The organism is Stenotrophomonas genospecies 5 (assembly GCF_054473825.1).
In genome coordinates this window covers 1949170-2004304 of record NZ_JBTMUW010000001.1, presented here as the reverse complement: position 1 = coordinate 2004304, position 55135 = coordinate 1949170, and the positions used below count along the sequence as shown (strand labels likewise).

Sequence of the window (55135 nt, the reverse complement as noted above, 5' to 3'; positions counted from 1 at the left end):
CCGCGCGTGCCGAGGAGATCGCCCGACTGGAACGCGGCGAATGAGCCGGCAATGAACAGGGCCCTGAGCCGCTCAGGGCGTAGAATCCGCGCCACCTCCAGATGCGGGGGGGGCGCCCACAAGATCATAGGATCCGAATGTCGCAGCAAACCACCATCCGCAAGCTTGCCGAACTGGTCAACACACCGGTCGAAAAACTGCTTGAACAGCTGGCCGGTGCCGGCATGAAGTTCAGCGGTCCCGACCAGGTCGTGACCAGCACCGAGAAGGTGAAGCTCCTGGGCTTCCTTCGTCGTTCGCACGGCAAGCCCGAGCAGGCGCCGGAAGAGACCGATCAGTCTGCAAAGAAGATCACCCTCAACCGCCGTAAACAGCAGGAAGTGACGGTCAATTCCGGTCGCAGCAAGACGACCGTGAATGTCGAGGTGCGCCAGAAGCGTACCTACGTCAAGTCCGATGGTGGTCGTGCGATGACTCCGGACGAAGAGCGCGCCGACATCCTGCGCAAGCTGGAAGAGTCGCGCGCCCGCAACCTCGCCGAACAGCAGGCATTGGCCGAGAAGGACCGTCTGCGCGACGAGGCCATCGTCCGTGCACGCGAGGAAGAGATTGCCGCCAAGGAGCGTGCCGAAGCCGAGAAGAAGGCTGCAGAGGAAGCAGCGGTTGCCGCCAAGGCCGCCGAGGCGCTGGCCGCCAGCCAGCCGAAGACGCGCGCTCCGATCGACGAAACCGCACCGCGTCCGCCGCGTACCCCGGCCGCAGCCCCGGCTGCCCCGCGTGGCGCTCCGCCACGCAGCGAGGACCGCAACAACCGCAGCGCGCCGCGCAACGAGCGTGGCCCGGGCGATCGTTTCTCCGGCCAGATGCACCTGTCGGCCGCCGACCGTGCACGTCGTGGCAACAGCAACAGCACGACCCGTGGTCGTCCGAGCGGCCGGAACCAGGCCGGCGGCCGTCGCGACATGTCGCGCGGTGGCAGCAACGCCGGTCCGCATGCCTTCGAACGTCCGACCGCACCGGTCGTGCGTGAAGTGGCGATCGGCGACACGATCACCGTGGCCGACCTGGCGCAGAAGCTCGCGCTGAAGGGCGGCGAGGTGGTCAAGGCGCTGTTCAAGATGGGCGTGATGGCCACCATCACCCAGTCCATCGACCACGACACGGCGGCGCTGGTGACCGAGGAACTCGGCCACAAGGCGATCCGTGCCAACGACAACGACGCCGAAGACGCACTGCTGGCATCGACCGGTGAAAACCAGGGCGAAGCCGTGCAGCGCCCGCCGGTGGTCACCATCATGGGCCACGTCGACCACGGCAAGACCTCGCTGCTGGATTACATCCGCCGCACCAAGGTCGCCACCGGCGAAGCCGGCGGCATCACCCAGCATATCGGTGCGTACCACGTGGATACGCCGAAGGGCGTGATCAGCTTCCTGGATACCCCGGGCCACGCAGCCTTCACTTCGATGCGTGCCCGCGGTGCCAAGCTGACCGATATCGTGGTGCTGGTGGTCGCGGCCGATGACGGCGTGATGCCGCAGACCAAGGAAGCGATCCAGCATGCCCGTTCCGCCGGTGTGCCGCTGATCGTGGCAATCAACAAGATCGACAAGTCCGACGCCGATCCGATGCGGGTCAAGAACGAACTGCTGACCGAGCAGGTCGTGGCCGAAGACTTCGGTGGCGACACCCAGATGGTGGAGATCTCGGCCAAGACCGGCCTGGGCATCGACGACCTGCTGGACGCCATCTCGATCCAGGCCGAACTGCTGGAGCTGAAGGCTGTCGATGAAGGCCGCGCGTCCGGCGTGGTGATTGAATCGTCGCTGGACAAGGGCCGCGGCCCGGTCGCCACCGTGCTCGTGCAGCAGGGCCGCCTGAAGAAGGGCGATTACCTGGTGTGCGGCATCCAGTACGGCCGCGTGCGAGCGCTGTTCGACGAAACCGGCAAGCAGCCGGAGTTCGCCGGCCCGTCCATCCCGGTGCAGGTCCTGGGCCTGTCCGGCGTGCCGGAGGCCGGTGACGACTTCGTGGTGGTCGAGGACGAGCGTCTGGCCAAGGACGTTGCCCAGCAGCGTGAGACCAAGCGCCGCGAGTCGCGCCTGGTCGCCACGGCGGGCAGCCGGATGGAAGACATCATGGCGACCCTGGGCAAGGGTGAGGGCCAGCAGGTCCTCAACCTGGTCATCAAGGCCGACGTGCAGGGTTCGGTGCAGGCGCTGAGCCAGGCCCTGGTCGCGCTGTCCAACGACGACATCCGCATCAACGTGATCCACTCCGGCGTGGGCGGCATCACCGAGTCGGACGCCAATTCGGCTGCCGCCTCCAAGGCCACCGTCATCGGCTTCAACGTGCGTGCGGATGCTTCGGCCCGTCGCATCATCGAATCCAACGGCGTGGACCTGCGTTACTTCTCGATCATCTATGACGTGATCGATCAGGTGAAGCAGGTGGCCTCCGGTCTGCTGGGCGTGGAGATCCGCGAAGAGATCATCGGTATCGCCGAGGTCCGCGATGTCTTCCGCAGCTCCAAGCTGGGCGCCGTCGCCGGCTGCATGGTCATCGAAGGCGTGGTCAAGCGCAGCAAGCCGATCCGCGTCCTGCGCGACAGCGTGGTGGTGTTCGAAGGCGAGCTGGAATCGCTGCGTCGCTTCAAGGAAAACGTCGAGGAAGTCCGCAACGGTACCGAATGCGGTATCGGCGTGAAGGCTTACAACGACGTCAAGCCGGGCGACCAGATCGAGTGCTTCGAGCGCATCGAAGTGCCGCGTACCCTGTAATGCTGCAACGGACCGGCCCTCGCGGGCGGGTCCACCCCTGGTGGCGCCCGACCCCGGTCGGGCCGTCTCTCCCGGTAGGGCCCGACCTTGGTCGGGTCACATTCAATTCAAGAGCCCGACCGCGTGCCCAAGACTTTCCATCGAACCGACCGTGTCTCCGCCCAGCTGCGCCGTGAACTCGGCACCCTGGTGCACAACGCCGTGCGCGAGCACGGGTTGCCCTCGGTGAGCGTGTCCGACGTGGAAATCACCCGCGACATGGCCCATGCCAAGGTCTTTGTCACCGCGCTGATGCCGGAACGTTCGGCCGAAGCGGTGGCCGGCCTGAAGGAACTGGGCTATCGCCTGCGCATGGACCTGGCCCGGGCGATGAAGCTGCGTCACGTGCCGGAGCTGCATTTCCATTACGACGACTCGGTTGATCGGGGCGAGCACATCGACAACATCCTGCGCGATCTGCCCGACACCGTGGCTGCCGAGAAGCGCCGCGAAAGCGACGAAGAATAACCGCGCGACGCCGGGCATGCCCGGCGTTGCTGCATTCCGGCTGCGCGATGTCTGATGCAGGCCGCGCCGCGCGCTTGCCGGGAATGGTCCGGCGCTACACCCGTATCTGTCATGACCCGAATTCAGTTCCGCCGCCTGGACGGCATCCTGCTGCTCGACAAGTCGACCGGCATGAGCTCCAACGCTGCCCTGCAGGTGGCGCGCCGCCTGTTCCGTGCCGAGAAGGGCGGGCATACCGGCAGTCTCGACCCGCTGGCCACCGGCCTGCTGCCGTTGTGCTTCGGCGAGGCGACCAAGATCGCCGGCCTGCTGCTGGGCTCGGCCAAGGCCTATGACGCCGAGATCGTGCTCGGCCAGACCACCGACACCGATGACGCCGAGGGCGAGGTGCTGCTGCAGCGTCCGGTGCCGCAGATCACTGCTGACGTCCTGCAGGCCGCGCTGGCACCGCTGACCGGCAGCATCCGCCAGCGGGCCCCGATCTATTCAGCGCTGAAGCAGGGAGGCGAGCCGCTGTACGTGAAGGCCCGCCGCGGCGACGCCATCGAGGCGCCGGAGCGGCAGGTCCAGGTGCATGCCATCGAGGTCCTGGAACAGCAGCCCGAGCGGCTGCGCCTGCGCGTCACCTGTGGCTCGGGTACCTACATCCGCAGCCTGGCGCGTGATCTCGGCGAGGCGCTGGGCTGTGGTGCGCACATCAGCGCCCTGCGCCGGCTGTGGGTGGAGCCGTTCCGCGAGCCGGCGATGGTCACCCTGGACCAGCTGCGGGCCATGGTCGAAACGGGCGACCTGGCGGCCATGGATGCGCTGCTGCTGCCGCTGGCCGACGGTCTGGCCGGGTATCCGCGGGTCGAGCTGGACGCCGCCCAGACGCAACGGTTCTGCATGGGACAGCGGTTGCGCGATGCCGGCTGGCCGCGCGGTCTGGTGGCGGTGTTCGGTCCGGACGCCGCTGTCCAGGGCCTCGGTCAGGTCGATGACAGTGGCCTGCTGGCCCCGCAGCGCCGATTCAACCTCTGAACAGGGCGGGGCGGTTCAGCCCCGGTCCTTGTCCCCGGAGCCCCTGGCCGTTACAATTTCGCGGCCATTTTCTGGCAGCCTGCCCCGCGCAGGTTTCATCCCTGTAGTCCACGGCGAGCCTGGCGGTGCGCGAAGCGCGTTCCTGCCGGCCACGCATCACTGAGAAAAAGACATGTCGATCGACACCCAGAAGGTCATTGAAGACAACAAGCGCAGCGCCGCCGACACCGGCTCCCCGGAAGTCCAGGTGGCCCTGCTGACCGCCCGCATCGAACTGCTGACCGGCCACTTCAAGACCCACAAGAAGGATCACCACAGCCGCCGCGGCCTGCTGCAGATGGTCAACCGCCGTCGCAGCCTGCTCGACTACCTGAAGAAGAAGGACGTCGAGCGTTACAAGGCCCTGATCGAGAAGCTTGGCCTGCGTCGCTAAGCAACGAATCCCCCGCGGCGCAGCGATGCGCCGCGGTTTTGTTTTGTAGTACCGCAATCCCCGATTCAGGCCGGAACGATCCGGTCACCCGCTGGCGGCAAGGGTCGCCGACGGTCCAAATTCGCAGACAGCATCCCCAAGGACACCCTCCGTGGCAAAAATCACCAAAACCTTCCAGTACGGCAAGCACACCGTCACGCTTGAGACCGGCGAAGTCGCCCGTCAGGCCAGCGGCGCCGTCATCGTCAAGATGGACGACACCGTACTGCTGGTCACCGCCGTCGCCGCCAAGAGCGCGCGCGAAGGCCAGGACTTCTTCCCGCTGACCGTCGACTATCAGGAGAAGTTCTACGCCGGCGGCCGTATTCCGGGTGGTTTCTTCAAGCGCGAAGGCCGTGCGACCGAGAAGGAAACCCTGATCTCGCGTCTGATCGACCGTCCGATCCGTCCGCTGTTCCCGGAAGATTACAAGAACGAAGTGCAGATCATCGCCACGGTGATGTCGCTGAACCCGGACGTGGACGGTGACATTCCGGCCCTGATCGGTGCTTCGGCGGCCCTGGCTCTGGCCGGCACCCCGTTCATGGGTCCGATCGGCGCTGCCAAGGTCGGTTACAAGAACGGCGAGTACATCCTGAACCCGACCGTCAGTGAACTGGCTGACTCGCAGCTGGAACTGGTCGTTGCCGGTACCTCCAACGCCGTGCTGATGGTCGAATCCGAAGCCGCGCTGCTGTCGGAAGAAGTGATGCTGGGCGCCGTGACCTTCGGTCACCGCGAAATGCAGAAGGTCATCAACGCGATCAACGAGCTGACCGTCGAAGCCGGCACCAAGCCGTCGACCTGGGAAGCCCCGGCCAAGAACGAAGCGCTGATCGCCGCCCTGAAGGAAGCCATCGGCCCGCGCCTGGGCGAAGCCTTCCAGGTGCGTGACAAGCTGCAGCGTCGCGATGCCATCTCGGCGATCAAGAAGGACGTGGTCGAAGCCCTGGCCGGCCGCGTGGCTGCCGAAGGCTGGAACCCGGCCGAGCTGTCGAAGGAATTCGGCGAACTGGAATACCGCACCATGCGCGACTCGGTGCTGGACACCAAGGTCCGCATCGACGGCCGTGCGCTGGATACCGTCCGCCCGATCTCCGTGAAGACCGGTGTGCTGCCGCGTACCCACGGCTCCTCGCTGTTCACCCGCGGCGAAACCCAGGCCATCGTGACCATCACCCTGGGCACCGCCCGCGACGGTCAGGTCATCGATGCCGTTGCCGGTGAGTACAAGGAAAACTTCCTCTTCCACTACAACTTCCCTCCGTTCTCGGTGGGTGAGTGCGGCCGCATGATGGGTCCGAAGCGCCGCGAGATCGGCCACGGTCGCCTGGCCAAGCGCGGCGTGCTGGCTGTCATGCCGTCGCTGGAAGCCTTCCCGTACACCATCCGCGTCGTCTCGGAAATCACCGAGTCGAACGGTTCCTCGTCGATGGCCTCGGTCTGCGGTTCGTCGCTGGCCCTGATGGACGCCGGCGTGCCGGTGAAGGCCCCGGTGGCGGGTATCGCCATGGGTCTGGTCAAGGAAGGCGACCGCTTCGTCGTCCTGTCCGACATCCTGGGTGACGAAGATCACCTGGGCGACATGGACTTCAAGGTGGCCGGTACCGCTGAGGGCATCTCCGCCCTGCAGATGGACATCAAGATCGAAGGCATCACCGAAGAGATCATGAAGCAGGCGCTGCAGCAGGCCAAGGCTGGCCGTCTGCACATCCTGGGCGAAATGGCCCACGGCCTGACCGCTCCGCGTTCGGAACTGTCCGACTACGCGCCGCGCCTGCTGACCATCAAGATCCACCCGGACAAGATCCGCGAAGTGATCGGCAAGGGTGGCTCGACCATCCAGGCCATCACCAAGGAAACCGGCACCCAGATCGACATCCAGGATGACGGCACCATCGTCATTGCCTCGGTCAACGCGATCGCTGCCCAGGCCGCCAAGGCCCGCATCGAGCAGATCACCTCGGACGTCGAGCCGGGCCGCATCTACGAAGGCAAGGTCGCCAAGATCATGGACTTCGGCGCGTTCGTCACCATCCTGCCGGGCAAGGACGGCCTGGTCCACGTCTCGCAGATCTCCAGCGAGCGCGTCGAGAAGGTCGGCGACAAGCTGAAGGAAGGCGATGTGGTCAAGGTCAAGGTGCTGGAAGTCGACAAGCAGGGCCGTATCCGCCTGTCGATGAAGGCCGTGGAAGAAGGCGAGGGCGCCAGCGCCGAATGATCGACCCACGGTCGATCACGGCAGGTGTCAACCCCGGTTGAGCACCGCCGCTGACATCGCTGGAATGAGAAAGCGGGCTTCGGCCCGCTTTTTCTTTGTCCGGCATCCTGAGCGGGCTTGCCGCTATGCTGTTGTCATGGACCTCCTGCGCCTGCTCGACCTGGACATCGACCGCCCGGCGCAGCGCGTGAGCCGGGCCGGTGAGGCCCTGCCCATCAGTGGCCTGAGCTGGACCCTGTTCGACGTGCTGCTTGCACACGGCACCCGTGTGGTGGATTTCGACACGTTGGCGGCCCAGGTCTGGGCACCTGCGGTGGTTGGTGAGGATGCGGTCAGTCAGCGGGTGAAACTGCTGCGGCAGGCACTCGGCGATGACAGCCGTCGGCCGCGCTACATCCGTTCGGTGCGCGGGCGCGGCTATCAGCTGTGCGCCGCACCGATACCGATGGCACCGCCGCCAGTGATCGGATCGTCACGAGGGCGCTGGTGGTGGGCTGCAGCGCTGGTGGCGGTGGGCGGGTTGGCGGTGGCGGTGCTGGCGTGGCCGGACCAGGCTCCGCCCGCCGCAGCGACGTCCCTGCTGCAGCGCGCGGACTATTACGCCGGCATCGGCCAGGCGAGCAACAACGAACGCGCGATCGCCCTCTACCGCCAGGCACTCCAGGTCGATCCAGAATCCAGTGCGGCCCGGCGTGGGCTGGCACGTGCATTGTCGGCGCAGGGATGCCTGTTCAACGGTTCTCCGCAGCAGATGCGCGAAGCGCTGGCGCTGGCCGACTCCGAACGTGCACGAGCGCCGCATGACGGTGCCACGTACGCCCTGCGCGGGTATGCGCATGATTGCCTTGGGCGGATGGACGATGCGGTAGCCGACTACGCGCGCGCGATCCAGCTCGATCCTGCGGACGAGCGCACGCGCGCATCGCTGGCCTACCTGCAGCAGGAGCAGGGCCACCTGTCGCTGGCGCTGCGCGCCAACCTCGCGCTCAAGGCACCCGAACGCATCCGCTTCCGTGATGTGCAGGTGGCGCGCGAAATGGAACTGCTCGGTTTCACCCAGGCGGCAGCGCAGCGCCATGCGCGCAACTTCCAGCTTTACCCGGACAACGTGTTCGCCAACATCGCGTGGCCGCGCAGCCTGTACGTTGCCGGGGCCGCCGGGCGCGCCCGGGAGGAGCTGGCCATCGCATTGACGCGTGGCACACCACACCCCCAGCTGCTGCGCCTGCAGGGAGAACTGGCATTGCTGGCCGGTGACACCGCGGCGGCGGCCGAGGCGTTCGCGACGGCGCACCGGCTGCGGCCGCAGCAATCGTTGGGAGAGACGCTGGCGGGCCTGTACGGATCGACGGCCATCGATCCGGCATGGGCACGTGCGCGATTGCAGCGCCTGCCGGCGGGGAGGGGTGATGGTTGGGCCGATGCTGCGCTCGAGCGGGCTCTGCTCTTGCAGTCGGTGGGTGATGCGAAGGCCGCCGTGGCCGCGCTGCACCAGGCGGTGGACGATGGCTTCCGCGATGCGGCATGGCTGCGTGCCACGCCGCTGTATGCTCCGCTGCGCAGCGCGCCGGAGTGGGAGCCGCTGCTGGCGCGTATCGATGCGGATGTCGCCAGGCAGCGCGCGCAGGTCCTCGCCGCCGCATGGCGACCCTCCGATCTGTCCGGTCTCAGCGCAGTGCGGGAAGCAGGAACTCAGTGAGAATCCGCCGCGACTGCGGATGGGCGAAGCTGCGGTTGTAGGCTTGGCTGGTGACTACGGCCACGGCATTCCTGTCAGGAATCAGGAAGACATAATTGCCACCGTTGCCGGACATCGCCCACACGGTCCGCTGCCTGCCCTGCACCGTCAGCTGCAGGCCCCACCATTGGTAGCCGTACTCGCTGCCATCGCCAGTGCGGGCCTGTGGCTGGATCATTGCAGCGATGAAATCACGGGGAACCAGTTGCCGGCCATTGCCGCGCCCCTGATCCAGCACCAGCTGCCCCAGCCGCGCCAGGTCGCGGCTGCGGTAGCGCGTGCCGCCGCCTCCCATTCCGATGCCCTCCGGTGAACGGTTCCAGTGGCTCTCGGTGATGCCCAGCGGACGCTCCAGTGCCCGGGCGGCATAGTCCGACAGTGGCATGCCGGTGGCCCTCTCGAGCACGGCGCCGAGCACGAACGAGTCGGCCGTACAGTACGCGAAGGAACGGCCATGAGGGCTGTCCTCCGGTCGCTGCATCCAGGGCGCGAAGCCCTTCACCGGCAGGGACAGGGCAAAGTCCAGCCAGCGCTCGCTCACGTACATGCGCTCTTCGTGGCCGCTCGAGAACGGGTTCTCGTCGTCGCATTCCCACAGGCTGCTCATGGTCAGCAGATCCTGCAGGGTGATGGCGCGCAGGCGCGGGTCGACGACGTGGCGCGCGGTGAATCCGGGGAAGTAGTCGTAGACCCGGGCCTGCACGCCCGGCAGCGCCCCCTCGCCGATGGCGGCGCCGATCAGCAGTGCGGTCACGCTTTTGCTGGCCGAGCGCACATCGTGCAGGGTGCCCGCGTCCGCGCCGTTGAAGTAGCCCTCGTAGACGACGTTGCCGTCGACCTGCAGCAGCACGCTGCGGATCTGCTTGAGGTCATCGCGGGCGATGGCCTGCTCCAGGGCGGGCAGGCGGACGGAGGCAGGCGTTGCGGCGCCGGTGGTGTGGGGTATGAATGCCAGCAGCAGAAGGAGGAAGGGCATCAACGGACGCATGGTCGGGCTCCATCGGAAAGGAGACTGGATTGAGCCCGGTCCTTCGCTGAAGTGCTGGAAGCGTGTCTGAAGAATTCTGAAGGGCCAGTACCGGCGACGGCAGCGCGCTGTCCTGCCGTGGGGCGTCAGGGACATGCCGATGTCATCCTGCGGGCGTCCGTGCCTGTCCAGTGGACGACATTCGATGAAGCCGCGCCGGGGCGTGATCGGTTTGCTACCGTGGCTGCGCCTTCGAACCGGGAGATCCCATGTTCCGCCAGACCCTGGCCGTCCTTGCCGTACTCGTCACCGCTGCCGTGCCCGGCGCAGTGCACGCTGCGCCGGCGCAGTCGCCGATCTTCGGCGCCTACTACCCCGGTGGCTCGGCCGGGCGCTATCCGGTTTCGAGCATTCCAGCCGAGCGCCTGACGCATCTGTTCTACGCGTTCTCCACCATCGAAGACGGCCGATGCGTGATCGGTGCGGACGCATCGAAGAACGTTGCCGAGCTGGCTGACCTGAAAAAAGCGCATCCGCATCTGCGCACGCTGATCTCGATCGGCGGCTGGGGCGCCGGTGGGTTCTCCGATGCCGCGCTGACCGAAGCCAGCCGCAGGCGCCTGGTCGACTCCTGCATGGCGCTGTTCTTCGAACGGCACGCAGGCAGCTTCGATGGCGTGGACATCGACTGGGAGTTTCCGGTCAGTGGCGGCCCGAAGGAACTGGCCCATCGTCCGCAGGACCGGGCCAACATGACGCGCCTGGCGCAGGCGTTCCGTACCGCGCTCGATACGTACGGGCGCAGGGCAGGGCAGCCGATGCTGCTGACCGCCGCGCTGGCCGCTGGCCGGCTGCAGACCGATGGCCCCTATGATCCCGCCGCCAGCTACGACCTGCCGGCGCTGGCCCGGATACTCGATTTCATCAACCTGATGAGCTACGACATGGGTACCGGTTTTTCGGCCGTGTCGACCTTCAACGCGCCATTGCATGAAGTGCCGGCCGACCCGCTGGCGCCGGAACTGCGGCGCTGGAACAACGTGGCCGGTGCGGTGCAGTACTACCGCGAACATGGCGTGCCGGCGGACAAGCTGGTGCTGGGCGTGCCGTTCTACGGGCGCGGCTTCAAGGTGACCGGGGAGACTGCCGACGGCCTGTACCAGGCTTACAGTGCGCCGGCCGATGCCGGCGACTGGCGGGTGATCAAGGCGCGTTACCTCGATCAGCCGGGCTGGACCAGGCACTGGCACCCGCAGGCGCAGAGCCCGTGGTTGTACAACCCGCGGGAGAACGTCTTCATCAGCTATGAAGACCCGCGTTCGATCGGCCTGCGGGCGCAGTTCGCCCGCGAACAGGGGCTGGCCGGTGTCTTCATGTGGGAGCTGACCGGCGACGATGAACAGGCCAGCCTGCTCAACGCGATGCTGGCACCCTGGCACAAGGCCCGCGTGGGCGATTGAAGGCGCCGCGCTCCGCCGGCATGGCCCGGCGGGGCGGTCAGTCGGCCCAGACGCTGTTGGGGTCGCCGTTGCGCGCCCGGCGTTGGCTGGCCAGCGCCAGGCGCGCAAAGCCGAAGGCCATCGCCAGGGCGACGGCGTCGATCCAGAACAGCGGCCAGTGCCCGGCAGCGGCGGCACGCCACAGCCAGTCACCGTTCAATGCACCATGCACGACCGGCACCAGCGCGGTCGCGGCCGCAGCGGCCCACAGCAGTTCCCGGGCAGCCTGTGCGGGCCTGCGCAGGAATGCCCACAGCGCGCACGCGGCCCAACTGCTGAAACAGGCCCAACGGATGCCCGGGTCGACCGCCGCGGGTGCTGCGCGTTCGAGCACCAGCGCTACCACGAACGCCAACGAGATCGCCACGCACAGGCCGATGCAGACACCGACGGTGGCACGCGCCATGTTGACGGCCGCACGCGACTGCTCGGGCTGGCGTCGCTTGCGTCGCGATTCGATCCACAGCAGGTTGCCGGAATAGAACAGGAAGGCGCCGCCGAGCCCCATCAGGAAGTACAACCAGACCACCACGCCGTTGCCGAACTCACCGAAATGAAGCGCATAGGCGGCGCTCAGCGTAGCGTGATTGGCATCGCGCTGGCCCGGCAGCTGCGTGGCCAGCACGTCGCCGGTGGTCACGTCCAGGGCGACCGCGCCCAGCGGGCCCAGCGTGCCGGTGGATTCGCCGGTGATCTCGATGGTGGCCTTGGCGTCGCCACCATTGGCCAGTTTCAGATAGGCCGGTTCGAAGTTGGCCACGCCCTGGGCGCGGGCCACTTCCAGGGCGCGCGCATGCAGGACCTGCAGGCTGCCCGGCGGTGCCGGAACGCCGCTGGCCTCGCGCACCGGAGCGGTATCCATCGCGGTCGGCACGGCCTGCAGCAGTTTGCCATCGAAGATCAGCGGATTGAGCAGTGCCATCTGTACGAACGCCAGGCAGAGCAGGGCGCCGGTAACGGCGAACATCAGATGGAAGGGCAGACTGAGCACGCCGATCACGTTGTGCGCATCCTGCCACTGCTGCTTGAGGTTGCGGCCCGGGCGCAACGCGAACAGGTCACCCAGCAGTTTCGGCAGGTGGATCACCAGGCCGCTGAGCAGGGCCATGCCGTACAGCAGGCTGACGATGCCCATTACATACACGCCGGCCACCGGCAGGCCCAGGCTGTAATGCAGCTCGTTGACCAGTTCGGCCAGACCGGTCTGCGGCGGCGTCGGGCTGCCGGCGGTGTGTCCCGGCCACGCATAGCGCCAGCTGCCGTCATCGGTCTGCCAGTAGGCCAGCGGCTGCGGATGGTCGGTGCCGGGGAAGGTCATGCCGACATGGCGGCGTGCCTCCGCGTGGGCTGCCAGCACGTCCTCGAGCAGGTGCTGTGCGTCATCCAGGTCCGCGGGCAATGCCGTCGCCGCGCCCGGCGTCTGCCACAACGGCAGGTCATGGTGGAAGAGGGTCAGGGCGCCTGCATAGAAGGCCACGAACAGGCCAAAGCCGGCGACCAGGCCGACCCAGGTGTGCAGGGTGGTGAACGTTCGCAGCGTCTGCGAGGAGAACTTCATGGGGACGGTCTCATTGCACCGCACCGGCCAGGCGCAGCAGGCCGAGCACGGCGAAGCCGGCGCCAGCAGTGCCGGCCAGGGCCAGCCAGGCGTGTGCGGCGCGGCGGAAGCTGAACGCCCAGAGGGCGGCCAGCATCCACAGCGGGATGAAGGCGATCAGGGCCGGTACCAGGGCGTGCTGCCATGGGCCGGGCGGCAGCCAGGCCACCAGTCCGGTGGCGGCCGCGGCCAGCAGGAAGCCGGCGAAGATGCCGGCGAGGGCGCGGGCCCACATCAGCGCGGCTCCGTGCCGGGGCGGTGCCAGGCGGCGATGGCCGGCAGCAGCATCGCCGCCAGCATCCAGGTGCACAGCATCGCCACCAGCCCCGCGGCGAAGCCCAGTTCGGCCATCCACAGCCATAGTGCGGCCGCAGCGGCAACCAGGCCGATCTGTCGGCCAAGCCGGCCAGCCCGGCGCAGGCGCGGCCAGCGGCAATGCGGCGAGGCGGCATAGAAGGCCGTCGCCGAGAACATCGCAGACAGCACGCCCAGGCTGCAGAAGCCGAGCGTGGAAAGGCCGACAGTGATCATTGCCGGCAGCCTGCGCGGCGCGAGGGCGGCGAACGCGGGACACGGGCGGGGCCGGCGTAGGCCGGTCGGAGCGGGTGGCGCATCACGAGGTCCTGGGGGAAAGCGGGCAGGCTGGCACGGGGCGGGCTGCCTGGATATGGTAATCATTGCGATTTCAGGCTGCCAGCGACGGCCATTCAGGGGCGCGACGGGGAGTGCTTGGGCTTTCCCGCGCACTGGTCTAAAATCGCAGTCATTATCCTGACTGGAACAAGGTGGCCCGCGCCCAGCGCCGGCCGAGCGTGCGACATGAGCACTACCACCGCCCACGGTTGACCTGCCCCCGAAGGCCCTGCGTTCCAGGCGCCCTCGCGGCGCTTTTTTATTGCCCGGGCGCCTGCCCGGAGCCGCTTTCCAGCCCGCAGCGCGGGCCCCCGCACGAAGCCACTGCGATGATCAACATTACCCTTCCCGACGGCAGCCGCCGCGAGTTCGAAAACCCCGTCAGCGTCATGGACGTCGCCCAGTCGATCGGTGCCGGCCTGGCCAAGGCGACCATCGCCGGCTCGGTCGATGGCGTGCTGGTCGATGCCAGCGACGTCATCGATCACGATGCCAGCCTGCGCATCATCACCGCCAAGGACGAGGAGGGCGTGGAGATCATCCGCCACTCCTGCGCCCACCTGGTCGGCCATGCCGTCAAGCAGCTGTACCCGGACGTGAAGATGGTCATCGGCCCGGTGATCGCCGAGGGCTTCTACTACGACATCTACTCCGAGCGCCCGTTCACCCCGGACGACATGGCCGCGATCGAGAAGCGCATGGGTGAACTGATCGCCCAGGACTACGACGTCATCAAGAAGATGACGCCGCGCGCGGAAGTGATCGAGATCTTCAAGGCGCGTGGCGAGGACTACAAGCTGCGCCTGATCGAGGACATGTCCGACGACATCCAGGCCATGGGCATGTACTACCACCAGGAGTACGTGGACATGTGCCGTGGCCCGCACGTGCCGAACACGCGCTTCCTGAAGGCCTTCAAGCTGACCCGCATTTCCGGTGCGTACTGGCGTGGTGACGCGCAGAACGAGCAGCTGCAGCGCATCTACGGCACCGCCTGGGCCGACAAGAAGCAGCTCGATGCCTACATCAAGCGCATCGAGGAAGCCGAAATGCGCGACCACCGCCGCATCGGCAAGCAGCAGGACCTGTTCCACCTGCAGGAAGAGGCACCGGGCCTGGTGTTCTGGCACCCCAAGGGCTGGGCGCTGTGGCAGGTGGTCGAGCAGTACATGCGCAAGGTCTATCGCAACAGCGGCTATGGCGAAGTGCGCTGCCCCCAGATCCTGGACGTGAGCCTGTGGAAGAAGTCCGGTCACTGGGACAACTACCAGGACAACATGTTCTTCACCGAGTCGGAGAAGCGCACCTACGCGGTCAAGCCGATGAACTGCCCGGGCCACGTCCAGGTGTTCAACCAGGGCCTGCACAGCTACCGCGACCTGCCGATCCGCTACGGTGAGTTCGGTTCCTGCCACCGCAACGAGCCCTCCGGCGCACTGCACGGCATCCTGCGCGTGCGCGGCTTCACCCAGGATGACGGCCATGTGTTCTGCACCGAGGCGCAGATCGAATCCGAGGTGACCGCCTTCCACCAGCAGGCGCTGGCGGTCTACCGGCACTTCGGCTTCGAGGAGATCCAGATCAAGATCGCGCTGCGGCCGGAATCGCGTCTGGGCGATGACGCCACCTGGGACAAGGCCGAGGGCGCACTGCGCTCGGCGCTGGCCAGCTGCGGCGTGGAGTGGCAGGAGCTGCCAGGCGAGGGCGCCTTCTACGGCCCGAAGATCGAGTACCACCTGAAGGACGCCATCGGCCGTACCTGGCAGCTGGGCACGATGCAGGTCGACTTCATGATGCCCGGCCGCCTGGGCGCCGAGTACGTGGACGAGAACAGCCAGAAGAAGCATCCGGTCATGCTGCACCGGGCGATCGTCGGCTCCATGGAGCGTTTCATCGGCATCCTGATCGAGCACCATGCCGGCCAGTTCCCGGCCTGGCTGGCGCCGACCCAGGTGGTGGTGGCCAACATTACCGACGCCCAGGCCGACTACGTCTCGGGCGTGACCAAAACCCTTGCGGAGCAAGGCTTCCGCGTCAGCTCGGATTTGCGTAACGAGAAGATCGGCTATAAAATCCGCGAGCATACGTTGCAGCGCGTGCCCTACCTGCTGGTCATTGGTGACCGCGAGAAGGAAAATGGGGCTGTGGCGGTGCGTACGCGTTCTGGCGAAGACCTGGGCAGCATGAGCCTGCAGGCCTTCATCGAGCGGCTCCAGGCCGAGGGCGCGTAAGCAAAGGTCCGGTCCGGGGGCACAGGCACCCGGACCGGTTCGATACCCTTGGGAGAACGTAATATCAGCACCCCTGACAACAAACAGAACCGCAAGAATCAGGAAATCCGTGTGCCGCGCGTCCGCGTGATCGGCAGTGACGGAGAAATGATCGGCGTGTTGTCGCGCGACGAAGCGCTGTCCATGGCCGAAGATGAAGGCCTGGACCTGGTCGAAATCCAGCCGCAGGCCGATCCGCCGGTCTGCAAGATCATGGACTTCGGCAAGTTCAAGTTCGAAGCGCAGAAGAAGGCCAGCGAGGCCAAGAAGAAGACCAAGCAGGTCGAGATCAAGGAAGTGAAGTTCCGTCCGGTCACGGACGAGGGCGACTACCAGATCAAGCTGCGCAAGATGCGCGGGTTCCTTGAAGAAGGCGACAAGATCAAGGTCAACATCCGTTTCCGTGGCCGTGAAATGAGCCACCAGGAACTGGGTCGCGAAATGGCCAACCGGATCGAGACCGATCTGGGCGAGGACATCGTCATTGAATCCCGTCCGCGCCTGGAAGGGCGTCAGATGGTCATGATGATCGCGCCGAAGAAGAAGACCTGAGGCCTGACGGGCCGCCTTCCGGGGCGCCTGGCTGAATGGTTCAGGGTAAGGGGGCGCCACTGGCGTCCCTTTGCTTTTGCAGGATGCCGGTGAAATGCCGGCGCAAGGGGTGCTGGGGCTGGTGGCAGGGCGGTTTTGCCTGTATCATGCCCGGCTCGACCCACCCAGGACGGGTCGTACGCCGATCATGGCAGGACGGAAAGAGCGGCCCAGGCCGCCGCCAGATCAGTCAGAAACCAGGGTCAAATCCCATCAAGGACATTGCAATGCCCAAGATCAAGACCAACCGGGCAGCGGCCAAGCGTTTCCGCAAGACCGCCTCGGGCAAGTACAAGTGCGGCCACGCCAACCGTAGCCACATCCTCACGAAGAAAGCGACCAAGCGTAAGCGTAATCTGCGTCAGACGGGCCATGTCCGTGCAGAAGACGCAGGCCGTCTGGACCGCATGCTCCCTTACCTCTGAGGAACTGAAAAATGGCACGAGTTAAGCGTGGCGTACAGGCGCGTCGCCGCCACAAGAAGATTCTGGATCTCGCCAAGGGCTATTACAACGCCCGCCGCAAGGTCTTCCGCGTCGCCAAGCAGGCGGTCATCAAGGCACAGCAGTACGCCTACATCGGCCGTAAGCAGAAGAAGCGCAACTTCCGTTCGCTGTGGATCACCCGTATCAATGCGGCTGCCCGCATCAATGGTCTGAGCTACAGCCGCTTCATGAACGGTCTGCTGAAGGCCGGCATCACCCTGGACCGCAAGGTCCTGGCTGACATTGCCGTGCACGACGCAGCCGGCTTTGCCGCGCTGGCCGAAAAGGCCAAGGGCGCGCTGGCGGCATAAGTCCTTCCCGATGCCGTTGCCGTTCATCCGGAACGGTGTCAGGTCAAGGCAATGCATGGGGAAGGGCGCAAGTCCTTCCCCATTCTTTTTTGGGTCCCGGCGTGGCCACGGCGACGCGGGGACGGCGGTGGCGACAGGGGTCGGCCCTTCGCCTGCCGCGATGGCAGATCGACTGGAGTTCCGGCCCCCCATGAGCGACATCCAATCCCTCACCACCCAGGCGCTGGCCGAGGTGGCTGCTGCACAGAGCCCCGACGTGCTGGAACAGCTGCGCGTGGCCCTGCTTGGCAAGAGTGGCAGCATCACCTCGCAGCTCAAGCAGCTCGGCGCCCTGCCGGCCGACGAGCGCAAGGCTGCCGGTGAAGCGATCAACCAGGCCCGCGACGCGCTGACCCGCGCGCTCGGCGAGCGCAAGGCGCTGCTGGAAGATGCGGCACTGGATGCACGCCTGGCCGCCGAAGCCATCGACATCACCCTGCCGGGCCGCAATGGCGAACGCGCCGGCCTGCACCCGATCACCCGTACCCTGGAGCGCATCACCGGCATCTTCGGCCGACTGGGCTACGAGTTGTCGGAAGGGCCGGAGATCGAGGATGACTGGCACAACTTCGAGGCGCTGAATTTCCCGCCGCACCACCCGGCGCGCGCCATGCATGACACCTTCTACTTCGGTGACGGCCGCCTGCTGCGCACTCATACCTCCGGTGTGCAGGTGCGCTACATGGGCGACCATGCGCCGCCGCTGCGCATGATCGCCGCCGGCAAGGTGTACCGCAGCGACAGCGACCAGACCCACTCGCCGATGTTCCACCAGGTGGAAGGCCTGCTGGTGGACGAGCATTCGACCTTCGCCGACCTGAAGGGCACGCTGGCCGAATTCGTCCGTGCCTTTTTCGAGCGCGACTTCGAGATGCGCTTCCGTCCCAGCTACTTCCCGTTCGTCGAGCCCGGTGCGGAAGTGGACATCGCCTGGCAGCAGCCCGATGGCAGCACCCGCTGGCTGGAAGTGCTCGGCTGCGGCATGGTCCATCCGAACGTGCTGCGCAGCGTCGGCATCGATCCTGAGCGCTACACCGGTTTCGCCTTCGGCATGGGCGTGGAGCGTTTCGCGATGCTGCGCTACGGCGTCAACGATCTGCGCGCGTTCTTCGAGAACGATGTGCGCTTCCTGAAGCAGTTCGCGTAACGCATTCGGCAACGCCGGGCCCAGCCTGGCGGACTCAAACATTCGACGGCCCAGGCGCCTGCGCCGGGTCCACCAGGGTGACAACATGAAATTCTCCGAAAACTGGCTGCGCAGCCACGTCCCCACCCGCGCGTCGCGCGATGAGCTGAGTGCGGTGCTGACCGCGATCGGCCTGGAAGTGGAAGACGTGACCGCGTTGGGCGAGGGCCTGCAGCACGTGGTGGTGGCGCGCATCGTCGAGGCCGTGCGCCATCCCGAAGCGGACCGCCTGCAGGTCTGCCGGGTCGATGCCGGGCAGGGCGAGCTGCTGCAGATCGTCTGCGGCGCACCGAACGCGCGTCCGGGCCTGGTCGCGCCGCTGGCGATGGTCGGTGCGCAGATCGGCGAACTGAAGATCAAGCCGGCCAAGCTGCGGGGTGTCGAGTCCAACGGCATGCTGTGCTCGGCGAAGGAGCTGGGCCTGGACAACGATGCTTCCGGCCTGCTGGAACTGCCCGCGGATGCCCCGGTCGGCCAGGCCCTGGTCGACTACCTGGGCCTGCCCGATGCCAGCATCGAGATCAAGCTGACCCCGAACCGTGCCGACTGTTTCAGCGTGCGCGGCATCGCCTACGACGTAGCGGCCGCCACCCGCAGCCAGGTGCTGGACTTCGCTGCAGCACCGGTCGCCGCCGTCGGCAGCCGCGAGCTGTCGATCCGGCTCGACGCCGGCGCCGAGGCGCCGCGTTACCTGGGGCGCGTCATCGAGGGCCTGAACCCTGCGGCGAAGACCCCGCTGTGGATGGCCGAGCGCCTGCGCCGCAGTGGCGTGCGTCCGGTGTCGCTGCTGGTCGACATCACCCAGTACGTGATGCTGGAACTGGGTCAGCCGATGCATGCCTATGACCTGGGCACCCTGCAGGGCAGCATCGCCGTGCGGCGCGCACGTGCAGGCGAGAACCTGAAGCTGCTCGATGGCCGCGATGCCGTGCTGGACGACAGTTTCCTGGTCGTGACCGATGCTGATCGCGCGGTGGGCCTGGCGGGTCTGATGGGGGGCTTCGATTCCCGTGTGACCGACGCGACCACCAGCGTGTTCCTGGAGGCTGCGCACTTCGTACCGGCAGCGATCATGGGCCGTGGCCGCAAGCTGGGCCTGCACACCGATGCCGGCCACCGCTTCGAGCGCGGCGTCGATCCGGCGCTGCCGCGCACCGCCATCGAGTACGCCACCCGCCTGGTGCTGGACCTGGCCGGCGGCACCCCGGCACCGGTCACCGAGGCCGTGCGCGAGGCTGACCTGCCCCAGCCGGCCACCATCGCGCTGCGCCGCGCGCGCATTACCCGCGTGCTCGGCATCACCATCGAGGATGCCGAAGTGGAGCGCATCCTGCGCGCGCTGGGCATGGAGGTGGTCGCCACGGCCGACGGCTGGCAGGTCACCGCACCGAGCCGCCGTTTCGATATCGCCATCGAAGAGGACCTGATCGAAGAGCTGGCCCGCATCCATGGCTACGAGCAGATTCCCACCACCCTGCCGGGCGGTGCCGCGCGCGTGGCGATGCCGAGCGAGACCCAGCTCGACACCCTCAGCGTGCGTCGCCAGCTGATCGCGCGCGACCTGCAGGAAACCCTCAATTTCGCCTTCGTCGACGATGCGCTGCTGACCCAGTGGCAGCTGCGCGACGATCTGGTGCCGCTGGCCAATCCACTGTCGGCCGAACTGGCAGTGATGCGCCCGTCGCTGCTGCCGGGCCTGGTGGCCACGCTGGGCCGCAACGCCGCGCGCCAGTTGGGCCGGGTGCGCCTGTTCGAGATCGGCCGCGTGTTCGCCCGCCAGGCCGGGGAGGGCCAGCCGGCGCCGCTGGAAACTCCGCGTGTTGCTGCCGCGGTGTGCGGCGATGCGCAGGCGGTGCAGTGGGGTCTGCCTTCCCGCAAGGTCGATTTCCATGACCTGAAGGGTGATCTGGAGTCCCTGGCTGCTGCCAGTGGTGCCTCGCTGGAGTTCCGCCCGTCGAGCCGTGCGCATGGCCACCCGGCGCGCTCGGCCGAGGTGTTCCGCGACGGGGTTGCGATCGGCTGGATCGGCCAGATCCACCCGCGCCTGGCCAAGGCGATGGACATCGAGGCCGACGTCTACGCCTTCGAGCTGGACCTGGAGCCGCTGTCGGCGCGCCGCCTGCCGCGTGCCGGCGAGCTGTCGCGCTTCCCGGCGGTGCGCCGCGACCTGGCGTTCCTGGTGCCGGAGCAGGTGGCCTGGAGCGATCTGGCCGCCACGGTCCGGAAGGCCGCCGGCCCGCTCCTGCGCGAGCTGAACCTGTTCGACCGCTATGTGGGCCAAGGGGTCGAGCCGGGATTCAAGAGTCTCGCTATGGGCTTGATTTTGCAGGACAAGTCGCGCACTCTGACGGACCGCGACGTGGATGCGGTGGTGGCCGAGGCGGTCACCGCCATCGAGCGTGAACACCACGCCCGGATCCGCGGCTGAGCGGGCAGCACTCGGGGGTAGCAGGCAATGGCATTGACCAAGGCGGAGATGGCGGAAAAGCTGTTCGACGAAGTCGGTCTGAACAAGCGTGAAGCCAAGGAATTCGTCGACGCGTTTTTCGATGTGCTGCGTGAAGCATTGGAACAGGGACGTCAGGTGAAGCTGTCGGGCTTCGGCAATTTCGACCTGCGGCGCAAGAACCAGCGCCCGGGCCGCAATCCGAAGACCGGCGAGGAAATTCCGATTTCCGCCCGTACGGTGGTCACCTTCCGTCCGGGCCAGAAGCTCAAGGAAAGGGTGGAAGCTTATGCTGGATCCGGGCAGTAACCGCGAACTACCGCCGATCCCGGCCAAGCGGTACTTCACCATCGGTGAAGTGAGCGAGCTGTGCGACGTCAAGCCGCACGTGCTGCGCTACTGGGAAACAGAGTTTCCCAGCCTTGAGCCGGCCAAGCGCCGCGGCAACCGCCGCTACTACCAGCGCCATGACGTGCTGATGGTGCGGCAGATCCGCAGCCTGCTGTACGAACAGGGCTACACGATCGGCGGTGCCCGCCTGCGTCTGGAGGGTCCTGATGCCCGCGAGGAATCGGCGCTGAGCAACCAGATCATCAAGCAGGTGCGGATGGAGCTGGAAGAAGTGCTGCAATTGCTTCGCCGGTGACCCAAATCCCGCGTGATCCGCTATACTTCACGCCCCGCCGCACTGGCGGGAACATCGCAGCATCAGTCGGGGCGTAGCGCAGCCTGGTAGCGCATCTGCCTGGGGGGCAGAGGGTCGTCGGTTCGAATCCGGCCGTCCCGACCACTGTGATGGAACAGAAGGCCCGCGCAGCGATGCGTGGGCTTTTTTGTGGGTGAACCGATGGGCGATGCGGCCGCGTACGCCGGCCCATGCGTGACCGACATCCCGTATCATCGCTGCACATCCGATCGCATCGGTTTCTCCTTCCGTCTCTCTTCCGCGTCCGCTGGCGCAGCATGTGGCTGCGGTCACGGGCGTGCAGCGGGTCCGTGGAGGTGGATGCGCGGACCACGACGACCACAGGGGGTTGCGTTGATCAGCAGTACCGTCATTCATCGCTCGGCTGAGGCAGGTGCCGCCGAGGTGCAGGTCCTGGACACCACGTTCAAGGGCAAGCACGTCTTTGTCAGCTGGGGCCTGCGTGGGCCCGAGTTGACCCGCAGTGCCGACCCGGCCGCAACGGTGGCTGCGCGCCGCGCATTGCAGGCCGTTTCCCGGCACAACGAGGGGCCGCGCAGCCCCGAAGTGTTCATCGCCAACCAGTCGGCGGTGGCGATCACGGTCTATCGGTTGTTGACCGAGGCCCGGTCCGGGGATGCGATCTTCTTCCTGTGCGACTCGCAGGCAGTGGTGAATTGGCTGGTCACGGCGCTGGAAGTGCAGGGGGCAGAGTGATCGCGTCCACGCCGGCCGTCTATCCCGCCAGCGCGGCGTCAACCGCTGCCTGAGCGTGCAGGCTGGTGGTGTCGAACAGCGGCACCGCACTGTCCTGCGGGCGTACCAGCAGCATGATTTCGGTACAGCCGAGAATGATCGCTTCGGCACCACGCGCCACCAGCCGCGCGATCACGTCTGCGTAGACCTGTCGCGAGCGCTCGCTGACCACGCCGGCGATCAGCTCCTGGTAGATGATGTCGTGGACCTGCTGGCGATCTTCGGCGTCGGGTACCAGCACTTCCAGCCCGAAGCGACCGGCCAGGCGTCCCCGGTAGAAGTCCTGTTCCATTGTGAAAGCAGTACCGAGCAGGCCCACCCTGCGCCAACCGGCCGCCACGATGGCGGTGGCGGTCGGGTCGGCGATGTGCAGCAGCGGCAGCGGGCAGGCTGCTTCGATCTGTGCGGTCAGCGCGTGCATCGTGTTGGTGCAGATCAGCAGTACATCGGCGCCGCCCGCCTGCAACCGCTCTGCCGCATCCACCATGTGCCGCGCAAGCGCATCCCAGTCGCCGTCGTGCTGCAACTGCTTGATCGGAGCGAAATCCACCGACCACATCAGCAGCTGCGCCGAGTGCGCGGCCCCCAGGCGACGGCGCACCTCTTCGTTGATGAGGCGGTAGTACTGCGCCGAACTCTCCCAGCTCATGCCGCCGATCAGGCCCAGGGTCTTCATGTGCCGCTCCAGGTGGGGAGGCGCCATTGCAGCACAGGCGGGCGGCGATGTCGCCGCGACCGCTGACAGGCGCGATAATGCGGCCATCGATGATCGAGGGCAGGGTGATGGGCGAATGCTGTGGCTGCGGCAGGACGATGGACCTGGCGGCGATGCAGGCGCGTCACCGCCGCGTGCTGCGGATCGTGCTGCTGGTCAACCTTGCCACGTTCGCGATGATGGTGCTGGCTGCCTGGTACAGCCATTCTTCGTCACTGCTGTCCGGTGCGCTGGATAATCTGGGCGACGCGGCCACCTATGCGCTCAGCCTCGCGGTGGTGGGTGCGGGCATCGTCGCCAAGGCACGTGTGGCGCTGTTCAAGGGGCTGCTGATCCTTGCCGCAGCGGTGGCCGTGGCGGTGCAGATCGGTTGGCGCCTGCTGCATCCGGAGGTGCCGCTGTTCGCCAGCATGGGCTTGGCCGCCCTGCTCAATCTGGCAGCCAATGCACTGTGCCTGTGGCTGCTCACACCCTATCGCAACGATGACGTCAACCTGGCGTCCGCCTGGGAGTGCTCGCGCAACGATCTGTACGAGGGCTCGGCGGTGCTGCTGGCTGCAGGGCTGGTGGCGCTGTTCGGTGCGGGCTGGCCCGATCTGCTGGTGGCGGCCGCACTGCTGGTGCTGTTTCTGCGGTCGGCGATGCGTGTGCTGGGTACGGCGTGGTCGGAGCTGCGCGCGGCACGGCAGGTTCATGCGTGAGTGGCCGCCTGTAACCGTCGCATCGGCATCGCGCTGTATGTGACGTCGCGGTGAGCCACCGCCTATGCTGGGACGGTTCTCTTTCGTGGATGGCCGAATGTCCCTGCAGACCTGGTGGTGGTTCCTGGCTACGGTGTTCGTGCTGTGTGGCACCCCTGGACCGAACATGCTGCATATCCTCGGACGCAGCGTCGGCCTGGGATTCCGCGCCAGCCTCCCGGCCATGGCCGGCTGCCTGCTGGCCATGCTGGCGGTACTGGCGGCCTCCGCCGCCGGGTTGAGCGCACTGCTGCACTCCTCACCCATGCTGTTTGAAGTGCTGCGCTATCTGGGCGTGGCCTACCTGGCCTGGCTGGGCCTGAAAGCGTGGCGCGACAGCAGCCGGCCGGCAGCGCCGGTGGACGTTGAGGCCCCGGCGACGGTGCTGTCAGCGGACGGAGCCTGGGCGGTATTCCGCGGCGGCCTGCTGGTGGGCCTGAGCAATCCCAAGCTGCTGCTGTTCGCCACGGCGTTCCTGCCGCAGTTCGTCGATCCCGCGCGGGGTCAGGCCGTGCAGTACAGCGTCCTGGTGGCAACCTTCGCCAGCTGCGAGCTGTTCTGGTACGTGATGTATGCCGCCGGTGGCCATGGCCTGCGCCGTTGGCTCGGCCGGCCGTTCGCCCGGCGCTGGTTCGAGCGGCTGGTGGGCAGCGTGTTCCTGGCGTTCGCGGTGGCCCTGCTGCGCTTCCGGCCCCGTTGATCCGTATGCGGCTTCACGCCGCACGCGCGGCTCCCTCACGAGGCTGGCATCGGCTGCGGCCTAGGCTGATCGCACTGTTTTCAGTCCCTGTGGGGAAAGGATCGACATGATCAAGTGGGCCATCATCTTCGCCATCATCGGTGTGATCGCCGGCGTGCTCGGCTTCGGCGGCATCGCGGGTGCCGCGGTGGGTATCGCCAAGTTCCTGTTCTGGGCCGGCATCATCATTGCCGTGGTGCTGTTCCTGCTGGGCATGACCGTCGCGAAGAAGGTCAGCTAGCGGCTGACCGCGTGGCAGCGCGCGCAGGTGTGCGCTGCCACGCGAGACGCACAGCCGTCAGTCGTCGATACGTGCGAAACGAGGCTGTGTGCCAAGTGCGTCCGGTACCTGTTCTACGAACATGGCGTAGGGCCGCACCCACAATCCGCCTTCGCCATACAGGGCGCGGTACAGCACCATCGGCTGCAGGGTCTCGCTGCTGCGCACGATGTCGATCACTTCATACTCGCCGCCCTTGAAATGGCGATAGCGGCCGCGCGCAAGCGTGGGCAGGGGACTGAGCGCCGTCATGGGTGCAGCACTCATCTGCGCGCCGGCTGTGCCGGCGTCGCGCAGTAGGCGTCGATCGCCTCGGCGGTATTGGCCAGGCCTTGCGCCTGGGCCAGTTCCCAGGGACGCTCGCAACGCTGGCTGCGCTCGCACCACTGGTAGCCAGCCGAGCCGATGCAGCCATGGGCATCGCGATCACCGCCGACTACGGGTGCCGAAGTGGCCGCCGCTTCGCGCACGGGCGTCTGTTGCGGTGCTGCGCAGGCGGCCAGGGCCAGCAACAGCGGCGCCAGCATGAGGGCTTTCATCGAGGACACTCCGTGGCCTAAACCGTCAGTGTGCGGCGGGCCAGCAGCAGCGGCAAGCGCTCAACTCATCGACGCGCGGATCAGTTCCTCGATCAGGACCAGGTAGCAGGCTGCGAAGTAGAACTTCAGCAGCGTCGAGCGCTGCGGCGGTTGGAAGGTGCGCATGTGGAAGGGGCCCCTGTTGGTGACGATAGTGTGAAGCCAAGCTGACTTCGTGACAAGAATCACGAAAGTCATGGGGTGAACGGGCTCAGGGATGTGACGAAGCGCGAATTCCGATCCGCTGGCGGGGATTTTTCGGACAAATCTGATAGGCCCTGCCTGAAGCGCTCGCTAGCCTGAACAGGTATCGGCGCTCTCACCTCATCCCCGGCGCCGCGTCCATTCCCTCCGTTGGAGTCGATCATGGTGTTTACCGTCCACTGCAATGCCCAGCACTGGTTCGTGCTGGACCCCGAGGCGCGCACCACCGCCTCGTTCGCCCGCGGCGCCGACGCGTTCGATGTCGCCACCGAACTGGCCCAGGAACATCACCGCCGCACGGGCCAGCACTGCATCGTGCGTGTGGAGGCACTGGGGGGGGCAGTGGATGTACTGCGGATCGGTGCCTAGCGGCCGACCCTGCGGCGCAGTCAGCCGCGGTTGAGCTGTTTGAATGGGGAAAGAACCGACGGCGCGTTGCCCTCTGTGCGCCGCGCCGCGAATCCCGGATGCTTGCCGCCACGCATTCATCTGGAGATCTCGATGGGCAACGCACTCACCTGGCGCACCCTGGCCTGCGCACTGCTGCCGATGCTGGCCGCCGCCGGGGGCGCGCAGGCGCAGAACTATGGTTATGACGACGATCGCCATGGCGGCCGCGACGGCAGCGGCATCGTGCGATGCGAATCGGTCAAGAACCGCAGCAATGAGTGCCGCCTGGAAGGACGGCCCCGGCTGATCCGCCAGCTGTCCGGCTCGCCGTGCGTGGAGGGCGAGACCTGGGGCCAGTCGCGCTCCGGCGTGTGGGTGACCCGGGGCTGCCGGGCCGAGTTCGTCGGCGAGTCGCGTCGTGGCGGCGGCTGGGGTGGTGGATGGGGCAACGGCAATGGCCGCGGTGGCGAAGTGATCGCCTGTCATTCCAATGGCCATCGACAGGAATACTGTGACACCCGCGTCCGCCGCAGCGTACGCCTGATCCGGCAGGACTCCCGCAGTGCCTGTATCGAGGGCCGGACCTGGGGCTGGGACCGCCGCGGCATCTGGGTCAGCGATGGGTGCCGCGCCCAGTTCCAGGTGAACTGATCCTTCTGGCCATCTGCGTCAAAATCAGAAAAATCTGATATTGCTCACAGTTTGAACGCCGTATCGTCTGCAATCAGGGCACGGGTGCCCTGATTGCATCGGCAGTCCGTGCCGTCACCGGTGCACGCCTTCCGCCTTCATCGATACGCTGCCTCAAGGAGTGAGCTGCATGTTGATCCGCCTTCAGTGCGAACAGCGCCAATGGCGTGTTCTGCATCCGGATAGACCGGAGCCGATCGAGTTCCGCGACGGCGCCCGCGCCTTCGATTTCGCCCAGGCCCTGGCCAGGCTGCACTTCGTGGACACCGGGCAGCGCGCCGCCGTGCGCGTGGAAGCCAGCGGCGCGTTCGTGGAAGCGATCAGCTACGGTTGAACAGGGACCGCGCGTCGTTCCGCAGCAGGCGCGGGGAAACCGGGCGCCTGCCCGGTTCCACCCGGAACGGTCAGCCTGCCGCGCTCAGCGGCGGAGTGGTGGCAGCCAGCTGCGGCCAGCGCTTGAGCACGGCCGCGCGGATCCCGGCGGCATCGATGCCGGCTTCAGCCAGCAGGTCCTCGCGGCTGGCATGATGCTGGTAGGCGTCGGGCAGGCCGAGATGCAGGATCGGTCGCAGCACCGCTTCGGCGTTGAGCAGCTCGGCCACGCCGGAACCGGCGCCACCGGCCACCACGTTGTCTTCGATGGTCACCAGGCCTTCGTGCTGGGCGGCCATTGCCAGCACCAGATCGCGGTCCAGCGGCTTGATGAAGCGCATGTTGACCACGCTCAGGCCCAACTCGCGGCCCACCTGTTCGGCGGCGGCAACGGTGCTGCCGAACGCCAGCAGGGCGATGTGGCTGCCCTGCACGCGCAGCTCGCCCTTGCCGATCGGCAGCGTGGACAGGTCACTGCCGGCCGCGACGCCGGTACCGCTGCCACGCGGGTAACGCACGGCGGCCGGACCGGCGTACTGCAGACCGGTGCTGAGCATCTGCCTGCACTCCGCCTCGTTCGACGGGGCCATCACCACCATGTTCGGCACGCAGCGCAGGAAGCTCAGGTCGAGGTTGCCGGCATGGGTCGCCCCATCCGGTCCGACCACGCCGGCGCGATCAATCGCGAACAGCACGTCGAGGTCCTGGATGGCCACGTCATGCACCAGCTGGTCGTACGCGCGCTGCAGGAAGGTGGAATAGATCGCCACCACCGGCTTGCCGCCCTGGGTGGCCATGCCGGCGGCCAGGGTGACCGCGTGCTGCTCGGCGATCGCCACGTCGAAGTAGCGCTGCGGGTATTCCCTGCTGAAGCGCACCAAGCCGGAGCCTTCGCGCATCGCCGGGGTGATGCCGTACAGGCGTGGCTCCGCGGCGGCAGCGTCGCACAGCCAGTCGCCGAACACGTCGGTGTAGGTCGGCTTCTTGGCGCCGGTCTTGGCCACCAGGCCCTTGTCGGGATCGAACGGGCCCACTGCGTGATAACCGATCTGGTCGCCTTCGGCAGGCTCGTAGCCCTTGCCCTTGGTGGTCATCACGTGCAGCAGCTTGGGGCCCTTGGAGGCGCGCAGCGTCTTCAGCGTGGACAGCAGGGCGGGCAGGTCATGGCCGTCGATCGGGCCGGTGTAGTGGAAGCCCATCTCCTCGAACATCGTGGAGGGCACGAACATGCCTTTCCAGTGCTCTTCCCAGCGCTTCACGAAGCGCGCCGGATTGTTCTTCTTGTCGCCCAGGATCTTCTTGCCGCCTTCGCGCAGTGCATTGAGCGTGCGGCTGCCGGTGGCGCGGCCGAGCATCTTGGTCAGCCCGCCGACGGCCTCGGAGATCGACATGTTGTTGTCGTTGAGGATCACCAGCAGATTCGGCTCCGGCTCCATGCCGCCCGCGTGCATCAGCGCCTCGAAGGCCATGCCGGCGGTCATCGCGCCGTCACCGATCACTGCCACGATCTTGCGGTCGTCACCCTGTGACTGGCGGGCGATGGCCATGCCCAGTGCGGCGGAGATCGAGGTCGAGGAATGACCGACCCCAAAGGTGTCGAACTCGCTTTCCTCGCGCTTGGGGAACGGCGCCACGCCGTCCTTCTGCTTGACGGTGTGGATCTCGTCACGGCGGCCGGTGAGGATCTTGTGCGGGTAGGTCTGATGGCCCACATCCCAGACCAGCTGGTCATGCGGGGTCTGGTACAGGTAGTGCAGGGCGACGGTGAGTTCGATCACGCCCAGGCCGGCGGCGAAATGTCCGCCGCTCTTGCCCACCGATTCGATGAGGTAGGCGCGCAGTTCGTCGGCGACCGCCCTCAGCTCGGATTCGTCGAACGTGCGCAGGTCATCCGGCGTCTGGATGTGCGCGAGGCGGGGATAGCGGGCAGAGTCGATCATCATGTTCGCACGTGTTCTGAACGACCATTTTCGCCCTCAAACGGGGGTGGGGCAAGCAAACGCCGCCGTCCGTGACAGGACGGTGAGGGTTGCCGGCCGGCAGGTTCAGGTGCTGAGCTTGGAACGCTTGGGCAGCTGCGCTTTCAGGAACGCCATCTGGTCGGCCAGGATGTTGCGGTTGGACAGGATCAGGTGCTCGATCCAGCTGGGCCGGTAGGGCACCGCCAGCAGCGGCATGCCGGCCTGCTGGGGGGTACGGTCACTCTTGCGCGAGTTGCAGTGGAAGCATGCGGTGACTACGTTTTCCCAGCAGTCCAGCCCGCCCTTGGACAGCGGCATGACGTGGTCGCGGGTCAGCGAGGGACGGTTGAACTGCTGGCCGCAATACAGGCACAGGTGCGAATCGCGGGCGAACAGGGCCGGGTTGGTCAGGTTCGGGGTAGGGTCGATGGCACGGGATCGCGCGTGGCCCCGCGCGGCGATGATCGGATGCAGGTCCAGGCCACTCTGCAGGCCGCTGAACCGGTTGGTTCCGCCGTGGATGTGCAGGCAGGGGTCGCCAAGGGTCCAGGCGACGGCCTCGCGGGCGTAGAGGCAGGCGGCATCCTGCCAGGTGATCCAGTCCAGTACGCGTCCGTGGGCGTCGAGCGAGAGCAGCCGGACCGAACCAGGGCGGTGCAACGTCGTGACGTTGGGCGATGCTTCGACGCCCGGAGCAGAAAGCGGGGCTCCGGCTTCGATCAGACCCAAGCGTGTAGTGTCTGTCTCCATCGGGAGAACAGCTTATACCTGAATGTTGACGATTTGTGTATCGCCCGTCGGCGATACGCAAATCGCAAGATTCAGGTCCGCGCATTCCTCCTGTCTCCCGCGCCGTTGGCGCGCCCCCCTTAACAAAGGGGGGCTTTTCTCCAGAGGGATGATCGAGGGCGGTCAGGCCGGGGTCGGATCCCTTTCCGAAGGAAAGGGCTCTGACCCCTCATCCACGCATGGCGTGGATCTACCGGCGGGATGGGCTCAGGCGCCGAAGCGCTCGTCGTCCATCGCCATCAGCGGCGCCGCACCGGCCTGGATCGCGGCAGCATGGCTGAGCGTACGCGGCAGCACACGGGCGAAGTAGAAGCGCGCGGTCTCGCGCTTGCCCTGCGCGAATGCCGCGCCGTGCACACTGGCGTCGGCGGCGGCGACACTGCGTGCCCACCAGTACGCCAGCACCACGTAGCCGGAATAGAACAGGTAGTCGTAGCTGGCCGCACCCAGCTCGTCCGGGTTGCCGGCGGCGCGCTGCAGCACGTCCATGGTCAGCTTGCCCCATTCGGCGGCCTTGGCGCGCAGCGGGCCGATGAACTCGGCCAGCGCTTCGTTGCCCTCGTGTTCCCTGGCGAAGGCCTCGATCTCGGCCAGCATCAGCTTGAGGCCGGCCCCCTGGCTGGAGGCGGTCTTGCGGCCGATCAGGTCCAGCGCCTGGATGCCGGTGGTGCCTTCATACAGCGTGGTGATGCGTGCATCGCGCGCCAGCTGCTCCATGCCGTGTTCGCGGATGTAGCCGTGGCCACCGAAGCACTGCAGGGCGTTGTAGGTGTTCTCGATGCCCCATTCGGTCTGGCAGGCCTTGGAGATCGGGGTCAGGAAGCTCACCAGGGTGTCGGCGCGCTCGCGCTCGGCAGCGTCGTCGGCGCGGTGGGCGATGTCGATCAGGGTGGCCGCGTGCAGGGCCAGCAGACGGCTGCCCTCGACCAGTGACTTCACCGTCAGCAGCATGCGGCGTACGTCCGGGTGGACCAGGATCGGGTCGGCCGGCCTGTCCGGGAACTTCGCGCCGCTCAGGGCGCGCGACTGCAGGCGCTCACGGCTGTACTTGAGCGCGTTCTGATAGGCGCGTTCGGACAGGCCGATGCCCTGCAGGCCGACGCCCAGGCGCGCAGTGTTCATCATGGTGAACATTGCCTGCAGGCCCTTGTGCGGCTGGCCGACCAGATAGCCCTGCGCGCCGTCGAAGTTCATCACGCAGGTGACCGAGCCCTTGATGCCCATCTTGTGCTCGATGGAGCCGCAGCGCAGCGCGTTGCGCTCGCCGACGTTGCCCTCGCGGTCGACCTTGAACTTCGGGGTGACGAACAGCGAGATTCCCTTTGCACCCGGCGGCGCGTCGGGCAGCTTGGCCAGCACCAGGTGCACGATGTTGCCGGTCAGGTCGTGCTCGCCGGCAGTGATGAAGATCTTGGTGCCGGTGATCGCGTAGCTGCCATCGGCGTTCGGCTCGGCCTTGGTCTTGAGCAGGCCCAGGTCGGTACCGCAGTGCGGTTCGGTCAGGCACATGGTGCCGGTCCAGCGGCCTTCGATCAGGGGCTTCAGGAAGGCGTCGTGCTGCCACGCTTCGCCGTGCTGCTTGAGCGCTTCAATGGCGCCGTGCGAGAGCAGCGGGAAATTGCCCCACGCCAGATTGGCAGCGTTGATCATTTCATTCAGCGGCACGCCCAGGGTGTGCGGCAGGCCCTGGCCGCCCAGCTCGGGTGCGGCGGTCAGGCCGGTCCAGCCGCCGTCGACGAACTGGTCATAGGCCTGCTTGAAGCCAGGCGGGGTGGTGACTTCGCCGGTGGCCTGGTCGAGCACGCAGCCGATTTCATCGCCCACGCTGTTGAGCGGGGCCAGCACGCTCGCGCTGAAACGGCCGGCTTCCTCCAGCACGGCATCGACCACATCGGCGGTGGCGTCGGTGAAGCCCAGGCGGGCGAACAGCGGTTCGACCTTGAGCACGTCGTGCAGGGCGAAACGGAGGTCGGAAAGCGGGGCGGTGTAGCTGCTCATCGGATACGTCTCGATCAGGGACAGGGAGAACGGCGCGGTGCGCCGCGATGGAAAGCGGTGTTCAGCGCAGCACGCCCGGCAGGCCCGGCGCCTGGTTCAACGTGCTGCGGCTGCTGACGTCGAAGCTGCGCTGCTTCTTTTCCTGCGGCGTGGCTGTCACCGAACCTTTCAGGCCATAGGCCAGGGTGCGGTTGCCGGCCAGCGCATCGGCCACCACCAGGCGTGCGGCCGAGCTGGGCACCAGGTCGACCGTGATGACGTCGGCGGAGGTGCCGCCGATGGAGATGCCGGGACGGGCCTGCAGGGTGCCGGCTTCGCTGTCGCCGACGCTCAGCGCCAGGGACACATCGTCGAACGTCATCGGCATCGAGCTGTAGTTCTGCAGGCGCAGCGCCACGGTCCAGTTGCCGTCGGCGCGGACGGTCAGCTGCTGCAGGCTGGCGGCCGGTTCCGAGACGCGCTTGACGATGCCGTCGCTGCAGGCGGCGAGGGCGAGGGTGCACAGGACGATCAAGACGGTACGGAAACGGTGCAACATGGGCGCAAGTCCTCTGAAGGGGGTGCGTTGGCGTAAGCATACTACGGCGTATGGTTCAGTGGATCGCCTGTGGCGACCCGCCGCAGAGGGTAGCGCGTGAAGATGGCGGCCGGGCACGCACAGCGCCGGAGCGGGCGCGTTGCGCGCAGCCGGAGGGCGGCTCAGTCGGCCGGTGCGTCGCGTATCGGCGCCATCAGGCGCAGCGGCGCCAGGTCGTAGCCCATCGCCTCGGCCTTGGCCTTCAGCTGTTCGAACCGTGCGCGGTCCATCTCCGGCAGGCGCGACAGGATCCACAGATACTTGCGGTCAGGGCCGCCGACCATCGCCCACTGGTAGTCCGGATCCAGCGCCAGCACCCAGTAGTCGGCCCAGACCAGCGGCACCCAGCTCAGCCAGTCGGGGACGAAGCGCACCTGCAACTGGCCGGGATGTCCGGCCACGGGCCGGGCCACGCCTTCAGCCACCACGCGTTCGCCGTCGCCATTGCGGCAGGCATTGGTGACGCTGATGCGGCCATCGCGGCGCAATGCATAGTGTGCGGTGATGTCGCCGACGCAGCGCTTCTGGAACGACACGGGCAGGTGGGCGATCTCGTGCCACTGGCCGGCATAGCGGTCGATGTCCAGCGCATCGACGGCACGCACGGGTTCGCTGGCGGTCGCGGACAGCGAAGCCAGCAGCAGGCAGGCGAACAGGGCAGGGCGCAGATGCATCGGCAGACTCCGGCAGGACACTGGAGCGTAGGGGGCGTGCTGCGTGCCGGTGTGAATGTTTCGTCAACCGCCTGCATGGCGCGCCGGAAACAAAAAAAGACCCGCATTTCTGCAGGTCTTCAAGCATGGTGGCCGAGGACGGAATCGAACCGCCGACACGGGGATTTTCAATCCCCTGCTCTACCAACTGAGCTACTCGGCCAGATTGTGCGGCAGACCGCGATCGACAGCGGTGGCCGGAAAAAAAAGACCTGCATTTCTGCAGGCCTTCGAACGTGGTGGCCGAGGACGGAATCGAACCGCCGACACGGGGATTTTCAATCCCCTGCTCTACCAACTGAGCTACTCGGCCACGTGTTTCGTTGCAGCGACGTCGCTGCCAAGGACGCGCATATTACGGAGGTCGGCTGTCTTCGGCAAGCATTTTGGAAAAAAACCTTCACATTGCCGTCTGCGCGGGCGCAAGTGGTTGATCCTGCGTCGTGCCGAGGTGGCGGCGCCGGTCGATGGCGGACGAGACGGGTGGTCGCGGCGGCGGCGAGGATCGTCGCCTGCAGCGGAAATCAGCGGGCCGCCCGCATCGGCAAACATGCAGGGGCAAGGCATGCGGCCGCGGTTGCATCAGGCAGGCGATGGAACGCTGTTTTCGCCGCCGCACGCGCCGATCGTCGCGGCGTATTGTCGCCCCTCCTGTCCAATGCTGTCCGCAGCAGAGTCCATCCCATGGCTGATCAACCGACCACCACCCGCATCGTGCTCGCCTCGCGGCCGCAGGGTGCGCCGATCGCTGCCAATTTCCGCCTGGAGCAGTCGCCGCTGCCGGCGCCGGCAGCAGGACAGGTGCTGCTGCGCAACCGCTATCTGTCGCTGGATCCGTATATGCGCGGGCGCATGGACGAGGGACCTTCCTATGCGCCTCCCGTTGCCGTGGGTGCGGTGATGGAAGGGCAGACCGTCGCCGAAGTGCTGCAGTCGAATGCGGCGGGAATCGCGGTGGGCGAGCTGTTCCTGGCGCCGGGTGGATGGCAGACCCATGCGGTGCTGGATGCGCAGGTGCTGGGGCGTCGGCTGGACCCGGCGGGCCTGCCGCTGAGCACGGCACTCGGCGTGTATGGCATGCCGGGATTCACCGCGTATTCCAGCCTGCATGAAATCGCCCGGCTGCAGCCGGGCGAGACGCTGGTGGTCGCCGCTGCGACCGGGCCGGTGGGGGCAACCGTCGCCCAGCTGGCCAAACTGCAGGGCGCCCGCGTGGTCGCCATTGCCGGCGGCGATGGCAAGCGTGCCTACCTGCAATCGCTTGGCGTGGATGTGGCGCTGGACCATCGCGCGGCTGATTTCGCCGCGCAGCTGCGCGCCGCCGTGCCGGACGGCATCGACGTCTACTTCGAGAATGTCGGCGGCCACGTACTCGACGCGGTGCTGCCACTGCTCAACGATTTCGCCCGCATTCCGGTCTGCGGCACCATCGCCACCTACAACGCGCGCGGCGTCGAGCATCCCGGGCCCGATCGCCTGCCGGCATTGTTCAGCCAGATCCTGCGGCAGCGGCTGACGGTGCGCGGCTTCATCGTGCACGACTTCAGCCACCTGTGGCCGCAGTTCGAGCGCGAGATGGCGCACTGGCTTCGGGAAGGGCGCATCCAGTACCGCGAGGACGTGGTCGAAGGGCTGCAGAGCGCACCGGATGCCTTCTTCGGGCTGCTGCAGGGGCGCAACTTCGGCAAGCTGGTGGTGAAGCTGGACTGAGCTCTCGCCGGTGTCCGCCGGGCATGGCCCGGCGCTGCCACGGCGCGAGCCGGCCACGGTCGGCATCCACCGGTCCTGATGCGGCGGCATCAGCCGTTGGCGGCTTTCTCCCGGCGCAGCAGTTCGCGCTTGCGGGCCACACCCCAGGCATAGCCGGACAGATCGCCATCGCGGCGCACCACGCGATGGCATGGCACTGCCACCGCCAGTGGATTGCTGGCGCAGGCACGCGCGACCGCGCGGCTGGAGCGCGGTGCGCCGATGCGCGCGGCAATGTCGGCATACGATGCGGTCTGCCCTTGGGGAATCTGCTGCAGCGCCTGCCAGACGCGCTGCTGGAAGGCGGTGCCGCGGATGTCCAGTGGCAGTGTCGCGCCACGTGCCGGATCCTCGACCAGGCCGACCACCTGCGCCACCAGCTGCTCGTAGCCACTGTCAGCGCCGACCAGCTCCGCCTGGCGGAAGCGTTGCTGCAACGACTGCAGCAGCGCCTCCGGATCGTCGCCGAGCAGGATCGCCACCACGCCGATGCTGCTGCTGGCCACCAGTACGCTGCCCAGCGAGCTTTCGGCGATGGCGAAATGGATCACCTCACCGCGTCCCCCGCTGCGCCATTGCCGGGGCGTCATTCCCAGCAGGCGCGGCGCGTTCTCGTAGAAGCGGCCGCTGGAGCCGAAGCCGGCGTCGTGGAAAGCATCGGTGATGCGCGCCTGCTGTTGCAGTCCTGTGCGCAGCCGATCGGCGCGCAGGGCCGCCGCATACTGCTTCGGGGTCAATCCGGTGGCCTGCTTGAACAGGCGATGCAGCCGGGTGGGGCTGCAGCCCGCCAGTTCGGCAAGCTCCTGCAGCGAGGGTTCGTCGAGACGGGCCTGCAGGTGGCGGCAGACGCGTTCGACGCGGGCATCGGTGGTTGCGATGGCAGTGTCCATGCGTCGATTCTGGCACGTGCCCCGCTGGCGGAAACTCCGTTTCCTGCACGCGCCGGCAGGGCCCGGAAACGGAGTGTCAACGGGGCAGAGGCGCGACATCGTAGGGTCCACTTCACTGCCTGGACCCCGAACATGCGCCTGCACGACAAGATCGCCCTCATCACCGGTGCCAGCGCCGGCATCGGCCGCGCCTGCGCGCTGCGTTTCGCCGCCGAGGGCGCAAGGCTGGTGCTCAACGCGCGGCAGCCGGAGCCGTTGCAGGCGCTGGCCGATCAGATCCGTGCTGCCGGCGGCGAGGCGGTGGTGCATGCCGCCGATGTCGCCGGGCCGGACACTGCACAGGTGCTGGTCGACCTGGCGAAGCGGGCCTTCGGAGGCCTGGACATCGCGATCAACAATGCCGGGATGCTGGGGCCGGGCGTGCCCGCTGCGGAGTTTCCGGTGGACGCCTGGAGGCAGGTGATGGCCACCAACCTCGATGCAGCCTTCCACGCCGCGCGTGCGCAGTTGCCAGCCCTGCTGGCGCGGGGCGGCGGCTCGCTGGTGTTCGTCGGCACCATCGTCGGCCATACCGTCGGCTTGCCCGGCATGGCCGCTTACGCCTCGAGCAAGGCCGGGCTGATCGGCCTGAGCCAGGTGATCGCCGCGGAGTACGGCGCACGGGGCGTGCGTTGCAACGTGCTGCTGCCCGGCGGCACCGACACCGAGATGGGCCGGCAGGCTGCGCCAGACGAGGATGCGCTGGACTTCGTACGGTCGCTGCATGCGCTCAAGCGCCTGGCCGGGCCGGAAGAGATCGCCAACGCTGCGCTGTTCCTGGCCAGCGATGAAGGCAGCTTCGTGACCGGTAGTGCGATGCGCGTGGACGGCGGGATATCCATCAATCGCACCTGAGGGGACGGCCGGCGGCTGCACATGGCGTTCGCGCCGGACTGACCCGTCCGTTACCCGGCGACCTCTAGCGTGGCTCCAGCGCCGGCCTCCGCCGGCGGCGGAGCCACGCATGAGCAGACACGAAAAGGACACGCCCGATCCACGCCAGGGGGTGCAGGAAAGCCGCCAGGACCGGAAGCAGGACGACGTCGCCAAGCAGCGTCCGGGACAGCGCGACCAGCAGGTACGTGACACCCACTCGCGCAGTCCACGGCGCAAGGATGGTGGGCAGGAGCCTGCCTGACGCGTCATTGCTGCAAGCGCCCTCGGCCCGAGCCAGCGGCTGCCCGATGCTGGGTGTGTCGCCACCGGGCTCGGTCATGAGCAGGTCGCGCGTCTCATCGGCCCGGTAGCCCGGGGCGTGCAACGAAAAAGGCCGGACCCTGGGTGTCAGGAGTTCCGGCCTTTTTCATGCCCTGGTGGGCATGTGGATGGTGGAGCCAAGGAGGATCGAACTCCTGACCTCGTCATTGCGAACGACGCGCTCTCCCAGCTGAGCTATGGCCCCGTAGTGCGCTGTCATTGTATCGCTGGCGGTCGGCCTTGCCAAGCGACGCGCCCGCCCGAGGCGACTGTGCCGAGTCCGCCGGCTTTCGTGCGATGCCGTTGCGCGAAACGAAATCGTAACAATTTGGAGGATAATCCCCAGTCTGCGCAGCAGTTCCCTTTCTCGCCGCCCGGCCCGCGCAGGCCGCCCGGACGTCTCCTCAGAGCTTTCGATGCCTTCCCATACCGATTCCCGCCGTCTGTCGGGCATGTCGTCTTCCCTCGTTTCCTTCCGTCGCCATCCGCTCGCGCTGGCCTGCGCAGGCCTGGCGCTGGTCGGCAGCTTCGGCGCCGCGGCGCAGGACAGTGCGCCGACCCCCACCGGGCTGGATACCATCACCGTGACCGCCGAACACCGTGAGCAGAACCTGCAGGAGGTGCCGGTGTCGGTGGGCGTCGTGCAGGGCGAGCGCATGCGCGACTTCACCGCCGGCGGCGACGACACCCTGCTGGCGCTGTCCGGCCGCGTGCCGAGCCTGTATGCGGAAACCACCACCGGTCGCATCTTCCCGCGCTTCTACATCCGCGGGCTGGGCAACATCGATTTCTATCTGGGAGCTTCCCAGCCGGTGTCGATCATCCAGGATGACGTGGTGCTGGAGCACGTGGTGCTCAAGTCCAATCCGGTCTACGACGTGGACCAGGTGGAAGTGCTGCGCGGCCCGCAGGGTTCGCTGTTCGGCCGCAACACCACGGCCGGCATCGTCAAGTTCGACACGCTCAAGCCGACGCAGGACTACACCGGCCGCGTCAGCGCCAGCTACGCCAGTTACAACAGCGTGTCGATCGATGGCGGCTTTGGCGGTCCGATCAACGATATCGCCTCGTTCCGCGTGTCGGCCCTGTACCAGCATCGCGACGACTATGTCGACAACACCTACAGCGGCCCGAGTGCGGATGGCACCGTCAGCCCGAAGAAGAACGCCATGGGCGGTTTCGATGACCGCAACGTCCGCGCCCAGCTGCTGCTGACGCCGAGCGAGCAGTTCTCGATCCTGGCCTCGGCACACGCGCGCGATTACGAAGGCACCTCGACCCTGTTCCTGCGCGGCGCGCTGACCAAGGGTTCCAACCGCACCGACGTGCCGCGCGACCAGGTCGCCTACGACGAAGCCGACAACAACCCGCAGGCCTACAAGACCTACGGTGGCTCGGTGAAGGCGCGCTATGATTTCGGCGCGATCGACTTCACTTCGATCACCGCGTATGAAACCACCTCCGGTTACAGCCGTGGCGATACCGATGGCGGTGCTGCGGTGAACTATCCGGTCAACGGCGTGCCCAACGGCTACGGCCAGTCGATGGGCCGGATCCGCGACCTGGACCAGTGGACCCAGGAATTCCGTCTGGCCAGCCATGACGACAGCGCGTTGCAGTGGCAGGCCGGCGCGTTCTATTTCAACGGCAGCGACACCACCGACTTCTACCAGCGTGCCTGGTTCCTGCAGGGCGCTGCGCGCAATCCGAACAACTGGGTACGCCTGCGCAACAAGAACACCTCCTGGGCCGGTTTCGGCCAGCTCAGCTACGCCTTCACCGACAGGTTCACGGTGACCGCCGGCCTGCGCCAGACCCGCGACGAGAAGCACACCCGGCTGCTGAAGACCGCCGACACCGCTGCCGGGGTGGTGACCTACAAGGGCCGCACCGACGTCAGGATGTCCGATACCACGCCCAGCTGGGACCTGAGTGCGATGTACCAGATCACGCCGGACGTCAGCGTCTATGCGAAGGTGGCGCGCGGTTTCCGCGGGCCGACCATCCAGGGCCGTTCGGCCGTGTTCAATGCCGACTTCACCACCGCCGACTCGGAGACCATCCTGTCCTGGGAGGCCGGCGTGAAGAGCAGCCTGTGGGACAACCGCCTGCGCCTGAACGCCACCGCGTTCACCTACACCGTCAACGATATCCAGCTCAACGGCAACGATTCGGACGGCAACGGCGTGCTGTTCAACGCAGACAAGGCCAAGGCGTATGGTTTCGAAGCAGACATGGAACTGCGTCCGGTTCCCAACCTGACCCTGAGCGCCGGTGTCAGCCTGCTGCACAGCGAAATCAAGGACAAGCGCGTGTACGCGCAGGTCTGCGGCCTGAATGGCCAGGTGGTGTGCACGGTGGATGATCCGACCATCAAGGTGGGTGCGAACACCTTCGCGCAGATCGACGGCAACCCGTTGCCGAACGCACCGAAGTACAACGTCAACCTGGCCGCACGCTACGATTTCCCGGTCAGCGACGCGGCCACGATGTTCGTGTCCACCGACTGGAACAAGCAGGGCTATACCAGCTTCGTGCTGTATGACAGCAAGGAGTTCAACTCCAAGGGGGACTTCGAGGGCGGCCTGAAGATCGGTTACTCCGGCAACTACGGTGCCTATGAAGTCGCGCTGTTCGCACGCAACATCACCAACGAGAAGACTCTCAAGGGCGTGATCGAGAACTACATGGCCGCGGTGTACAACGAGCCGCGTACCGTGGGCGTGTCGCTGAACATGAACTGGTAATCGAACGGTTGCGGGAAGGGGCGGCCCGGTGATCCTGGCCGCCCCTTTCCGTTGCTGCAGCGGGTTGTCAGCGCACCGGCAACAATGGCTGCAGGCGCGATTCCAGCGCCTGCTGGCGCCATCCGGCCAGCGCCGACGGCCACTGGCGGTGCTCCAGGTAGCTTTCCAGGTGCTTGCGCGAGGCCAGTACGCCGTCCGCCAGGCCCAGCTCGCGGCTGCATTCGGCCACGGCGTCCTGCATTTTCTTCAGCGTCTTCTTGCTGCTGTCGGTGGGCTGGGTTGCCAGCGGCGCGTCCTGCTCATCGGCCAGCGGAGTGTCCAGGGCCTGCCACACGGCGGCTGTCAGCTTGCGCGGCGCCTTCGGGAACGGCTCGAACAGCTTGGCGAGCGCGTCGACATCGGCCGGTGGCGAGCGCGCCAGCAGGGCGGCAAGTTCGTTGTCCAGGATCCAGCTGCGCGGCCGGTCGCTCTGGCGTGCCTGCACATCGCGCCAGCGCAGCAGGCGCAGCAGGCGTCGCTGTGCCTCGGCATCGAGGAACTGGGCCGAGCGCATGGACAGGTGCGGCCAGCGGTCCTCATCGTTGGCGACGCTGGCCAACAGGCGTTCAGCGTCGTCGTGCAGCCACTGCTGGCGTCCCATCGCCTGCAGTCTCGCGTCGATCGCGTCATGCAGCGCGAACAGGTGCTCGACGTCATCGGCGGCATACTGCAGCTGCGACTCGGAGAGCGGGCGGCGCATCCAGTCCGAGCGGGTCTCGCCCTTGGCCAGGGTCACGCCGGTGATCTCCTGCACCAGCTTCTGGTAGCCCATCCCGGCACCGATGCCGGCCAGCGCCGCGCCGATCTGGGTATCGAACAGCGGTCGTGGCAGCACGCCGCAGGTCCATTTGAAGGCCACCAGATCCTCGCTGGCGCTGTGCATCACCTTGATGATCGACGTATCGGTCAGCCAGGGGGCCAGTGCTTCGGGCATGCCGGGAATCAGCGGATCGATCAGCAGGATGTCCTCGCCGACCGCCATCTGCACCAGCGCCAGTTGCGGCCAGAAGGTGCGTTCACGGATGAATTCGGTGTCCAGACCGATGCGGGTGGGACGCTGCTGGTAGTACGCATCCAGCTCGGCGGGGGTGGTGATCCAGATTGCCACGGGTCAGGGCCTGCTACTCGGGTTTGCTCAGGCAGGGGAGAATAGCCTAACGTCGGTCCGCGTCCGTGCCGAAGGAGGCTCTGCTTGCGTTTTCCGCTGTCGTCCGCGCTGTGCGCCAGCCTGGCCCTGGCTCTGGTCGCCTGCACCCCGTCACCGCCGACACCGGCAGGCAAGGCCGGCGAGGGTTCCGGCCAGGCGGCATCGCCGCCGGCGCCGGAGGATCGGCCGGCGGTGCAGGGCAGCGTGACCATCGCCGGTCAGGATGCCGCCGAAGACGTGCAGCAGTGGACGCCGCCCCGTGTCGATCGGGAGGGGCGCAGCCTGGCGCAGCTGCGCAGGGCCGCCGAGCAGGCGTTTGCCCAGGATCGGCTGTACGAGGATGGCGATGCCGCCATCCCGCTGTGGCTGGCGGTGCAGGAGGAGGTGCCTGACGACCGCCAGGCCCGTGCTGGCCTGCAGCGTGCCCGCCAGCGCCTGCTGCAGCAGACCGATGCCTTGCTGGTGCGGCCGCTGCAGCAGCGCGAGGCGCTGGCCGAAGCGGGACGCCAGGCGCTGGTGTTGCTGACCCTGGCCCCTGACGATGAAAAGGTGCGTGCCCTGCAGGCGCGGGTGGAGATCGCGCAACGCGTGGTGGCCTACAACCGGGCCGGCGAGGAGGACCTGCGCGCGGACCGGATCGGCGAGGACGGTGACGGCGCGATCGGCAGTTTCCGCGAGGCGTTGGCGCTTGACGAGGGCAACCGCCGCGCACGCCAGGGCCTTGCTGCGGCGGAGAGCGGCCTGATCCGGCGTGCCGAGGAGGCCGCCCGCCGCCGTGACTTCGCCAGTGCCGGCACCTGGCTGGCCGAAGCCAGCAAGGTCCGTGATTCCTCGCCGACCATCGCCGACGCCTTCGAGCGCATCGAGCAGATCCGGGCCAACACCCTGGCGCAGCTGCGCGACGAGGGCCTGCGCGACCTGGCGACGCCGCAGGGCCTGAAACCTGCACGCGAGAAGCTGGCCGAAGCACTGCGCATCGCGCTGCCCGGCGACGCGGTCGTGGCGCAGCTGCGCGAGCGCATCGATCTGGCAACCCATTACGGCAGCTTCCGTCCCGGCCAGGTGTTCAGCGACGCGATGCGCGATGGCGGGCGTGGCCCGCAGATGGTGGTGGTGCCGCATGGCGGCTTCCAGATGGGTGCAGGGGATGCCGAGCCCGGCGCCACCGATGCCGAGCGCCCTTCGCATTACGTGCGGTTTGACCGCGGTTTCGCGATGGCCATCACCGAGGTGACCGTCAGCGATTTCGAGCGCTACGTCAAAGCCACCAATGCCCGCCCACGCGCGACCCGTCGCGGTCATTCGGTGGTCTATGACGAGCGCAGCGGCAACTTCATCCGCCGCAGCGGTGTCGACTGGCGCTCGGATTACGACGGCGCGCGCGCGCTGGGCAACGCGCCTGTGATGCATGTGAGCGTGCGCGACGCGGAAAACTATGCCGCGTGGCTGTCCGAGCAGACCGGCTACAGCTACCGGCTGCCCAGCGAGGCCGAGTTCGAGTATGCGCTGCGCGCCGGCAGCAGCGGCCGTTATCCCTGGGGGGATACAGGCACGCCCCCGCCGGGCAGCGGCAACTTCACCGGCAGCAAGGATGTCTCGCCGTCTGGCCGGCATTGGCACAACGCGTTCATCGGCTATGGCGATGGCTGGTGGGGCCCGGCGCCGGTGGCGAACTTCCGGGCCAACGCGTTCGGCCTGCACGACATGGCCGGCAATCTCAGCGAATGGGTGGCCGACTGCTGGCATTCCAGCTACCGGCGTGCGCCCTCCGACGGCGTGGCCTGGTTCAACCCGGGTTGTCGGGCGCGGGTGATCCGCGGAGGCAACTGGGCGAACTCTCCCGAGCAGACCCGGGCGGCCTGGCGGCAGTCGCAGGACTCGGACACCACCAACGCCCGCATCGGGTTCCGCCTGGTACGCGGCATCTGAGCGGCCGGCTTCACCCGGCGCGGGCTCCGGCACACTAAGATTGCGCCGTGCCCGCCGGCCGGCGGGGCCAGCCGGAAGACCACCGCATGCGCAACGACCCATTTTCCCGCTCGCCGCAGGGCCCGCAGCGGCGTGGCCTGTTCGGCAACATCCGCTGGTGGGTACTGCTGCTGGCGGCGGGTTACGCGGCCTTTTACTGGTTTTCGAACCGGACGGTCGATCCCTATACCGGCGAGAAGGTCATGATCGACAGCAGCCTGGATGCCCAGCAGGAAACCGCGCTGGGGCTGCAGGCCTACCAGCAGATCCTGGCGCAGGAGCGGCCACTGGACCCGAACGCGCAGATCTCGCGTGACGTGCGTGCGATTGCCGAGCGGTTGATCGCCAAGGTCGATGTGGTGGAGACCGCATTGGCGCGGGAGCATGGCGTGGAGCCGGCCCATTTCGCGCGCAGCTTCCAGTGGGAGGTGAACGTGATCCCCTCCGAGCAGGCCAACGCCTTCTGCCTGCCGGGCGGGAAGATGGCGGTCTATACCGGTCTGGTGCCGGTGGCGCGGACCAAGGATGCGATGGCGGTGGTGATGGGGCATGAGATCGCCCATGCGCTGCTGCGCCATGGAGCGCAGCGCATGGCACAGCAGAAGCTGACCCAGATCGGGCAGATGGCCGGGGCTGCCAGTGGCATGGATGCGCAGCAGCAGCAGATGGTGATGTCGGCGATGGGTTATGGCTATCTGCTGCCCTACGCACGCAGCCACGAGACCCAGGCCGATGAGGTGGGGCTGATGCTGGCTGCGGCTGCCTGTTTCGATCCGCGCGAAGCGGTGCCGCTGTGGCAGCGGATGGGCCAGGCCAGTGGTGGTCAGTCGCCGCCGGAGTTTGCCTCCACCCATCCCAACCCGGGAACCCGGATCCAGAATCTGCAGGCCCTGATGCCGAAGGCGCTGGAGTACCGGAAGCAGTTCTGCGAGGCGGCCAGGTAGGAAGGCGCACGCCGGGCTGCGCCTTGGCCCCCGCTTACCTGACCGAGGTGACCTGCACGTCGATGACGCCGTCGCCCACGCGTGCCTGCAGTGCGTCGCCGGGCTGGACCTGTTCAACCTGTCGTACCAGTGCACCATCATCGGCACGGGTCACGATGCTGTAACCGCGTGCCACCGTGGCCAATGGACTGACCGCCTCCAGGGACCGGGCCAGGCCGCGCAGGCGTAGCGCATCGCGTTGCAGCAGCCGCTGCATCGCTGCATGGGGGCGTCCGCGCAGGGCCGACAGGCGACGCTGCATCGCGTCCAGCTGGCGCTGCGGATGATGGCCACGCAGCACCGCGGCGGCATGGCGCAGGCGCGCGGCACGGCGCTCCTGCTGCTGGTTGAAGGCCGCGTGCAGCCGCCGGCCCAGCTCCAGCTGACGGCGCCGCAACAGGTCCAGCCGGGCCTGCGGACTCTGCGCATTCAATCGCAACAGCGCACGGTCGGCGCGCTGCATGGCCTGTCCTACCGCGTGGCGCTGCAGCTGTGCCAGCCGCGCGGCATTGCGGCGCAGGCGCAGGGCCAGGTCACGCTGGTCGGGGACCAGCAGCTCGGCCGCCACCGAAGGTGTCGGCGCGCGCAGGTCGGCGGCAAAATCACTCAGGCTGAAGTCGGTCTCGTGGCCGACGGCCGATACGACCGGCGTATCGCTGGCGGCGATCGCGCGCGCCAGCGCTTCGTCGTTGAACGCCCATAGATCTTCCAGTGAACCGCCGCCGCGGGTCAGCAGGATCACGTCGTAGCGACCACTGGCATCGGCTGCCTGCAGCAGGCGGGTGATCTGCGCGGCGGCGCTGGAGCCCTGCACCAGGGTCGGCAGCAGGTCCACCTCCAGCAGCGGGAAACGACGGCCCAGTACGCTCAGCACATCGCGCACGGCGGCGCCGGTCGGCGAGGTGATCACCGCCAGCCGCCGCACATGCGCGGGCAGCGCCCGCTTGCGTGCAGGATCGAACAGGCCTTCGGCGTCCAAGCGCGCCTTCAGCTCCTCGAACGCCCGCCGCAGCGCGCCTTCACCGGCTTCCTCCATGTGGTCGAGCACCATCTGGTACTCGCCGCGTGCGTCGTACAGGGTCACCCGGCCACGCACCAGCACGCGCATGCCCTCGCGCGGTACGAACTTCAGGTACTGCGCCTTCATCCGGAACATCGCCGCACGCAGCTGTGCCCGTGCGTCCTTCAGGGTGAAGTACAGGTGCCCGGACGCAGGGCGGGCCACGCTGCCCAGTTCGGCTTCGACCCAGATCGCCGGGAAGCTGCCTTCCAGCAGGTCGCGTGCCAGCGTGTTGAGCTGGCTGGGAGTGAGAATGTCGTTGTTACGTGGCTGCATGGGTACGGCGCGCTGCGGGTGGAGCGGGCACTCAGGATCGCACGTTGGCGCGCGCCGGGCACGCCCGGCTCAGGTCGTGCGGTGCTGTGCCAGTGCCCACTGCACGTGCTCGCGCACCAGCGGCGAGGGATCATCGATGCGGGTCTGCAGTGCGGCCAGGGTCTGCGGTGCTGTCGGCGCGTTGCCCAGTGCCACGGCGATGTTGCGCAGCCAGCGCTCATGGCCGCTGCGACGGATCGGGCTGCCTTCGGTGCGGCGCAGGAATTCCGCCTCGTCCCAGGCGAACAGCTGATCCAGGCGCGCGGTGTCCAGGTTGTTGCGTGCGCGGAAATCGGCTTCATCGGTGCGCTTGGCAAACTTGTTCCACGGGCAGACCAGCTGGCAGTCGTCGCAGCCGTAGATGCGATTGCCGATCAGCGGCCGCATGTCCTCGGGGATCGCGCCGTCATGCTCGATGGTCAGATAGGAAATGCAGCGGCGCGCATCCAGCCGCTGCGGGCCGGTGATGGCGCGCGTGGGGCAGATGTCGATGCAGCGCGTGCAGGTGCCGCAGTGCGCAGTGGCGGGCGCGTCGACCGGCAACGGCAGGTCGATGTAGATCTCGCCGATGAAGAACCATGAGCCCCCCTGGCGATCGATCAGGCAGGTGTGCTTGCCGATCCAGCCGAGCCCGGCGTTGCGGGCCAGGGCCCGTTCCAGCACCGGTGCCGAATCGACGAAAACGCGGTAGCCCAGTGGCGCGACTTCATCGTTGATCCGCGCAGCGAGCTTCTGCAGGCGGTTGCGCATCAGCTTGTGGTAGTCGCGCCCCAGCGCGTAGCGCGCTACGTAGGCGCGGCCGGGATCGGCCAGGGTCGCCCAGGCTTCGGTATCGTCGCGGTGGCTGTAGTCCATGCCCACGGAAATGACCCGCACCGTGCCCGGCAGCAGTTCGGCCGGGCGTGCGCGCAGCGTGCCGTGGCGTGCCATCCAGTCCATGGTCCCGTACAGGCCCTGGCCCAGCCAGTCGGCCAGGTGTGCCTCGTCCTCGCCCAGCTCGATGCCGGCAATGCCGCAGCGCTGGAAACCGTGTGCACGGGCCAGTTCGCGGATGCGCTGCACGGCCTGGACCGGGTCGGCTGGGGCAGGGGCGGGGACGGAGGACATATGCACCAGTATAAAATCCCGGCATGCCCGATCTCTCTCTTCTGTTCGACACCGCTGCTGCGCGCGCGCTGGATGCCCGCGCGTCGGTGCTTGCCGGTGATGGTGGCTGGAGCCTGATGGCGCAGGCTGGCCTGGCGGGCTGGCAGTGCCTGCTGCAGCAATGGCCGGATGCCCGCAGTCTGTATGTGGTGGCTGGCGCCGGTAACAACGGCGGCGATGGCTACGTACTGGCGACCCATGCGCTGCAGGCGGGCCGCCAGGTGCAGGTGATCACCCTGCCGGGCAGGCTGCCCGCCACGCCGCTGGCGCAGCAGGCGGCGGCCGCATTCGCTGCCGCCGGCGGCAGCAGCATCGAGTTCGACGGCCAGCTGCCGGTCGCCGACGTCGGCGTGGATGCGCTGTTCGGTCTCGGCCTGGATCGGGCCCCGGCCGGCATGGCGCAGGCGCTGATCGAAGCACTCAACGCCTGTCCGGCGCCGGTGCTGGCCCTGGACGTACCCAGCGGTGTCGATGCCGATCAGGGCGGCGTGCCCGGCGTTGCGGTGCGCGCGGCGGTCACCCTGCAGTTCATTGTCTGCCACCGTGGCCTGTACACCGGCGACGCGCTGGATCATGTCGGCCAGCGTCGGCTGGCGCCGTTGGATCTGCCGGAGGCGGCGCGGGAAGGCATCGCGGCCAGCGCGGAGCGTTGGGTCGGCGACCGTCTGCGGGCGCTGCTGCCGCCGCGCCGGGCCAATACCCACAAGGGCGAGTCCGGGCATGTGCTGTGTGTGGGCGGCAACCACGGCAGTGGCGGCGCAGCGGTGATGGCGGCCGAGGCCGCACTGCGTGCCGGTGCCGGACTGCTCAGTGTCGGCACCCGTCGTGAGCATGTGGGGGCGATGCTTGCGCGCCTGCCCGAGGCGATGGCGCATGCGCTGGAAGATGGCGCGGCGTTGCCTGCGCTGCTGGACCGCGCACGGGTCGTTGCGATCGGGCCGGGCCTTGGCCAGGACGACTGGGCGCGTGCGCTGCATGCCAGCGTGCTCGCCTGCGGGCGTCCGCTGGTGATAGACGCCGATGCCCTGAATCTGCTGGCGCAGAACCCGCACGCGGTGCCTGATGCCATCCTGACGCCGCATCCGGGAGAGGCTGCACGCCTGCTGGGCTGCAGTACCGCCGAGGTACAGGCCGATCGCTTCGGCAGCGCGCAGGCGCTGGCCGAGCGCTATCACGCCACGGTGGTGCTGAAGGGTGCCGGCAGTGTAGTCGCGGCACCTGCGCGGCTGCCGCGGCTGATCGCGGCCGGCAATCCGGGCATGGCGGTCGGCGGCATGGGAGATCTGCTGACCGGCGTCATTGCTGGACTGCGCGCGCAGGGATTGGACGCATTCGATGCCGCAGCAGGCGGCGCCCTGTTGCACGCGCTTGCCGGCGACGCCGCTGCCATCGACGGCGCGCGTGGTCTGCTTCCCACCGACCTGCTGGCGCCCCTGCGGCGGCTGGCCAATCCGGAACGCTCCCCATGAACGAATACTTCCTTGCCGACAGCGATGCCACCGAACGTCTCGGGCAGTGGCTGGCGGCCACGCGTCCGCCGCAGGCGTTGATCGAGCTGCGCGGCGACCTCGGCGCCGGCAAATCCACCACCGCGCGTGCGCTGCTGCGTGCGCTGGGCGTGCAGGGTGCGATCCGCAGCCCGACCTACACCCTGGTCGAGCGCTATCCGCTGGCCAGTGGTGGCGAGGCGTGGCATCTGGACCTGTACCGCATCGGCCAGGCCGGGGAACTGGATTTCCTGGGCCTGGACGAGGGCAGTGCGGTGCTGTGGCTGGTCGAGTGGCCGGAACGGGGGGCGGGCGCATTGCCGCCGACGGACCTGGTCGTGGCGCTGGAGATCGAGGGCCAGGGGCGCCGGGCGCGTCTCAGTGGGCTCAGCGACGCCGGCCGGGAATGGCTGCAGCGGTTGGCCGAAGGTGGAGACTTGCGGCCTGTTTCTGTCGCCTGACGAGAACAAAGATCGGCAGGTTACGGATTATTAAGGAAAAAGGTATTGCATTCCGTTCAGCGCGGTGATTGAATCCTGAGCCATGCGCCTGGGGAACCGTCTCATCGCCATCTGTGCCGCCGTCGGACTGGGTCTGGCGAGCCTCAGCGCGTGGGCGGGTGAAGTCCGCCAGGTACAGCTGAATACAGGCTCCACCGGCACCCGCGCGGAAATCTCTCTGGTCGGCAGTGGCGGCTACAAGACGCTGTCGCTGGCCAACCCGAACCGGCTGGTGGTCGATTTCCCGGACTCCACTGCCGTGCGCAACCTGAAGATGCCGGCCGCGCAGGGCGTGGTGACGGCAGTGCGCACCGGACAACCGGTTCCGGGCACCTTCCGTGTTGTTTTCGATCTTGCGGAGTCCGTGGCGCCGTTCCGCCCGCAGATGCAGCGCGAAGGAGAGGCGTCGAAGCTGGTGATCGAATGGCCGGGTGACAGCCCGGGCGTGGCCGCTGCGGCGCCGGCTCCGGTTGCCACGACCACGCAGACGACGGCACCCAGCATGCAGACGCGCAGCGACGCCGCCCGCGCTACCGCGTTGTTGACCGCGCAGGTGCAGCAGCAGGCCAGCGCCACGGCTGCCGCCCCGGCCGCGCCCACGCCGGCGCCGTCCACCGCGCCCGTGCAGGTGGCCGCTGCGGGCACCAGCGCCAGCAGCACCCCGCCGGCATCGTCGCCCGCGGCGATCCTGGCCGGCCAGCGCACCGCTGCGGTGGTGAGCAATCCGCCAGCCCCGGCACCGGTACCGGCATCGCCGCCGCCCGAACCGCCGCGTCCGGCGATGCCCAGCGACGCTTCGCGCATCCGCATGCAGCCTGGCATGCGTCACCTGGTGGTGGCGATCGATCCCGGCCACGGCGGACAGGATCCGGGCGCGATCGGGCCCACCGGCAAGCGCGAGAAAGACGTCACCCTGGCGGTGGCGCGTGAGCTGGCCCGTCAGGTCAACGCCACGCCGGGCCTGAAAGCTTATCTGACCCGCGACAGCGACGTGTTCATCCCGCTGCCGATGCGCGCACAGAAGGCCCGCGCGAACAAGGCTGACATCTTCATCTCGATTCATGCGGACGCCGCCGAGAACCGCTCGGCGACCGGTTCATCGGTGTACGTGCTGTCCACCAAGGGTGCCTCGTCGCAGCGTGCGCGCTGGCTGGCGGACAAGGAAAACGCCGCCGATCTGGTCGGTGGCGTGCGCCTGCAGCAGACCGAAGGCACGCTGGCCAACGTTCTGCTCGATCTGGCGCAGAGCGGTTACATGAAGGCCTCCGAGGATGCGGCCGGCCACGTACTGGGTGGACTGAAGCGGATCGGCAACAACCACAAGCCAAACATCGAGCGCGCCAACTTCGCGGTGCTGCGCACCTCGGACATGCCGGCGATGCTGGTGGAAACCGCCTTCATCTCCAATCCGGACGAGGAGCGCCGCCTGATCGACCCGGGCTACCAGCGCAAGATCGCCGGTGCGGTGCTCGATGGCGTGCACACGTTCTTCAGCCGGCAGCCGCCGCCGGGGACGCTCTACGCGGCCCGCGCACAGGCCGAGATCGACGCGGCCGCCACCATGGCCGGCGGCAGCAAGTAGGCCACACCCTGTTTGACCGGCCATGCCTGGGGCGTGGCGCATCATCGGCATCGCACAGGTGATCCGGGCTCGACTCTCCACGCGGTACGTCCGCTATCATCGGCGCATGAAGTCTGCTGCCTACCTTGCCCCATGAGCGCGCCCGGCCCGCGCCCGATCCGGCCCTTGCCGGACATCCTGATCAACCAGATCGCCGCCGGCGAGGTGGTCGAGCGCCCCGCGTCAGTGGTCAAGGAACTGGTCGAGAATGCGATCGATGCCGGCGCCAGCCGTGTCGACATCGACCTGGAAGAAGGCGGCGTGCGCCTGATCCGCATCCGCGACAACGGCAGTGGCATCGCAGCGGAGCAGCTGCCATTGGCCGTCTCGCGGCATGCCACCAGCAAGATCGCCAACCTGGACGATCTGGAGTCGGTGGCCACGCTCGGGTTCCGCGGCGAAGCGTTGCCATCGATCGCGTCGGTCAGTCGTTTCACCCTGGCGTCGCGCCGCGCAGATGACGAGCACGGTTCCGCGCTGCAGATCGATGGCGGCAAGATCGGCGAGGTCACGCCGCGCGCGCACGCACCGGGTACCACGGTGGAAGTGCGCGAGCTGTTCTACAACGTGCCCGCGCGACGCAAGTTCCTGCGCGCCGAGCGCACCGAACTGGGGCACATCGAAGAATGGCTGCGCTCGCTGGCGCTGGCGCGGCCGGACGTCGAGCTGCGGGTCTCGCACAATGGCAAGGCATCACGCCGCTACAAGCCGGGTGACCTGTATTCGGATGCGCGCCTGTCCGAGACGCTGGGCGATGACTTCGCGCTGCAGGCGGTGCGCGTGGACCACAGCGGCGCGGGCTTGCGCCTGCACGGCTGGATCGCGCAGCCGCATTATTCGCGGGCCAGTACCGACCAGCAGTACCTGTACGTCAACGGCCGTTCGGTGCGCGACCGCAGCGTTGCCCATGCGGTGAAGATGGCCTACGGCGATGTGCTGTTCCATGGCCGGCAGCCGGCCTACGTGCTGTTCCTGGAACTCGACCCCACGCGCGTTGACGTCAACGTGCATCCGGCCAAGCACGAAGTGCGTTTCCGTGATGCGCGGCTGGTCCATGATTTCGTCTACCGCACGCTGAAGGACGCGCTGGCCGATACCCGAGCCGGCGTGTCGGCGCAGGAGATCGGTGCAGGTGCCGGGCAGGCAGCGGACGCCGGGGCAGCAGCGGCGGCATCGACCGTGGGCGCGTCCGGATTCGGTCTGGTCCGTGGTCCTGCTTCGGGGGCGGGCGGCGGTGGCGGATATCAGGGATGGCGCCCGCAGCAGCCGCTGGGCCTGCAGGTTGCCGATGCGCCGGCCGCCTACGCTGCGCTCTATGCCACGCCTGCTGCAGGCGAAGGCGACACCGCGCAGCCTGCGATGCAGAGCGGAAACGGCCTGCCGGACACCCGTGCGGACGCGGGCGTGCCGCCCCTGGGGTATGCGATCGCGCAGCTGCACGGCATCTACATCCTGGCCGAGAATGCCGAAGGCCTGATCGTGGTCGACATGCACGCGGCGCACGAACGCATCGGCTACGAGCGGCTGAAGAACGCGCACGATGGTATCGGCCTGCAGTCGCAGCCGTTGCTCGTGCCGATCACGTTGGCGGTGGGCGAACGCGAAGCGGATACCGCAGAGAGCGAGGCCGCGACGCTGGCCTCGCTTGGTTTCGAGGTGACGCGGGCCGGCCCGGGCTCGCTGCATGTGCGCAGCATTCCCGCGCTGCTGGCCCACGCCGAGCCGGAGGGGCTGCTGCGCGATGTGCTGACCGACCTGCGTGAGCACGGCCAGAGCCGCCGCGTAGCGAGCGCGCGCGATGAACTGCTGTCGACCATGGCCTGCCATGGCGCTGTGCGTGCCAATCGCCGGCTGACGGTGCCGGAAATGAACGCCCTGCTGCGCGACATGGAGATCACCGAGCGATCCGGCCAGTGCAACCACGGCCGGCCGACCTGGGCCCGTTTTTCGCTGGCGGAGATCGACCGCTGGTTCCTGCGCGGACGTTGAGGGGAGCATCGATGGCGTATCGGGGAATGGGCGGGCTTCTGGCTGTCTTGTTGCTGGCAGCCTGCAGTCCGGCGCCGCCGCCGGCGCCTGCGGTGGTGGAGGACCCGGCATACGCCGCCGCGCAGCAGCAATGGCGCGTGGCGCGTTATCAGGATCTGACGCGGCCTGATGGCTGGACGGCGCTGGTCGGGCTGCACTGGCTGCAGAACAGCTCGCACTTCGTTGGCAGCGGTGCCACCAATGGCATCCGCCTGGCAGTGGGGCCGGACAAGCTCGGCCTGCTGCGGCGCGAGGGCCGGCAATGGTGGTTCACGCCGGAAGCCGGGGCGGAGCTCACCCACAACGGCCAGCCGGTAAGAGGGCGCATCCGCATGGATACCGACAAGGATCCGCAGCCCACCCTGCTTGCCTTCGACGGTGGCAAGGGCCAGCTCAGCCTGATCCGGCGTGGTCCGCGCGATGCGCTCAGGGTCAAGCATGCCGACGCGCCTGCACGCCGAGACTTCGCCGGCCTGCAGTACTGGCCGGGAGGTCCCGGCTGGCAGGTGCAGGCGCGCTTCGTTGCGCACGCACCGGGCAAGACCTTGCCGATCGTCGACATCACCGGACTGACCACCGACATGCCCAATGCCGGTGCCGTCGAGTTTGAGCGTGATGGCCGGACCTGGCGGCTGGAGGCAATCGGTGCCCCCGGCGAGCCCCTGTTCCTGATCTTCGCGGACCGCACCAGCGGCCGCGGCAGCTATCCCGCTGGACGCTATCTGGATACCGGCGCCCCCGGCGCCGATGGCCGCGTGCTCATCGATTTCAACCACGCCTACAACCCGCCCTGCGCGTTCACGCCCTACGCGACCTGTCCGTTGGCACCGCCGGAGAACCGGCTGGACCTTCGCGTGGACGCGGGCGAAAAGGCCTACCACCTGCCTGAAGGAGAAGGCTGACATGCTGATCAGACACCTGTTACACGCCGCCCTGTTGCTGCTGGCCTGCGCGGTGGCGCCACTGGCGCAGGCCCGCAATGCGCCGGCCGCTGAAGGTGCGTCGGTCAAGCCGCCGGTACCGCTGCTGTGGAAGGTCACCGGCCCCGGCGATTCACGGCTGTATCTGCTGGGCTCGTTCCATCTGTTGAAGCCGCAGGACTATCCGCTGTCGGCCGACGTGGAGCAGGCCTTCGGGGCCTCGCAGCGCGTGTTGTTCGAACTCTCGCCGGAAGACATGCAGTCGCCGCAGCTGGCCAGCCGCATGGTGCAGGCCGCCGTGCGCACCGACGGCAGCGAGCTGAAGCGTGATCTCGATGCAGCGACCTGGCAGAAGCTGCAGGCCTTCGCCACCGCGAACAAGCTGCCGCTGGCGCAGATGCAGGGCATGAAACCCTGGTTTGTCGGTCTGAGCATTTCAGTGGGGCAGATGCAGAAGATGGGCCTGGACCCGGCCCTCGGTCTGGACCGTCACTTCATGGAGCGCGCACAGGCGACCGGGCGCAGCACCGGTGGTCTGGAGGACATCGATACGCAGATCGGCATGCTTGATGGGATGTCGGTGCAGGAGCAGCGGCAGATGCTGTCCGAAGCCCTCGATCAGGCCGACAAGGGCGATGAGCAGGCGCGCATGCTGCACGACGCATGGCGCCGCGGTGACGAGCGCCTGCTGTGGACGAAAATGGCTGCCGAGATGCGCCAGCAGTATCCGCAGCTGTATCAGCGCATCAATACCGGCCGCAATGATGCCTGGGTGCCGAAGCTGGTGCCCTATCTGCAGGCGGGGCAGGGGGGCACGCTGGTGGTGGTTGGCACGCTGCATCTGCTCGGCAGCGATGGCGTGGTCGAGAAGCTCAGGGCGAAGGGCTACAAGGTCGAGCGCGTCTGCACAGCGTGCAAGGCGAAGCGCTGACGTCTGCCTGCGGATGACCCGCAGACGAAAACGGCGCGCCAGTGGCGCGCCGTTTTCATGTCAGTCCCTGCCGCAGCTCAGCGGCGGGTCTTGCCGCCGGTGCCGGTGCCCGGTTCGTTCGGCTTGCTGCCGGTTCCGGTTCCCGTACCGGTTCCGCCAGGGCGGGGGCCGCCGAAGCCGGTGCCCATGCTGCGCTGGAATTCCTGCCACAGCTCCAGGTTGCGTTCGGTCAGCTGGTTCATCATCGCCCACGGCGTCTGGCCCAGCAGGTTGCCCATCTGCTGGCGGAACTGCTGCTGCTGGTCCAGGAACACCTGCATGCTGCGTTCCAGGTAGTTGCCCATGAATCCCTGCAGGGAGTCGCCGTAGAAGCGGATCAGCTGGCTCAGCAACTGGGTGGAGAGCATCGGCTCGCCGTCCTGCTCCTGGTCGGCGATGATCTGCAGCAGGACCGAACGGGTAAGGTCGTCACCGCTCTTGGCGTCGCGGACCTCGAAGTCTTCACCGTCCAGTATCAGCTGGCGGACGTCCTCGATGGTGATGTAGCTGGAAATCTCGGTGTCGTAGAGACGGCGGTTCGGATACTTCTTGATGATGCGGGTCGCAGCCATGAAGCGGTCACTCGTCACAGTAGACGCGCAGCATGGCGCAGTGCAGCAGCCGTTGCAACCGCCCCAGCCCCCGCCAGGCTTGGCTTTCACGGCGGATCATGTTGCGCAACAAGGGTTTGCGTGCTGCGCAGCATGACCGCAGGCAGGTGCGGTCCGGCACGTGACCGGCCGCCCCCGCGCGGCTCACCAGCCCATGTGGTGGCCGCCGTTGATGTCCAGGTTGCTGCCGGTGATCCATGAGGCCTCCTCGGCCACCAGGAAGGACACGCCGTAGGCGATCTCCTCCGGCTTGCCCAGGCGCCCGGTCGGAATGTCGGCGATGATCTTGGCCCGCACTTCCTCCGGCACGGCCATGACCATGTCCGTGGCGACATAGCCCGGTGAAATGGTGTTGACGGTGATGCCGAAGCCCGCGTTCTCGCGCGCCAGTGAGATGGTGAAACCGTGCATGCCGGCCTTGGCGGCGGCGTAGTTGGCCTGGCCGTACTGGCCCTTCAGACCGTTGATCGAGCTGATCTGGATGACCCGGCCCCAGCCGCGGCGACGCATGCCTTCGATGACCGGGCGGGTGACGTTGAACACCGAGTTGAGGTTGGTGTTGATCACGTCATGCCACTGGTCCGCACGCATCCGGTGGAAGGTCGTATCGCGGGTGATGCCGGCGTTGTTGACCAGGATTTCGACCGGGCCCAGTTCGTTTTCGACGGCGCGCACCAGCGCTTCGGCACTGTCCGGATCGGACACGTCGCCGGCGAAGATGGACACGTTGAAGCCGCGTTCGGTCATCGCCTGCTGCCAGGCGCGGGCC

At 67.5% G+C, this 55135-nt stretch carries 52 protein-coding genes, 4 tRNA genes and 2 pseudogenes (2 of these 58 running past the window's edge); 37 read left to right on the top strand and 21 right to left on the bottom strand.

Features of this window, described 5'->3' with window-relative positions:
* The 8 genes and pseudogenes from nusA to ACX9OW_RS09310 all read left to right on the top strand — a co-directional run.
* Window positions 1-44: the final stretch of a transcription termination factor NusA gene (gene nusA / locus ACX9OW_RS09345; protein WP_053518673.1), read on the top strand. It extends 1468 nt beyond the left edge of the window; 44 of the gene's 1512 nt are visible here — the last part of the coding sequence; its start codon lies beyond the left edge, outside the window; it ends in the stop codon at window positions 42-44.
* A 93-nt stretch (window positions 45-137) separates the two neighbouring features.
* Window positions 138-816: pseudogene (locus ACX9OW_RS09340) on the top strand (translation initiation factor IF-2 associated domain-containing protein); the annotation flags it as partial.
* A gap of 32 nt (window positions 817-848) precedes the next feature.
* Window positions 849-2780: pseudogene (gene infB / locus ACX9OW_RS09335) on the top strand (translation initiation factor IF-2); the annotation flags it as partial.
* Window positions 2781-2903: 123 nt separating this feature from the next.
* Window positions 2904-3287 (top strand): 30S ribosome-binding factor RbfA, encoded by a 384-nt coding sequence (rbfA, locus tag ACX9OW_RS09330; protein WP_053518676.1) that lies wholly within the window; start codon window positions 2904-2906, stop codon window positions 3285-3287.
* Between the two features lie 111 nt (window positions 3288-3398).
* Window positions 3399-4307, top strand: a complete 909-nt coding sequence (truB, locus tag ACX9OW_RS09325) for a tRNA pseudouridine(55) synthase TruB (RefSeq protein WP_283219665.1) — start codon at window positions 3399-3401, stop codon at window positions 4305-4307.
* 172 nt (window positions 4308-4479) lie between these two features.
* Window positions 4480-4740: a 30S ribosomal protein S15 gene (gene rpsO, locus ACX9OW_RS09320; protein ID WP_005417886.1), complete on the top strand. Its 261-nt coding sequence runs from the start codon at window positions 4480-4482 to the stop codon at window positions 4738-4740.
* A gap of 151 nt (window positions 4741-4891) precedes the next feature.
* On the top strand, window positions 4892-7000 hold the full coding sequence (gene pnp / locus ACX9OW_RS09315; RefSeq protein WP_053518678.1) for a polyribonucleotide nucleotidyltransferase: 2109 nt from the start codon (window positions 4892-4894) through the stop codon (window positions 6998-7000).
* A gap of 136 nt (window positions 7001-7136) precedes the next feature.
* Window positions 7137-8699, top strand: a complete 1563-nt coding sequence (locus ACX9OW_RS09310) for a winged helix-turn-helix domain-containing protein (RefSeq protein ID WP_459062200.1) — start codon at window positions 7137-7139, stop codon at window positions 8697-8699.
* Here ACX9OW_RS09310 and ACX9OW_RS09305 read toward each other — a convergent pair.
* Window positions 8668-9726: a serine hydrolase domain-containing protein gene (locus ACX9OW_RS09305; RefSeq protein WP_197571686.1), complete on the bottom strand. Its 1059-nt coding sequence runs from the start codon at window positions 9724-9726 to the stop codon at window positions 8668-8670. The two genes, ACX9OW_RS09310 and ACX9OW_RS09305, sit on opposite strands and share 32 nt — an antisense overlap.
* A gap of 248 nt (window positions 9727-9974) precedes the next feature.
* Between ACX9OW_RS09305 and ACX9OW_RS09300 the strand changes: the two genes are divergently transcribed.
* Window positions 9975-11165: a glycoside hydrolase family 18 protein gene (locus ACX9OW_RS09300; RefSeq protein WP_065181860.1), complete on the top strand. Its 1191-nt coding sequence runs from the start codon at window positions 9975-9977 to the stop codon at window positions 11163-11165.
* Between the two features lie 37 nt (window positions 11166-11202).
* On the opposite strand, the gene ACX9OW_RS09295 is transcribed toward ACX9OW_RS09300, so the two are convergent.
* The 3 genes from ACX9OW_RS09295 to ACX9OW_RS09285 are packed head-to-tail and all read right to left on the bottom strand — an operon-like array spanning window position 11203 to window position 13332.
* Window positions 11203-12762 carry a PepSY-associated TM helix domain-containing protein gene (locus ACX9OW_RS09295; RefSeq protein ID WP_459062199.1) on the bottom strand — a complete coding sequence of 520 codons (1560 nt, stop codon included), beginning with the start codon at window positions 12760-12762 and terminating at the stop codon, window positions 11203-11205.
* Window positions 12763-12772: 10 nt separating this feature from the next.
* Window positions 12773-13036: a hypothetical protein gene (locus ACX9OW_RS09290; protein WP_197571972.1), complete on the bottom strand. Its 264-nt coding sequence runs from the start codon at window positions 13034-13036 to the stop codon at window positions 12773-12775.
* Window positions 13036-13332 (bottom strand): hypothetical protein, encoded by a 297-nt coding sequence (locus ACX9OW_RS09285; protein WP_197571971.1) that lies wholly within the window; start codon window positions 13330-13332, stop codon window positions 13036-13038. The genes ACX9OW_RS09290 and ACX9OW_RS09285 overlap by 1 nt, the downstream gene beginning before the upstream one ends.
* A gap of 431 nt (window positions 13333-13763) precedes the next feature.
* On the opposite strand from ACX9OW_RS09285, the gene thrS reads away from it, so the two are divergent.
* The 10 genes from thrS to ACX9OW_RS09235 all read left to right on the top strand — a co-directional run bounded on the left by thrS (window position 13764) and on the right by ACX9OW_RS09235 (window position 22164).
* A complete protein-coding gene (thrS, locus tag ACX9OW_RS09280; protein WP_065175534.1) occupies window positions 13764-15665 on the top strand; it encodes a threonine--tRNA ligase in 1902 nt (633 codons plus the stop codon).
* Window positions 15666-15713: 48 nt separating this feature from the next.
* Window positions 15714-16256 carry a translation initiation factor IF-3 gene (gene infC / locus ACX9OW_RS09275; RefSeq protein WP_079222586.1) on the top strand — a complete coding sequence of 181 codons (543 nt, stop codon included), beginning with the start codon at window positions 15714-15716 and terminating at the stop codon, window positions 16254-16256.
* A 266-nt stretch (window positions 16257-16522) separates the two neighbouring features.
* Window positions 16523-16720, top strand: coding sequence for a 50S ribosomal protein L35 (rpmI, locus tag ACX9OW_RS09270; RefSeq protein ID WP_005410436.1), 198 nt, complete (start codon window positions 16523-16525; stop codon window positions 16718-16720).
* Between the two features lie 11 nt (window positions 16721-16731).
* On the top strand, window positions 16732-17091 hold the full coding sequence (gene rplT, locus ACX9OW_RS09265) for a 50S ribosomal protein L20 (RefSeq protein ID WP_005410435.1): 360 nt from the start codon (window positions 16732-16734) through the stop codon (window positions 17089-17091).
* 190 nt (window positions 17092-17281) lie between these two features.
* Window positions 17282-18277, top strand: coding sequence for a phenylalanine--tRNA ligase subunit alpha (locus tag ACX9OW_RS09260; RefSeq protein ID WP_459062198.1), 996 nt, complete (start codon window positions 17282-17284; stop codon window positions 18275-18277).
* 85 nt (window positions 18278-18362) lie between these two features.
* Complete coding sequence (gene pheT, locus ACX9OW_RS09255) at window positions 18363-20744, top strand: phenylalanine--tRNA ligase subunit beta (RefSeq protein WP_459062197.1); 2382 nt, start codon at window positions 18363-18365, stop codon at window positions 20742-20744.
* A 27-nt stretch (window positions 20745-20771) separates the two neighbouring features.
* Entirely contained in the window at window positions 20772-21071 is a 300-nt protein-coding gene (locus ACX9OW_RS09250; protein WP_005410432.1) for an integration host factor subunit alpha, read from the top strand.
* Window positions 21052-21408 (top strand): MerR family transcriptional regulator, encoded by a 357-nt coding sequence (locus tag ACX9OW_RS09245; protein ID WP_053518690.1) that lies wholly within the window; start codon window positions 21052-21054, stop codon window positions 21406-21408. Before ACX9OW_RS09250 ends, ACX9OW_RS09245 begins: the two co-directional genes overlap by 20 nt.
* Window positions 21409-21475: 67 nt before the next feature.
* Window positions 21476-21552 (top strand) — tRNA-Pro (locus ACX9OW_RS09240).
* A gap of 216 nt (window positions 21553-21768) precedes the next feature.
* On the top strand, window positions 21769-22164 hold the full coding sequence (locus tag ACX9OW_RS09235; RefSeq protein ID WP_053518691.1) for a hypothetical protein: 396 nt from the start codon (window positions 21769-21771) through the stop codon (window positions 22162-22164).
* Between the two features lie 19 nt (window positions 22165-22183).
* Here ACX9OW_RS09235 and ACX9OW_RS09230 read toward each other — a convergent pair whose 3' ends face one another.
* Window positions 22184-22879 carry an aspartate/glutamate racemase family protein gene (locus tag ACX9OW_RS09230; RefSeq protein WP_053518692.1) on the bottom strand — a complete coding sequence of 232 codons (696 nt, stop codon included), beginning with the start codon at window positions 22877-22879 and terminating at the stop codon, window positions 22184-22186.
* Between the two features lie 107 nt (window positions 22880-22986).
* On the opposite strand from ACX9OW_RS09230, the gene ACX9OW_RS09225 reads away from it, so the two are divergent.
* From ACX9OW_RS09225 to ACX9OW_RS09215, 3 genes are all read left to right on the top strand, one after another.
* Window positions 22987-23619, top strand: coding sequence for a cation transporter (locus ACX9OW_RS09225; RefSeq protein WP_080375309.1), 633 nt, complete (start codon window positions 22987-22989; stop codon window positions 23617-23619).
* 97 nt (window positions 23620-23716) lie between these two features.
* Window positions 23717-24358, top strand: coding sequence for a LysE family translocator (locus ACX9OW_RS09220; RefSeq protein ID WP_053518693.1), 642 nt, complete (start codon window positions 23717-23719; stop codon window positions 24356-24358).
* Between the two features lie 106 nt (window positions 24359-24464).
* Entirely contained in the window at window positions 24465-24638 is a 174-nt protein-coding gene (locus tag ACX9OW_RS09215; protein ID WP_006380555.1) for a DUF1328 domain-containing protein, read from the top strand.
* Between the two features lie 57 nt (window positions 24639-24695).
* Here ACX9OW_RS09215 and ACX9OW_RS09210 read toward each other — a convergent pair whose 3' ends face one another.
* Window positions 24696-24929 carry a DUF1653 domain-containing protein gene (locus ACX9OW_RS09210; RefSeq protein ID WP_459062475.1) on the bottom strand — a complete coding sequence of 78 codons (234 nt, stop codon included), beginning with the start codon at window positions 24927-24929 and terminating at the stop codon, window positions 24696-24698.
* An 11-nt stretch (window positions 24930-24940) separates the two neighbouring features.
* Window positions 24941-25216 (bottom strand): hypothetical protein, encoded by a 276-nt coding sequence (locus tag ACX9OW_RS09205; protein WP_111186453.1) that lies wholly within the window; start codon window positions 25214-25216, stop codon window positions 24941-24943.
* Window positions 25217-25621: 405 nt separating this feature from the next.
* Here ACX9OW_RS09205 and ACX9OW_RS09200 point away from each other — a divergent pair, with 405 nt between their 5' ends.
* From ACX9OW_RS09200 to ACX9OW_RS09190, 3 genes are all read left to right on the top strand, one after another.
* A complete protein-coding gene (locus ACX9OW_RS09200) occupies window positions 25622-25828 on the top strand; it encodes a hypothetical protein (protein ID WP_065175527.1) in 207 nt (68 codons plus the stop codon).
* Window positions 25829-25960: 132 nt separating this feature from the next.
* Entirely contained in the window at window positions 25961-26500 is a 540-nt protein-coding gene (locus tag ACX9OW_RS09195; RefSeq protein WP_111186452.1) for a DUF3011 domain-containing protein, read from the top strand.
* A 169-nt stretch (window positions 26501-26669) separates the two neighbouring features.
* On the top strand, window positions 26670-26873 hold the full coding sequence (locus tag ACX9OW_RS09190; protein ID WP_053518700.1) for a hypothetical protein: 204 nt from the start codon (window positions 26670-26672) through the stop codon (window positions 26871-26873).
* A gap of 70 nt (window positions 26874-26943) precedes the next feature.
* Here ACX9OW_RS09190 and dxs read toward each other — a convergent pair whose 3' ends face one another.
* From dxs to ACX9OW_RS09155, 7 genes are all read right to left on the bottom strand, one after another.
* Entirely contained in the window at window positions 26944-28851 is a 1908-nt protein-coding gene (gene dxs, locus ACX9OW_RS09185) for a 1-deoxy-D-xylulose-5-phosphate synthase (RefSeq protein ID WP_065175547.1), read from the bottom strand.
* A 105-nt stretch (window positions 28852-28956) separates the two neighbouring features.
* Window positions 28957-29622, bottom strand: coding sequence for an HNH endonuclease (locus ACX9OW_RS09180; protein ID WP_053518701.1), 666 nt, complete (start codon window positions 29620-29622; stop codon window positions 28957-28959).
* Window positions 29623-29868: 246 nt separating this feature from the next.
* Window positions 29869-31659, bottom strand: coding sequence for an acyl-CoA dehydrogenase C-terminal domain-containing protein (locus ACX9OW_RS09175; protein WP_193396123.1), 1791 nt, complete (start codon window positions 31657-31659; stop codon window positions 29869-29871).
* A 61-nt stretch (window positions 31660-31720) separates the two neighbouring features.
* Window positions 31721-32197, bottom strand: a complete 477-nt coding sequence (locus tag ACX9OW_RS09170; protein WP_065181910.1) for an LEA/WHy family protein — start codon at window positions 32195-32197, stop codon at window positions 31721-31723.
* A 161-nt stretch (window positions 32198-32358) separates the two neighbouring features.
* Entirely contained in the window at window positions 32359-32910 is a 552-nt protein-coding gene (locus ACX9OW_RS09165) for a lipocalin family protein (RefSeq protein WP_053518705.1), read from the bottom strand.
* A 126-nt stretch (window positions 32911-33036) separates the two neighbouring features.
* Window positions 33037-33112 (bottom strand) — tRNA-Phe (locus ACX9OW_RS09160).
* A gap of 74 nt (window positions 33113-33186) precedes the next feature.
* Window positions 33187-33262: transfer RNA gene (locus ACX9OW_RS09155), tRNA-Phe, on the bottom strand.
* Between the two features lie 371 nt (window positions 33263-33633).
* Between ACX9OW_RS09155 and ACX9OW_RS09150 the strand changes: the two genes are divergently transcribed.
* Window positions 33634-34659: an NADP-dependent oxidoreductase gene (locus tag ACX9OW_RS09150; protein ID WP_263175136.1), complete on the top strand. Its 1026-nt coding sequence runs from the start codon at window positions 33634-33636 to the stop codon at window positions 34657-34659.
* A gap of 89 nt (window positions 34660-34748) precedes the next feature.
* Here the strand turns inward: ACX9OW_RS09150 and ACX9OW_RS09145 are convergent, their stop codons facing one another.
* Window positions 34749-35588 (bottom strand): bifunctional transcriptional activator/DNA repair enzyme AdaA, encoded by an 840-nt coding sequence (locus tag ACX9OW_RS09145; protein ID WP_283220020.1) that lies wholly within the window; start codon window positions 35586-35588, stop codon window positions 34749-34751.
* Between the two features lie 132 nt (window positions 35589-35720).
* Between ACX9OW_RS09145 and ACX9OW_RS09140 the strand changes: the two genes are divergently transcribed.
* Both ACX9OW_RS09140 and ACX9OW_RS09135 read left to right on the top strand, forming a co-directional pair.
* Window positions 35721-36482, top strand: a complete 762-nt coding sequence (locus ACX9OW_RS09140) for an SDR family oxidoreductase (RefSeq protein WP_253119466.1) — start codon at window positions 35721-35723, stop codon at window positions 36480-36482.
* Window positions 36483-36591: 109 nt separating this feature from the next.
* Window positions 36592-36765, top strand: coding sequence for a hypothetical protein (locus ACX9OW_RS09135; RefSeq protein WP_164972374.1), 174 nt, complete (start codon window positions 36592-36594; stop codon window positions 36763-36765).
* Between the two features lie 188 nt (window positions 36766-36953).
* Here the strand turns inward: ACX9OW_RS09135 and ACX9OW_RS09130 are convergent.
* A tRNA-Ala gene (locus tag ACX9OW_RS09130) sits at window positions 36954-37029 on the bottom strand.
* A 247-nt stretch (window positions 37030-37276) separates the two neighbouring features.
* Between ACX9OW_RS09130 and ACX9OW_RS09125 the strand changes: the two genes are divergently transcribed.
* Window positions 37277-39571 carry a TonB-dependent receptor gene (locus tag ACX9OW_RS09125; RefSeq protein WP_459062474.1) on the top strand — a complete coding sequence of 765 codons (2295 nt, stop codon included), beginning with the start codon at window positions 37277-37279 and terminating at the stop codon, window positions 39569-39571.
* Between the two features lie 67 nt (window positions 39572-39638).
* Here ACX9OW_RS09125 and rnd read toward each other — a convergent pair whose 3' ends face one another.
* On the bottom strand, window positions 39639-40718 hold the full coding sequence (gene rnd / locus ACX9OW_RS09120; RefSeq protein WP_053520336.1) for a ribonuclease D: 1080 nt from the start codon (window positions 40716-40718) through the stop codon (window positions 39639-39641).
* Window positions 40719-40802: 84 nt separating this feature from the next.
* Between rnd and ACX9OW_RS09115 the strand changes: the two genes are divergently transcribed.
* Entirely contained in the window at window positions 40803-42686 is a 1884-nt protein-coding gene (locus ACX9OW_RS09115) for a formylglycine-generating enzyme family protein (protein ID WP_193396128.1), read from the top strand.
* An 86-nt stretch (window positions 42687-42772) separates the two neighbouring features.
* Window positions 42773-43669, top strand: coding sequence for a M48 family metallopeptidase (locus ACX9OW_RS09110; RefSeq protein ID WP_053520218.1), 897 nt, complete (start codon window positions 42773-42775; stop codon window positions 43667-43669).
* A gap of 34 nt (window positions 43670-43703) precedes the next feature.
* Here ACX9OW_RS09110 and xseA read toward each other — a convergent pair whose 3' ends face one another.
* Window positions 43704-45044, bottom strand: a complete 1341-nt coding sequence (xseA, locus tag ACX9OW_RS09105; protein WP_053520217.1) for an exodeoxyribonuclease VII large subunit — start codon at window positions 45042-45044, stop codon at window positions 43704-43706.
* A gap of 69 nt (window positions 45045-45113) precedes the next feature.
* Entirely contained in the window at window positions 45114-46190 is a 1077-nt protein-coding gene (queG, locus tag ACX9OW_RS09100; protein ID WP_111186445.1) for a tRNA epoxyqueuosine(34) reductase QueG, read from the bottom strand.
* Window positions 46191-46213: 23 nt separating this feature from the next.
* Between queG and ACX9OW_RS09095 the strand changes: the two genes are divergently transcribed.
* The 6 genes from ACX9OW_RS09095 (at window position 46214) to ACX9OW_RS09070 (ending at window position 53716) form a co-directional block, all read left to right on the top strand.
* The gene (locus tag ACX9OW_RS09095; protein ID WP_197600323.1) at window positions 46214-47698 is read left to right on the top strand and encodes an NAD(P)H-hydrate dehydratase; all 1485 of its coding nucleotides are present in this window, start codon (window positions 46214-46216) and stop codon (window positions 47696-47698) included.
* Window positions 47695-48177 carry a tRNA (adenosine(37)-N6)-threonylcarbamoyltransferase complex ATPase subunit type 1 TsaE gene (gene tsaE, locus ACX9OW_RS09090; RefSeq protein WP_065181918.1) on the top strand — a complete coding sequence of 161 codons (483 nt, stop codon included), beginning with the start codon at window positions 47695-47697 and terminating at the stop codon, window positions 48175-48177. The genes ACX9OW_RS09095 and tsaE overlap by 4 nt, the downstream gene beginning before the upstream one ends.
* Before the next feature lie 82 nt (window positions 48178-48259).
* Window positions 48260-49798 (top strand): N-acetylmuramoyl-L-alanine amidase, encoded by a 1539-nt coding sequence (locus ACX9OW_RS09085; RefSeq protein ID WP_053520213.1) that lies wholly within the window; start codon window positions 48260-48262, stop codon window positions 49796-49798.
* Window positions 49799-49930: 132 nt separating this feature from the next.
* The gene (gene mutL, locus ACX9OW_RS09080; protein ID WP_053520212.1) at window positions 49931-51826 is read left to right on the top strand and encodes a DNA mismatch repair endonuclease MutL; all 1896 of its coding nucleotides are present in this window, start codon (window positions 49931-49933) and stop codon (window positions 51824-51826) included.
* Between the two features lie 11 nt (window positions 51827-51837).
* Entirely contained in the window at window positions 51838-52767 is a 930-nt protein-coding gene (locus tag ACX9OW_RS09075; RefSeq protein WP_053520211.1) for a DUF1684 domain-containing protein, read from the top strand.
* Between the two features lies 1 nt (window position 52768).
* A complete protein-coding gene (locus ACX9OW_RS09070; protein WP_193396134.1) occupies window positions 52769-53716 on the top strand; it encodes a TraB/GumN family protein in 948 nt (315 codons plus the stop codon).
* Between the two features lie 77 nt (window positions 53717-53793).
* Here ACX9OW_RS09070 and phaR read toward each other — a convergent pair whose 3' ends face one another.
* Window positions 53794-54327 (bottom strand): polyhydroxyalkanoate synthesis repressor PhaR, encoded by a 534-nt coding sequence (gene phaR / locus ACX9OW_RS09065; protein WP_053520096.1) that lies wholly within the window; start codon window positions 54325-54327, stop codon window positions 53794-53796.
* Window positions 54328-54510: 183 nt separating this feature from the next.
* Window positions 54511-55135: the 3' portion of an acetoacetyl-CoA reductase gene (gene phbB / locus ACX9OW_RS09060; protein WP_053520095.1), read on the bottom strand. The gene runs 116 nt beyond the window's last position; the window shows 625 of its 741 coding nt (coding positions 117-741); the start codon falls outside the window, past its right edge; the stop codon is at window positions 54511-54513.

What these genes read in the sequence shown, in the direction of transcription:
- ACX9OW_RS09180 (WP_053518701.1), bottom strand. Translation starts at nt 29,622, where the DNA reads ATGGAGACAGACACTACACGCTTGGGTCTGATCGAAGCCGGAGCCCCG.
- dxs (WP_065175547.1), bottom strand. Translation starts at nt 28,851, where the DNA reads ATGATCGACTCTGCCCGCTATCCCCGCCTCGCGCACATCCAGACGCCG.
- ACX9OW_RS09285 (WP_197571971.1), bottom strand. Translation starts at nt 13,332, where the DNA reads ATGATCACTGTCGGCCTTTCCACGCTCGGCTTCTGCAGCCTGGGCGTG.
- ACX9OW_RS09110 (WP_053520218.1), top strand. Translation starts at nt 42,773, where the DNA reads ATGCGCAACGACCCATTTTCCCGCTCGCCGCAGGGCCCGCAGCGGCGT.
- ACX9OW_RS09310 (WP_459062200.1), top strand. Translation starts at nt 7,137, where the DNA reads ATGGACCTCCTGCGCCTGCTCGACCTGGACATCGACCGCCCGGCGCAG.
- ACX9OW_RS09195 (WP_111186452.1), top strand. Translation starts at nt 25,961, where the DNA reads ATGGGCAACGCACTCACCTGGCGCACCCTGGCCTGCGCACTGCTGCCG.
- ACX9OW_RS09190 (WP_053518700.1), top strand. Translation starts at nt 26,670, where the DNA reads ATGTTGATCCGCCTTCAGTGCGAACAGCGCCAATGGCGTGTTCTGCAT.
- rpsO (WP_005417886.1), top strand. Translation starts at nt 4,480, where the DNA reads ATGTCGATCGACACCCAGAAGGTCATTGAAGACAACAAGCGCAGCGCC.
- ACX9OW_RS09305 (WP_197571686.1), bottom strand. Translation starts at nt 9,726, where the DNA reads ATGCGTCCGTTGATGCCCTTCCTCCTTCTGCTGCTGGCATTCATACCC.
- ACX9OW_RS09210 (WP_459062475.1), bottom strand. Translation starts at nt 24,929, where the DNA reads ATGACGGCGCTCAGTCCCCTGCCCACGCTTGCGCGCGGCCGCTATCGC.
- ACX9OW_RS09075 (WP_053520211.1), top strand. Translation starts at nt 51,838, where the DNA reads ATGGCGTATCGGGGAATGGGCGGGCTTCTGGCTGTCTTGTTGCTGGCA.
- xseA (WP_053520217.1), bottom strand. Translation starts at nt 45,044, where the DNA reads ATGCAGCCACGTAACAACGACATTCTCACTCCCAGCCAGCTCAACACG.
- ACX9OW_RS09205 (WP_111186453.1), bottom strand. Translation starts at nt 25,216, where the DNA reads ATGAAAGCCCTCATGCTGGCGCCGCTGTTGCTGGCCCTGGCCGCCTGC.
- rpmI (WP_005410436.1), top strand. Translation starts at nt 16,523, where the DNA reads ATGCCCAAGATCAAGACCAACCGGGCAGCGGCCAAGCGTTTCCGCAAG.
- ACX9OW_RS09170 (WP_065181910.1), bottom strand. Translation starts at nt 32,197, where the DNA reads ATGTTGCACCGTTTCCGTACCGTCTTGATCGTCCTGTGCACCCTCGCC.
- ACX9OW_RS09230 (WP_053518692.1), bottom strand. Translation starts at nt 22,879, where the DNA reads ATGAAGACCCTGGGCCTGATCGGCGGCATGAGCTGGGAGAGTTCGGCG.
- rplT (WP_005410435.1), top strand. Translation starts at nt 16,732, where the DNA reads ATGGCACGAGTTAAGCGTGGCGTACAGGCGCGTCGCCGCCACAAGAAG.
- ACX9OW_RS09250 (WP_005410432.1), top strand. Translation starts at nt 20,772, where the DNA reads ATGGCATTGACCAAGGCGGAGATGGCGGAAAAGCTGTTCGACGAAGTC.
- ACX9OW_RS09095 (WP_197600323.1), top strand. Translation starts at nt 46,214, where the DNA reads ATGCCCGATCTCTCTCTTCTGTTCGACACCGCTGCTGCGCGCGCGCTG.
- ACX9OW_RS09070 (WP_193396134.1), top strand. Translation starts at nt 52,769, where the DNA reads ATGCTGATCAGACACCTGTTACACGCCGCCCTGTTGCTGCTGGCCTGC.
- ACX9OW_RS09225 (WP_080375309.1), top strand. Translation starts at nt 22,987, where the DNA reads ATGGGCGAATGCTGTGGCTGCGGCAGGACGATGGACCTGGCGGCGATG.
- pheT (WP_459062197.1), top strand. Translation starts at nt 18,363, where the DNA reads ATGAAATTCTCCGAAAACTGGCTGCGCAGCCACGTCCCCACCCGCGCG.
- ACX9OW_RS09300 (WP_065181860.1), top strand. Translation starts at nt 9,975, where the DNA reads ATGTTCCGCCAGACCCTGGCCGTCCTTGCCGTACTCGTCACCGCTGCC.
- queG (WP_111186445.1), bottom strand. Translation starts at nt 46,190, where the DNA reads ATGTCCTCCGTCCCCGCCCCTGCCCCAGCCGACCCGGTCCAGGCCGTG.
- truB (WP_283219665.1), top strand. Translation starts at nt 3,399, where the DNA reads ATGACCCGAATTCAGTTCCGCCGCCTGGACGGCATCCTGCTGCTCGAC.
- ACX9OW_RS09145 (WP_283220020.1), bottom strand. Translation starts at nt 35,588, where the DNA reads ATGGACACTGCCATCGCAACCACCGATGCCCGCGTCGAACGCGTCTGC.
- tsaE (WP_065181918.1), top strand. Translation starts at nt 47,695, where the DNA reads ATGAACGAATACTTCCTTGCCGACAGCGATGCCACCGAACGTCTCGGG.
- ACX9OW_RS09140 (WP_253119466.1), top strand. Translation starts at nt 35,721, where the DNA reads ATGCGCCTGCACGACAAGATCGCCCTCATCACCGGTGCCAGCGCCGGC.
- ACX9OW_RS09135 (WP_164972374.1), top strand. Translation starts at nt 36,592, where the DNA reads ATGAGCAGACACGAAAAGGACACGCCCGATCCACGCCAGGGGGTGCAG.
- phaR (WP_053520096.1), bottom strand. Translation starts at nt 54,327, where the DNA reads ATGGCTGCGACCCGCATCATCAAGAAGTATCCGAACCGCCGTCTCTAC.
- ACX9OW_RS09290 (WP_197571972.1), bottom strand. Translation starts at nt 13,036, where the DNA reads ATGTGGGCCCGCGCCCTCGCCGGCATCTTCGCCGGCTTCCTGCTGGCC.
- ACX9OW_RS09200 (WP_065175527.1), top strand. Translation starts at nt 25,622, where the DNA reads ATGGTGTTTACCGTCCACTGCAATGCCCAGCACTGGTTCGTGCTGGAC.
- ACX9OW_RS09215 (WP_006380555.1), top strand. Translation starts at nt 24,465, where the DNA reads ATGATCAAGTGGGCCATCATCTTCGCCATCATCGGTGTGATCGCCGGC.
- ACX9OW_RS09085 (WP_053520213.1), top strand. Translation starts at nt 48,260, where the DNA reads ATGCGCCTGGGGAACCGTCTCATCGCCATCTGTGCCGCCGTCGGACTG.
- mutL (WP_053520212.1), top strand. Translation starts at nt 49,931, where the DNA reads ATGAGCGCGCCCGGCCCGCGCCCGATCCGGCCCTTGCCGGACATCCTG.
- ACX9OW_RS09220 (WP_053518693.1), top strand. Translation starts at nt 23,717, where the DNA reads ATGTCCCTGCAGACCTGGTGGTGGTTCCTGGCTACGGTGTTCGTGCTG.
- ACX9OW_RS09295 (WP_459062199.1), bottom strand. Translation starts at nt 12,762, where the DNA reads ATGAAGTTCTCCTCGCAGACGCTGCGAACGTTCACCACCCTGCACACC.
- ACX9OW_RS09235 (WP_053518691.1), top strand. Translation starts at nt 21,769, where the DNA reads ATGCGCGGACCACGACGACCACAGGGGGTTGCGTTGATCAGCAGTACC.
- ACX9OW_RS09125 (WP_459062474.1), top strand. Translation starts at nt 37,277, where the DNA reads ATGTCGTCTTCCCTCGTTTCCTTCCGTCGCCATCCGCTCGCGCTGGCC.
- ACX9OW_RS09175 (WP_193396123.1), bottom strand. Translation starts at nt 31,659, where the DNA reads ATGAGCAGCTACACCGCCCCGCTTTCCGACCTCCGTTTCGCCCTGCAC.
- ACX9OW_RS09260 (WP_459062198.1), top strand. Translation starts at nt 17,282, where the DNA reads ATGAGCGACATCCAATCCCTCACCACCCAGGCGCTGGCCGAGGTGGCT.
- ACX9OW_RS09245 (WP_053518690.1), top strand. Translation starts at nt 21,052, where the DNA reads ATGCTGGATCCGGGCAGTAACCGCGAACTACCGCCGATCCCGGCCAAG.
- thrS (WP_065175534.1), top strand. Translation starts at nt 13,764, where the DNA reads ATGATCAACATTACCCTTCCCGACGGCAGCCGCCGCGAGTTCGAAAAC.
- ACX9OW_RS09150 (WP_263175136.1), top strand. Translation starts at nt 33,634, where the DNA reads ATGGCTGATCAACCGACCACCACCCGCATCGTGCTCGCCTCGCGGCCG.
- ACX9OW_RS09165 (WP_053518705.1), bottom strand. Translation starts at nt 32,910, where the DNA reads ATGCATCTGCGCCCTGCCCTGTTCGCCTGCCTGCTGCTGGCTTCGCTG.